Source organism: Wolbachia endosymbiont of Tettigetta isshikii, from assembly GCF_041154185.1.
GTDB lineage: Bacteria > Pseudomonadota > Alphaproteobacteria > Rickettsiales > Anaplasmataceae > Wolbachia.
In genome coordinates, this window is the sequence record NZ_JBFTEN010000005.1 from 1 (window position 1) to 47,387 (window position 47,387).

Here is a 47,387-nt window from a genome sequence, read left to right on the forward strand (position 1 = left end):
ACTTGGCGCGTTTTATTTTAAGCTTGTTGAAAGTGGTAAGAAGAAGATGGTGGCTGCAACAGTTCTAATGCGTAAAATTATAGTAATTGCTAATACAAGGTTTAAAGAAGCAATTAATTTAAATACCTAAAAACTTACACAGCAGTAACTGCAATGAATATGTGAATAAGTACTTTAAGTCTGTGTGAACGTACTTATTCACATATTCATTGGCTTAAGTAAAAATTGCTGCAGTAGCTGTTTGATATAAAATCTATTTTCTATAACAAACGGGTTTTTATTGCCCATATGAGTGGGTAAAGTTGCAAAATCACACAAATAAAAAATTTTTAAAAAACATAGTTGATATGAAGTTGCAGTCAGTAATAAAGGCAAGTTTATCTATAATGGGAAAGAATATGACTCCCCTTCTGCAGCTGGCACAGGAATTACTGGTAAAAGTTGCAACGGTTGGGATTTTTTTAAAGTATGCCTTAACCCTGAAGAAGGACTAAGAACTCTGAGCTATCACCGTGCAGAATTTCTGTCGGCTCAAAATAGTAACGTTTAAACCATGCATTAAAGCGTTTAAAGAGGTCTTAGTTTACTTGCCCCATCATTTTCTTTATTATCAGAAATTGCTTTAAATAATATGGAGGAGCACATTGTCAGCAATTGCTATTATTGATTTTGGTTCACAGTTTACTCAGCTTATCGCAAGACGAATAAGGGAAATGAGCGTTTATTGTGAGATATTCCCAAGCAACATCAGTTTTGAAACAATATCGAAGTTCAATGGGTTTATTTTCTCTGGAGGACCACAATCCGTAAATGACAGTTGTTCTGAGGCAAGTGAAGTAGTGCATGAAATTATAAAACTTAATGAGGCAACAAGCGTTCCTATACTTGGAATATGCTACGGGCAGCAACTCATTTGTCATTATTTTGGGGCAAAAGTAAAAAAGGAATTCAAACAAGAATTTGGTAGAACTAAGATCAAAATACTAAAAGAATCTCCCATTATAAATGATACGTGGGAAGTGAATTCCGAAGTGGATGTGCTGATGAATCACGCAGACAGTGTTGAAACTATACCGCAGGGATTTACTGTTATTGCATCGGGTGTGATAAATCAAACAATCGCAATAATTGCCAATGAGCAGCGGAAGATTTACTGTACTCAATTTCATCCTGAAGTTAAGCCTACAGCAAATGGCAGCAAATTGCTCTCTAACTTCTTGGATATTGCAAATTGTGAAAGAGACTGGACAATGAAGTCACTCATTGAAAAGCAGAAGAAAAAAATCAAAAATTTAGTAGGGAAGAGAAAGGTAATTGCCGCAGTAAGTGGCGGTGTTGATTCAAGTGTTGCAGCAACTCTCACATATAGAGCTATAGGAAAACAATTAAACTGTATTTTTATCGACACTGGGTTGTTACGCAAAAACCAAACCATTGCTATGTTGAAAGAGATTCCGATAAACTACGTTGACAGATCAAACTTATTTTTGAGTAGGTTAAAGGTAATAACTGATCCAGAAGAAAAGCGAAAGATTATCGGCAATACTTTCATTGAAGTGTTTGAAGAAGAGGCGAAAAAAATAGGTGATGTGGATTTTTTAATGCAAGGCACCATCTACTCCGATGTAGTTGAATCAGGGCACGCTTCAGGGAATGCTAGTACAATTAAATCTCATCATAATGTTGGCGGGTTGCCAGAAAAAATGAATCTGAAGCTAGTAGAACCTTTACGCTACCTCTTTAAAGATGAAGTAAGGCTGCTTGGAAAAGAAATTGGTCTTTTAGATGAGATAATATTTCAACATCCGTTTCCTGGACCTGGACTTGCAGTGAGGATCATAGGTGAAGTAGATGAAGAAAGGGTGCGAATATTGCAAGAGGTAGATGAAATATATATCAATACAATGAAAAATTACGATCTGTATAATAAGATATGGCAGGCTTTTGTTGTATTGTTGCCAGTAAAAACTGTGGGGGTTATGGGGGATAATCGCACATATGGATATGTTTGTGCTTTGAGAGCTGTAACATCGTCTGATGGTATGACGGCTGATGCATTTCCATTTGAGAATAAGAGTCAACACTCGTTAGTATTTTGGGATTTTCTGCAGAACGTTAGCAGCATAATCGTTAATAACGTTTCCAGAGTAAATAGAGTTGTATATGACTTGACTTCCAAACCACCAGCAACTATTGAGTGGGAATAATCATGAGCCAATGCTCTGACACTGGTTTTCTAAGTCACAAGAGCTATAAAAACTACTGACAAATTCTTTCAACACCCTTATCATAGTACAGAAGCTATTATTTAACTTCCCAATCTGTGCAGTGGATTGTACGGTCCAGTTGCCTACTAGCTTTATCATTACAAAATTAATACCTCTAACCTTATAATTTTATTAGTTAATAGGTTTAGAAGTAAAAATATGACTAATATAATAAAACAAAATTACTTAGAAAACTTTCCCAACAATGAAGGAAGAGTTAACTCAAAAGGTATTGTTGCTCCACCTGTACCACCAAGAGCACCAGAAACTAAGTTATCATCGCAGAATGGGGCAACAAAACCTAAACTTGCTTCAAATCCTAATGAAGGTAAGCAATTCAAGTATGAGGTAAAACTTCCTGGTGTTATTCATACTACAGCAAGAAAAAATAACGTGGAGGTGGGCTCAGTGAATTAAATCTAAAGAAAGAAGCTAATTTTGCTGTTTCAGAGCCTAATGCTGTGAAGAAAAAGAAAGTTACTTTTGCGAATCCGGAGATTTCGGATAATGTTACTAAAAGTCAGCCTACTTTGACTGAATACATGATACAAAAGGAAAGAGAAGCAAAAGAGTCAAACCCTTTTAAGACAATGAGAGAAACTATGCCAGTGTACGAAAATGTTAATGCATTTGATGACACGTTTGAGCAGAATAACCATTAGAAAAGTTCTGATCTGCATCAAGCACAGCAGCAAGATAACCACAAGGTTGAGTCTAGCAAAAAAACTTATAATCCACTTAATTGGAACTCAATCTATCAGGGTAAAAAGCGTTTTAGCCCAGAAAGATTAAACGTTCACCCATTATTACGCAACAAAGCTGACATGCATGGCAGTGTAACTGCTGGTACTAAACCTTATTTAGCTATAGAAAGGTGTATGGTTACACACGATGGCAGTGAGCTTGAAACAAAGATTGAGAGAAAGCATGGATTTCAATCGGATCCAAGTATTAAGCATATAAAGGTTAATACTTCAGTTTGTTCTATCACTAAAGGTAACGACAAAAAAGGCGTTAGACCTGATGCTTCATATAAACAGGATCCTTCATCAGGAGTTTCTGAAGTGAAGGTGGATTATGTAAGGAATAGAGTAAAGGGATTAATTGATCAATTTGAACAAAGTGGCCGTAGCTGCTAAGTGTTTTCCCTGCCTTTGTACCCCGAAGGCAGGGCTGTTCTTAAAATAGCATGTTCCTTACTTGCTTCACAGCATTACTGGCCTTTGATTTTTCGTCTGTGAAAGCAGCATTAAGAGAGACTTTGAGTCTTTCCCATTCTTCTTGGCCATTCGTGCGAGCTAGAATTAAAGATTTATATTCATTTTTAATTTTTTCTAATGCCTTCTGATGAGAAAAATCTAGTTCCTCATACACATCAATATCTATTGATTGTAGTATTACCAAAAATGAAAACAGATTTGGAGCAGGTAATTCTTCTTTTGTTTAATTTAAAAGATATAGTTCTATTTTTTTTTCACACAATATTTTATTGTTTCTAACCATAGTGAAAGACTTTCTGCATAGAATATAAAACTATCTATAATTGAGCTTTTTGATTTTTTTGGTAGTTTGATATTTTGAAACAACGCTTTTGTGAATTTCTCTATCGGTTGCTTTGGTAAATATAAGGAGAGATCAGTAAAAGACTTTAAGTCAAATTTGATCCAAGTACTGTGCTAATAGCTTTATATACATTACCCTTATCTCTACTGACAGAAATAATAAAGACGAGCCCCTCTATATCAAGCATGTACTTTATAGATTCCAAAAAATCGACAGTAAATTTAGGAAGGCATATATCAAGGTTATCCACAATTATGTAGATGTTTTTGTCTTCTCTAATTCTATTAACTACTTTTACTAATTGAGTTTTAAAGTCCTTAATGTTTTCTTCTTTTCTCTGAAGAATGTTTAATTCCCTTAGCACAGCGCCAATGTCCTTTTTATCGGCCTCCTTTGTGGCTTCGAGCAATACAGAAAGCATAGCAAGTGGGGATTTACTAATTAATTTTCCCAGTGTGTTTAAAGAAAATAGCTCCTGATTTATGTTCTTGAACTGTTGTATAACGCCTCTTTTTACTTCATATGATGCAAATAAATCCTCAAATAAGAAATTTAAAAAAGATGGTAGTGGCTGATCCAATGCGTTGATATCCCATGCGCTATAATAAGCTGCAATTTCGTTTTGTTGCTTTAACTCTTTTACCCAATCTTTTAGAAAAAATGTCTTGCCCCATCCGCTATATCCTTCTAAAGATACCATTGTAAAAGACTGATCAATTGCTTTAACCATAGTGCTGAACTTGCCTGAAAATTGCTTATAGTTCAGGAGGTCATTTTTCTAAGCTACCGCTTTAGGTGTTGACACTGCTTCTTTTTTTTTCTGAAGGTTATCAGTGATATAAGTTTTTTTAAGCACATGCCTTATTTTATATTCAATTCGTATTCTTGTCTTGAGGTTAGAGCTGCTTTTAGCGTTCCTTCATCTAGGTAGTCGATTTCTCCACCAATCGGTATGCCGCAAGCAAGGCGTGATATTTTCACATCGAAGTTTTTTAGCAATTCAATTATATACTGCACGGTAACATGACCCTCTAATGTTGGATTAATTGCGATAATGATCTCTTCAATTTTATACTCTGCAACTCTTTTAGGGATAGTACCAAGGTTAAGTTCTTTTGGACCTACACCGTTTATTGCAGACAACTTACCATCCAAAACATGGTACATACCTGAATATATACTACCTTTCTCAAACGCCCATAAATCACCTAATTCTTCTACTACGCACAGTAATTTGGTGTCACGTTTTGGATCAGTACAAATAGAACACGGTGATTTAGTATCTAGATTTCCACAGACCTTACACTATATTATAAGATCTGCCAGCTCTTTGATTAAAGATGCAAGTGGTAGCATAACTTTTCTTTGTTTTGGAGTAAATATATAACTAACCTGCGTGATGATGATAGCCCTAAACTTGGCAATTTAGAAAAAACATGAACTAAATTTTATTTTAATGTTCATTCAATAAATTCAAAATAGGCCATCAAAATACTAACATCAAACCCTTTATATAGGAAGTAGTAAATTTCTCTTACCTCACTTTAGGTTAGCTATGAGGATTTAAGATAATATTTACTAAATTTTAACTTTTTAGATCTATATTTTAATAAATATAGAGTAATAATTAATATAGATGATCTATTTAAAAGTGGCAATTATAATGAAAATCTCAATTCTTTGATACAAATTATAAAGCTGAAAGACACAAAACAAATTGATGAACAATATGATAAAACGGTAAGAGATTTATCTCAAGCTCTGAGGGGCTTTACAAGCAAGGCAGAAGATGTAGCTAAGTTTGTTATATGTACTGACTTGAATAATTATGTAGAACCGGTGGATAAAAATCCATTAGGCCTTTTTGGAGTATTAAAGAGAATATGACTAGGGAAAGATGCTCCGGTTAGGAATGACAACATAAGAAATTTTGCTCAAGATAAATTGCAGAGTTTCACTATAAAAAAGCAGCAGAATATACAAATATTTTGAGGAAAATTAACCGCGTAAAAGAAGGACTCGATATCGCCTTGAAAGAACGACGCGGTATCATCTTGAAAGAAATTTTAGATTTGAGGCGGAGTGAAAAAGAGGAACGTAAACCGCATGAAGTAAACTTCGAGAGCGCAACAACATCAAAGCAAAGGAAAGAAGAGCAGCCAAAAAAAGAATCTGCTAGTAATCGCAGGAAGAAAATAAAACTACCAGCGCCTCCACCACCTCTGACTGCTCCGAATGAGCTTAAACCTGAGCCTCAGAAAAAGGTTGCTACTACTGAGAAGCAGAAGGTGTGCTTTAAATCAAAACCAGAGACTATATCTTTTGATGGTTCGTGATATGGAAGTTTATCAGATGAAGAATCTGGTAAAAAAATATCTAATTACCAAGAAGAAGAATCAATTTGCGCAACAGTTCCTAAGGAACATATAGGAGCGAAAAGAGCAAATAAACAGCAGCAACAATCTAAACCTCCAAAGCCTAAAAGTGCTGATCGACAAGTGAGTACGAAACCAAGGATAGTAGGAATGACTCTCAAAAAATCAGCTGAAAGTAAATCTACAGTATCACTAAAATCTGAGAGTCAAGGCCGTAAACAATCAGCACAAAAAGCTGCTGATCGAGCAGCACCAGAAGTAAAAGTGGTTGCTGTGAAAAAAGAAGTAAATAGCAAGAAGGACGGCAGAGTAAAGTCAGTGATAGGAAAAATTGAGCAAAATCAAGCTGCTGAGAGCAAAGCCACTCCTGCTGCACAAGCAGATATCGGTGTGGAGAAAGATCCATCAAAAGCTGCCTTCCAATCTCACTCGTTTCCAGCAGGAAATGAAAGATCTGAAATGAACCCTATAACAGCAAAGTCCGACTCTAAGCCTTTAGTTAGTAAAAAGCCTCTTCTCATGCATGTCAATGTAAAGGAAGTGGCTGCACGATTTGAAAGTCATGGAAAGAAATAGCTGTAACTTATTGGATAAACCCTATAACATCTTTTATTTGTTTTATGTTGTGGTTTGCAATCTCTGCTGCTTTTTCTGTACCTTTCTTTAATATTTCATGTAAATAGGACTGGTTCTTTAAGAGGTCTCTAATCTTCTCACGTATAGGTGATACAACGCTGATGATTAAATCAGCCAACTCTTTTTTTAAGTGCTTCATATTGTGTTTGTTCATCTCTTTGCATACTCTGTCTACATCAAAACCACTCAACGCTGAATAAATGTTTATCAAGTTACTTACCTCCGGGCGGCACTTTAAAGTAGCAAAGTCAAAGCCTAGCATTGAGTCTGTTTTTGCTTTTCCTATTTTTTTAACGATTAAATCGTCTGTGTCGTCAAGGCTAATGCGCGAGTATTCTGAGGGATCAGATTTACTCATTTTACTTGTGCCATCCCTTAAGCTCATTATTCTTGATGCATGGTCCAAAACTAGGATTTCAGGCACAACGAAATGATCTAGTTTGTAGTGATTATTGAAAGCGAGTGCAACATCGCGTGTGAGCTCCAAATGCTGCTTTTGATCATCACCAACAGGAACGTATTTAGCTTGATATAGCAGTATATCTGCAGCCATAAGTACTGGGTAGCTATATAACCCTAAAGAGGCTTTTTGTTTATCGCTACCGGCTTTATCTTTAAATTGAGTCATGCGACTGAGCCAACCAACTGGTGTGTAGCACCCAAGTAGCCAACCGAGTTCTGCATGACCGCTGACTGTGGACTGACTAAAAATAATGGACTTTTCTGGATCTATTCCGCACGCAATGTAAGCTGCTGCTATTTTAAGAATATTACTTTTTAATTCACTGGCAGGAAGTTTATTAGTTGTGATTGCATGCAAGTCAACAATACAGAAAAGAGATTTATATTTATCCTGTAAGTCTACCCACTGCTTGATTGCGCCAAGATAGTTACCTAAGTGCAGTGTGCCACTTGGTTGAATGCCTGAAAAGACAATATTACGCATTATTTTGCTTCGCTAATCGTTTCCGCAATCAGTAGATTTCTTGGAAATGATAACCATTGCAGGACGAAGCAACCTACTTTTAATAGTATAACCGGTTTGTAAGACTTCCACGATAGTACCAGTTTCTTTTTCATTATCTTCTCTTTCCACAACGGCTTGGTGTAAATTACTATCAAAAGACTCTCCCATTGGGTCTATTTCTTCTATTCCGTGTTTTTTCAGATCATTCATAATTTTTTGATGAGCTACTTTGATTCCTTCATGAACAGGATCGCCATCTTTTAAATTTTCCATCACTCTTTTTAAATTGTTGCATGAGTCGATCATATCACGTGCAAATTGTGTAACTGCATAGTTACTTGCATCACTGATTTGCTTTTGCATTATACGTTTGACGTTTTCATTATCTGCAACAGCACGACGTAAATGATCTTCAAGTTGAGTTGCACGCTCCTTCAACGCGTTGAGATTTTCGTTAAAATCATCAGTGTGTTTGCTACTATCTTGTTGGTCTTCGCTTTTTTGCTTATTTACCATATCGGTAAACTTCTTCTTTCTTTCCTTTCTACTATCTGACATATCATTAACCTTAAGAACCTAATAAATATATAGCAACTAATCTGAAAATATCAAGAATTAGCTAAACTTGTCTTTTTATGCTTGCATTCAAAAAGTCAATCAAAGCAGTTTTATAAGGAGAATTAGAAAAAACACTAATATCATTTAACGCCATGTTAACATAGTGCCTTGCATTTTTCATAGAAAGCTCGATAGCATTGTGGTGACTAATATAGTGCATCGCCTGATCAAAATTGCCCTCAGCCGAAGAAAAACATTTTTCCCAAAACCTTTGTTCTGCTAGGCTGCCTTTTTCGTATGCTATAATAGCAGGTAAAGTTACCTTGCCTTCAAAAAAGTCTTTTCCCACTTTCTTTCCAGAAGTGCTTTGATCAGCAGTATAATCGAGCATGTCATCAATGATTTGGAATGCCATGCCAAAATTAAAACCAAAATTCTTTAGCCTTTCTGTTTCATCACTGGTAGCACCAGATATTACAGATGCAGCTTCACAGCACGCAGAAAATAAAGATGCTGTTTTTTCTCCAATGATATTGAAATAATTTTTCCGAGTAGTGTGAGGGTTAAAGCATGTCGTCATCTGTTTTATTTCACCTTTCACAAGCAAATGTGACGCTTTAGATAAAATAGAGAGAACATTTAAATTTTCACATTCTATAAGCCATCTAAATGCTAGAGTCAATAATAGGTCACCAACTAAAATGCTCGATCTATTTCCCCAGATTTTATTTGCTGTTTTAACTCCATGGCGTGCTTCACTTTCATCGAGCACGTCATCGTGAAGTAAAGTAGCATTGTGTATAATTTCTACCGATGCAGCAACTCTAACTCTGTCCTCCCCAGGGTAGTTCAGCATTTTGCATAAGATGAAGACGAATTTAGGCCTTATTTTTTTTCCACCTGACCCAACAAGATGAGATATAATATCAGCAGCAAGTTTGATGTTTTCATCATCAACGTTTCTGAAGATAAAATCTTTCATAGCTGATAAATCAGAAGATATAATATCATCTAATTTACCGTTATTTATTAAACCAGTGTTCAACATTTAAAGAGACTTATGCCTCTTGTTCTTTCACTTTCTGTGTTGCTACTTTCTTTTCCTCTGTTTTTTTGCTTCCATTTTCTTCTTTTTTTGTTTCTAGAGTGATCATACCTTTTTCGATGAACCATAGCACTCTCTTGGTTGGTTGCGCACCCACATTTAACCAATGTTTTAATCTGTCAACTTTTACCACAACACGATTTTTGTTGTCTTTTGGTAGCATTGGGTCATATTGCCCTATTCTTTGAATAAAGCGCCCATCTCTTGGTGCCAGAGAATTAGCTACAACTATCCTGTAAAAAGGGCGTTTCTTTTTACCAAATCTTGCCAACCTTATTTTAACTGCCATGTTAACCTTTATTCATACGTTATTTACAATTTTATACAATAAGCAGTTTAAGTCAAATGAATTTTCTTACAATAGACTGCTTGCATAACCTAAATTAAGCAGAAAAAGGCAATTTACTGTCTGCCACTACCTGCAGAACTCATCCGCTAACACGTAGCGGGATGATGGTTTTGAATCTTCAGGGTGTCATCCAAGTCGCCCTTTTCTTGTCATCCAAACCACTATGATGTCATCCCAGTACTTGATACTGGGATCCAAGATACTACTTTAGTAATAAATATTTGAGAAATTTACTAAGCGAAAAAAAGGCAAAAGAAACCGCGTTGGTGGCTAATTATTTATATTAACTTTATAAATTGGCGTTTTTTATTGTCTTAAACGCTTTAACAAGCGCATTTTAGCTTATATTAGGTAAAAACCTTGAAAGTTTGTAAAGACGTGAGGTGCACATAGTGCGAAAAATTAAACATAAGACGCCAAGTACATTGAGTTTTTTGTCGTTTAATCTGCGCAGACTGAAGATAAATAATAGCCTCAGTATTATTATAAGGATAACGACGAAGGTTGTCAAGTAGTTTTTTATTTCTATTAGATGATATACGCTGCTAAAAGTTTGTTATATGGTATACAAAAAGTATAACGACAACTTAAAACTTAGCAAAGGAAAAGCTTTGTGCTAATGGAGCATTTTAAGTATAACGTGGATAGTTTACAGCACTTAAATGAATCACATTGTCAATGCGTATAATAGATTTGAAATTCCTATAGTTAGGGGAGAAGGGGTATACCTTTTTGATAAAGATGGCAAAAAATATCTAGACTTTGCTGCTGGTATTTCTACAACCTCTTTAGGACATTGTCACTCATATATTGCAGATAAGCTGAAGGAGCAATCGGATTTATTATGGCACTGCTCTAATATTTTTACTATTCCCGAGCAAGAAAGGCTCGCTGAGCGTTTAACAGCACTTACTTTTGCGGATAAAATTTTTTTCTGTTCAAGCGGACTTGAAGCAACAGAGGCTGCAATTAAATTTATTCGCCGTTATTTTTATTCAAAAGGGCAAGAAAAACGCAACCGCATTATTACAATCGAAGGGGGGTTTCATGGCCGCAGTATTGCTGCAATTTCTGCTGGAGGAAATGAAAAATCACGCGAAGGTTTTGCTCCACTCCTTTCTGGTTTTGATAAAGTGCCAAGAAACAACATCAAAGCGCTAGAGGAGAAAATCAGTGATGAAACAGCTGCTGTGTTTTTAGAGCCCATACAAAGTGAGGGTGGAGTGTATACACTGGATGTAGAATACCTTCACAAAGTAAGGGAAATAACGAAAGCTCAGGAGATGATCTTATGCTTTGATGAAGTGCAATGCGGGTATGGGCGTATTGGTTCTTTATTTCATTATCAAAATATAGGAATCGAACCTGACATTTTAACTTGCGCGAAGGCTATGGGTAACGGGTTTCCCTTAGCTGCATGTTTAGTAAGAAATTATATAGCAGAAGCGATTACTCCAGGAACTCACGGATCAACTTATGGCGGTAATCCGCTTGCCATGACTGTTGGTAACGCAGTGCTCGATATAGTGCTGAAAGAAGGCTTTTTCGATCATGTTAGAAGGGTTAGTAAATATCTAAAAGAAAAATTATTACTGTTAGCTGAAGAATTTCCAAGAATAATCTCAGAAATTCGTGGGAAGGGTTTGTTAATAGGAATAGAGCTTAAAGCTCCTTTGGCTGACAAAATTGTTAGCCGATCCCTTGACAAAGGTTTAATAATGACTAAAGTTTTGAATAATAGAGTAGTGAGAATAACACCTCCACTTATTGTTCATGATAAACATGTGGATGCAGCGTGTGATACACTTTATAATTCATTTTTGAGATTAAAGGTATATAAATATTTTAGAAAAATATAAAGTCCAGCTATACAAAATTTCAAACTTGCGAATGCTTCTTATAGCATGTAAAATTAACTCTGTTTTTTGTCACAGTAACATCATACTTTAATGGATTGGTTATTGGTTTCAGTATTATCGGTAATTTTTGTTTTATTGATTTTATCGTTTTTATTTTCAGGGGCAGAAATAGGTCTAACTTCAATCAGCCGATCTAGCATTAATAAGCTAAAGCTAGAGAGTAACAAAAGGGCCAAGGTAATAGATCACTTGTTAAGTAAAAAAGAATTAACAATAGGAACGATGCTCCTCGGCAATACGATTATTAACATTACTTGTTCCGCTTTATTTACAGCGATATTTATAAATTTCTTTGGAAGTGAAGGCGTATTTCTATCAACGATTGTAATGACATTTTGTATTTTGCTGTTTTGCGAGGTGTTACCAAAAACTTATGCCATGCAAAATCCTGAGAAATTTACATTATTTTCCACTTATTTTGTACTGTTTTTTGTCAAGATTTTTTCTCCATTGACATTAGGCATTCAGTTCATTGTCAATCTTATTCTAAAGTTATGTGGGCTTCATAAGAACAGGGAAGTAATATCTGCAGCGGATGCAATGCGTAATATGATTACTCTTCATCGCAGTGAAGGAACCATGTTACAACAGGATTTGGATATGCTAAACAGCATACTTGATTTAGCTGAGACAGAGATATCGGAAATTATGACCCATAGGAGAAACCTATTTTCTCTTGATATAGATCGAAATAAAGAAGAATTGATAAGAGAAATTTTGACCAGCAGTCACAGTAGAGTGCCTTTATGGCAAAAAGAACCAGATAACATTGTCGGAGTAGTTCACGTAAAGAATCTAATAAACGCTTTGCGTAAAAAGGATAATAAAATAGAGGAGGTTGACATTGCCCAAATTATGTCAAAACCTTGTTTCTTACCAGAAAGTACACCACTTAGCGTTCAATTACATAACTTCCGTCAGAACAGAAAACATCTTGCGTTTGTTGTTAATGAATATGGAGCACTGCAGGGAATTGTAACTCTTGAAGATATATTGGAAGAAATAGTTGGAGAAATTTCCGATGAGCATGATTTAATCACGGAGAATTTTATAAAGAAAATATCTGACAATGTGTATCATATCGAGGGAAAATCAACTATTAGGGATATTAACAGACAATTACACTGGAACCTTCCTGATGAAGAAGCTACAACCCTAGCAGGTATGATTGTGAATGAGATAGAGCGCATTCCTGACGAAGGCGAAGAATTTTTCATATATGGTTTTCATTTCAAGATTTTGAAAAAAGATAAAAATATTATTACTATTATTGAAGTACAAGTAAAAACTGATCATACTATGACAGCGATTAATTAGTTAGGTTTTATGGAAGACACAGTAAAAATAACAGCCGACGAGTTAAAAGGTTATATAGAAAGAATCGAGAAACTCGAGCAAGAAAAGAAGGATGTGCAAGATCACATTCGTGATGTATATGCAAAAGCTGCAGATAAAGGTTGGGATACGAAAGTGATGAAACAGATTGTCAGGCTAAGAAAGATGGATGATGATGACAGAGAAGAACAAGAAATATTACTTGATACTTATAAACGCGCATTGGGAATGAGTTGCGAAGAAGAGTCAAGTGAATAGCAGAATTGTAATTGGGATAAGTGGAGCATCTGGTTCTATTTATGGTGTGCGTATTTTAGAAGTGTTAAAAGATGCTGACTATGAAACTCACTTAGTAATAAGTTGCGCTGGAAAAACCACTCTGGCCCATGAAGTTGCAGAAAGACTTGAAGACATCACATCACTTGCAGGTTTTTACTATTCTGAAGAAAAAATAGGAGCAAAAATAGCGAGCGGTTCGTTTGAAACTTTAGGGATGATTATTGCTCCATGTTCTATGAAGACAATGTCTGAAATTGCGTCAGGCGTTACCTCTAACCTATTAACAAGAGCTGCAGATGTAACACTAAAAGAAAGAAGGAAATTAGTTCTTATGGTGCGAGAGTCGCCACTGCATCTTGGTCATTTACGAAATATGTTAAAATTGACGGAGATGGGGGCAATTATTTCTCCGCCAATGCCAGCTTTTTATATTAAACCGAAATCTTTGGAAGACATTATAAATCATTCTATTGGCAAAGTATTAAGTTTATTTGATATCAAATTATCTGGCTTCAGAGAATGGCAAGGAGTATAGCAAGTGGCAATTATCATTGACGGCAAGGAAATAGCAAGTGACCTGTGCAAGAAGTTATCACAAAAAATCGATGCTTTAAAGAAGAAGCACAATATTTTTCCTTGTCTTAAAGTAATTCTTGTGGGTAGTAACCCAGCAAGTCAAGTCTATGTTCGTAATAAACAAAAAAAAGCAGAATCAATAGGCATAAGTTCTGATACTATTGTTTTGCCTGATAATATTTCAGAAGGTGGATTAATTGCAAAAATTAATGAGTTAAATGCAGATACGTCTGTGCATGGTATTTTAGTACAATTGCCTTTACCAAGCCATATTAAAGCGAGCAGAGTAATTAACACAGTAAGCGTTGAAAAAGATGTGGATGGCTTCCATGATGAAAACGTTGGCCGATTAGTTAAAGGTGAAAAAAATTGCCTTATACCTTGTACTCCTAAAGGTTCTTTGCATTTAATTAAATTAGTTGAAAGTAATCTTTCAGGTAAAAATGCAGTCGTGATTGGCAGATCAAACATCGTGGGTAAACCGATGTTTCACCTGTTGTTACAAGAAAACTGCACTGTTACCATTTTGCATTCACAAAGTAGGGATTTAACTGAATATTGCTCCAAGGCAGATATAGTAGTTGCAGGGGTTGGAAAGCCAAATTTTATCCAAAAAGACTGGATAAAGAAAGGGGCAATAGTGATTGACGTTGGGATAAATAGTGTGAATGTAGGAGGGCAAACAAAGCTTGTAGGTGATGTTAACTTCGATGGAGTAAAAGAAAAAGTCAAAGCTATTACGCCAGTGCCTGGGGGCGTTGGTCCAATGACCATTGCGTTTTTGATGATAAACACTCTTATTGCTGCTTGTTTGCAGAAGAAAGTTGATGTTTCTGATTTCATGTGCTAAGGTCTATAGTTGCAGTAAAGTAGAATGAAAGGTACGAAAATGGCGTGGCTGAAAGGATGGTTAATGACAATTTTTCTTTTGCTATACTCAACCACAGCTTTCTGTGGTGGTTGTAATTTTAATTTACCATACCGCGGGCTCAGTTGTAATTTAGATCTATCGTACAGAAGTTTAAGTAATATAAGAAAATTGTTGAGTAACAGTGATAAATTTGTTGCGCTTACATTTGATGATGGACCATCTAACAATAGAGTAAACGATATTATTAATGTTTTAGAAAGCTATAAAGCAAAAGCGACGTTTTTTCTTCTTGGTGAACGTATAAATAGAAAAACGTCCGAGATAGTAAAGAGAATCTATAATGCAGGTCATGAGCTAGGCAATCACTCTTGGTCGCATAGAAAGTTGACATCGCTTTCAAGTGAAGAACGATTGCAAGAGCTGGAGAAGACAAGTACGGCAATTAAAAATGCAACAGAGCAAGATGTAAAATGATTTTGCCCACGATATGGATGTCATGATGATAATTTGATCGAAAACACTAATCGATTGAATATGTATTCGATATTATGGACAGTTGACTCTCTAGATTGGCAAGGTGATAAACCAGAGATCTTAGTTGAAAGAGTTATAAGTAACGTGTACAATGGAGCAATCATACTGTTCCATGACCACGATAACAAATCAAATACAGTTGAAGCTTTACCTCAGATTATTAAGATACTAAAAAAGTCGGGTTATGAGCCTGTTACCTTAAGTGAGTGGGAGGAAAGGGTTTGTAGTGTGGTTAAAACTGAAAGTATATCAAGAGGAGAAGAAACGCATAATTTAGATTTACCAAAATACATTTACAGCTAGATCAGTATACGAATGTTGAAATATCTAACTCCGACACAGTACCATCTGCTTATACCAATCTCTACTACACAGAAAGTGGACAGATGCTGTTTTGCCAGTAAACAATGGTATCATCCAAGTGCCTCCTTTTTTTGTCATCCCAGTACTTGATACTGGGATCCAGGATGCTACTTTAGTAATAAATATTTAAAAAATTTACCAAGTAAAAAAAGGCAAAGAAATCCCGAGTGGCGAGTTTTGACTCTATAATACTGTAAATTGACGCTATAATAATTTACTGACGCTTAGTACAAGCGCGATTTGGCTGAGTGTAGAAAAAACGAAAAAGACATGCAGCCGCTATAATTTGATACAATCCGCCAAAAAATACCCTGAATTTTTTACTGAATTTTGTCATTGAGCCTGCAGATCAAAAACAAGTTTTGAGTCAAAAATACTCTTTGTACTGTGATAATGAAGTTGGCAGGATTTGTCAAGTAGTTTTTTTGTTTCTGCTGTGTAGCTTTTCACTGTTGTCTGTCCGCTTTTTGTGTAGTGGAATTGGTATAAGGCCTTAGACATGCCAATTTTAATCTTTGTGTTATAAAATTGTTAATCATTATATACTATAATTAGTATAATAGTTCTTTTTCAAAGAATTTTTATGACTTGTTACCCAATTTTACAACCATACAATGCCTATTACCACAATATAGGTGAACCTCATTTCTCAGATTGTAAACCATTATACATATCTGATATATTCGATAATAGGCCTTACTTTAATAAGGACTGCTTAACCACGCAAAAATTTTGCCTTGGAGATTATCGCATTCCTAATTTACACACGTCTCTCAAACATCATCATACTCCATTTCAAGGTGATTATAACCCATATTTCAAGCATTATTGCAATCCATGTCACAGTAATCATTATGATGTAGCATGGTGCCATGCTCACGACTCTGGTAACACAGTGGTGCTGAATATACCGCCGTATTGGACTGGAAGTGAAAGTGGGAAAACAGGAACTAGGATAATAGAAGTTGCAGGAACTGAAGCACTACAAGATCATGTAGGAACAGTTACTACTACAGAACTATTATAAATTTTTGTGGGTAATTGTAGCGAAGGTGATGAAAGACGTGAAAAGTGCGTAGAGAGTCAAAAATGAGCGGTATCATATTAAGATCACAAATAGCGTTGACTTAATATGATAAATAAAGTATAAGACAAAAAGAAGGGATGTGCACTATGTACCTCTGTCTATTGGCTTATAACTTTGACAGCCCATTTGATGTATGGTCTTTCTTGCTTTCCCTACTAATACTATTAATTTGAGATAAAGTTTTAATTATATAGGAGATTTCTATGTCAGAAAATGATGAAAATTTAACCACAGAAGAAGAAACTTCTTCAGAGACTACGGTAGAAGAAACCAGCGAAGCGAAAACTTCTTTAGGCGCTGTGGTAGATAATAGCAGTGGAAAACAGCTTCCTGAAAAAATTGCTACAGTAAATACAGAAAAACCACATGTGAAATTTACAGTAGATGAAGGAAATTTGCCTGTAAAGGCTATAGTAAACTGTGGAAGTAAAATAAAACCTTCAGATGAGTATCCACATTTCAACCATTACAATAACTTATGCTTTAAGCATTGTCATGATCCATACTACAATAGTCATCATACTTCATGTTATCATGCCTATGATTCTGGCAATACAGTGTTAATACCTTATAGTTGGAAAGGTGGACTACCTATGGTGAAAGTTGGAGGGCATACAGAATTTTTTGATTTAAATAAGCCCATGCTAATATCTGATCTAGGTTGCAATATTTGCGATTGTTATTAATTACAAAAAAGCTGTTTAATTTTGAGAAGCTGTGTGGATGAAAATAGAGGGGAGCATTTTAAGCATGCCGGTTTTATATTTTGTAAGTTGCATTTAACTCCTGTGCCGTTGTCTGAAAAACACGGCATTGGTAAGTTCTTTTCTCTCGGTAATTTCTGTATAAGCTGACACAAGATAAGTCTTCAACTAACCTCATTTATTTACTATACTGCTATAGTTTTATAGCTTTTTGATTGATGAACATTTTTAAGCGGGTCTCCTCGCTAATCCTTAGCAAATTAAATGAGTTGAAGCAAAGGGGTATCATAAATACGAGTGTGGAAAATTTTATCGTAGAACCTCCAAGTAATAGAGCACATGGAGATATTTATACAAATGTTGCCATGGTGCTTGCAAAGCATGGAAGTAAGAATCCTGTTGAGATTGCAGGGATATTGGCAAGAGAATTTGAACTGTTTGATGAGATTGAGAAAGTGGAAGTTGTGGGCCATGGTTTTATCAATATGCACTTGAAAATAGAAGTATGGCATGGGATTCTCAAACAAATAAATGAGCTAAAAACAGAATTCGGTACTCTAAATATTGGAAATAATCAGGCCATCAATGTTGAATTTGTATCTGCAAATCCAACTGGTCCACTGCATATTGGTCATGCAAGAGGGGCGGTATTTGGTGACATTTTAGCAAATTTACTGAAAAAAGTTGGTTATAAAGTCACCAAGGAATACTACATTAATGATGCTGGAGCGCAGGTAGATACGCTAGTTCGATCAGTATATTTGCGATATAGGGAAGCTCTGGGAGAGAAGATCAGTATCGAAAAAGGTTTGTATCCTGGTGAATATTTAAAACCAATAGGGGAGGGGCTAGCCAAAAAATATGGCTCAAAGCTTTTAAATAGTCAAGATAATCAGGTAATTAGAGAGTATACTTTGAGTTCTATTTTAGAACTTATAAAAGAAGACATGGGCTTGCTTGGAGTAAGTCACGATGTTTTTACTTCAGAATATGAACTACAAAAAAGTGGCAAAATCGAAGAGAGCATAAAGATGTTGTCTGACAAGGGTTTAGTGTATGAAGGATACTTAGAAAAACCAAAAGGCAAAGAAAGCGAAAATTGGACTTCCAGAAAAGAAATGTTATTTCGCTCTACAAAGTTTGGCGATGATGTTGATCGTGCACTAAAAAAAGAGGATGGCAGTTGGACTTACTTTGCTTCGGATATTGCTTACCATTTCGATAAGATATCACGTGGCTTTAACAATATGATCGTAGAGCTCGGTAGTGATCATGGTGGTTATGTCAAAAGGCTCAAAGCAGTTGTCTCTACGCTGAGCGATAATAAGGTGAAAATAGAGGTAAAACTGCATAACATTGTGAATTTTTTCGAGGATGGAAAACCTGTTAGGATGTCCAAAAGATCAGGAAATTTCCTCACAGCAAGGGATGTAGTGGAGGAAGTTGGCAGGGATATCACTCGTTTTATAATGCTAACACGCAAGAATGATATGGTCTTAAACTTTGATTTTGCTAAAGTTAAAGAGCAGTCAAAAGATAATCCTATTTTTTACGTGCAATATGCGCACGCCCGTGCTCATTCATTGATGCGTAATGCTTCAAAAGAACTCCCAAATGCAGATCTTTCACTTTTAAAGACAGATGGAGAGCTGTTCCTCATAAAAACCTTGGCAAAGTGGCTAGATGTGGTGGAAATAGCGGCAAGGCTTTACGAGCCACACAGAATCACTTTCTACTTACTTGAAGTTGCAGAAGCGTTCCACGCTCTATGGGGATATGGCAAAAACGATTTAAACATGCGGTTTATACTGGAAGACAACTTAGACCTCACCGCTGCAAGAATATTTCTCGTCCAAGCCTTAGCACACATCATCGCTTCTGGGCTTTCTATCTTCAATATAGAACCTTTGGAAGAGATGAAATAAGCAAAAAATATAAAGATAAGAGAAACTCTAAACCCACCCAGGCATTAAGCTGCAGCCCTATAATGTCTGCTGTTGATAATTATTTCACCTATTGTAACTGCCGCTAAAATAAAGCAGTAATATACATGTGTTAATAAAGAAATAGGCGATACAGAAGCAATGCTACCTGCTAGTAGTAGCTGAGAACCATAAGGCAAGATGCCTTTTGTGGCACAAGCAAAAACATCTAATAAGTATGCACTGCGGTGTGGTGCAATATCATGTTTTTTTGCGAGCCTTTTTGCAATGCCACCACTTAGTAAAATAGCAATGGTATTATTGGCAACCAGGACGGTGAACATAGATGCTATTCCTGCTATCACAAATTCAGTTTTAGTCTTTGTAATATTACTTTTATCAATGAGTTTATGTAATGCTTTTTGACCTTGTTTGTACATTATATGGCTTAGTCCACCAATAAATAGAGCAAAGATCACTATTTCGTTTACTTTCTTAAAACCATTATATATGTCATGAGGAAGTTGAATGAAAGCATAGTCAAAAAAGACTGTTCCTAGCATACCAGCAATAATTATGTTTACAATTATTGTTACTAAAGCAGAAACTTCAAGCATGCCCATGATTATTAGAGAAATGTAAGGGATAACTTTTATTATCGATAAATAATCTAAGTTTGACATAGTAACAATTTTTGTACTATCAGCAGTTACTGCGAGACAGACAAGCGTTATAATGCTGGCAACAAGTGCTACTTTAGAGTTCACTTTAAGTTTATCCTTTATTGCAGCCCCTTGTGAAGAAACAGAGGCAATAGTGGTGTCGGATATCATTGAGAGGTTATCACCAAATACGGCACCCCCAACCACAGTTGCAGTTCCTATTTCAAGACCAAAAGCTCCACTTTTTGCTAGGTTAACGGCGATTGGTACCATTAGCGCAACAACTCCCATGGACGTACCGATTGCAGTTGAAATAAAAGCAGAAGCCAAGAATATTCCAGGCAAAAGTAACCTTGTTGGAAGGAAATTGAGAATTAGATTAGCGACAGTGTCTGCGCTACCAATTGATTGAGTAACAGAAGAAAATGCTCCAGAAAATAGAAAAATTAAGCACATAGTAAGGGTGTTTTTGTCGCCCATGCCATCGATGAAAGTATCGATGTTGTGCTGAATTTTATTTGTACCGCGTGAAACAGCAAAAAATAGTGCTGGTAGTAAGCAAATTACCGGTGAAACCTGATGAAGTGGATTATCAGTTCCGATAAAAGAAAAATAAGTGCCGCTTCCAAGATATAGGATTAAAAAAATAAACACAGGAACAAAAGCTGTCATTTCACCATATTTAAAAACTTAGGATAACTAATTAAGTTGCTTTGATCAAGCACTAATCCATGGTTCCACTAATTCTACAGAAAGTTAACAGCGAAGTTTTAAACTTTGTGTTTAATCTACTTAACTAAATAGCACGTGCAGTCTATTGCTTGACAATATAGGATTGCCAGGTTCCAGCGTCACTCATTTAAGTGACATTCCGAAAAGTGATTTTACAAGGCATGTTTTGTGCTATACATTTTTATGTTATGTAAATAGCTATTCAAATAAAATAATGGAAAATATAAAAACCATACCAGTAGAAGATAATAACGTTAGGCTGGATAGGTACATAAGAAGAATTTTCCCTAATTTAAAACAATCTGTAATTGAGAAATCTTTAAGAAGAGAGTTGATCAAAGTTGATGGCTGCAAAGCAAAGTCAAGCGATAGAGTGAGCTCTGGGCAAACTATAACGATAAAACACTTATATTATATCAAAAATACCAATTCCGAACGCAAATATAACGAAGAGTTAGTGAATCTACTGAAAGACAACATACTGTATGAAGATGAATATATACTAGCTATAAACAAACCTGCAGGAGTAATCGTTCAAGGTGGTGTAAAGGTAAAAATCAGCATTAGTGATTTGCTTGATCAAATCAGAGAGGGAGAGACATTTAAGATTGTTCATAGACTGGATAGGGATACAAGCGGAGCGATAATATTTGCACGCAATGCCAATGTTGCCAAATATCTTATGGAAGAATTTAAAGCGCGTAGAGTAAAAAAAACTTATTTAGCATTAACTTCCGGCATACCGAGCAAGAATAGAGGAATAATAGACTATCCATTGAAAAAAAAATATATTTCAGGTCAAGAAAAAGTGGTTATTGATGAAAATTCATCTCAGAGTTCCACTACACGTTTTTCGATCATAGCAAGGCTAGAGCACAATGTCGCTTATTTAAAATTGCAACCAATTACCGGCAGAACTCATCAATTAAGGGCGCATTTAGTTCATATAAACTGTCCTATCCTTGGTGATGGTAAATATGGTGGTAGAAAGGCTTTTATCGACGGTATAGCAAATAAAATCCATCTCCATTCGTATTCTTTATCTTTAAAACTGCCAAATGGCAAAAAAATCACTATCACTGCTCTTCCCCCTGAGCACTTTAAAAATTCTCTCGAGGCATTACACCCTCCATTTGAGTGGTAAACGTTACCTAAAAAAAGGCAAAAAAGCCCAGTGGTGGCTAGTTGTTTACTTTTGTGTCGAAATGTTGGCGTTTCTTTATCCTAAACACTTAATAAGTGCGACTTAGCTGCTCTTTAATGCAACTAACCTTAGCCATAGACGTTTAAGAAATTCACTAAGCAGAAAAAAAGGCAAAAGAAACCCTGAGTAGCTAGTTATTCACTATCTATCTTATAACATTGGCGTTTTTTATGTCTTAAACGATTTATAAGCGCGTTTGAGCTTGTATAGGTAAAAAACCAAAAGTTTTAAAAGACATGCAGTGCACATAGTGCGAAAAATTAAACATGAGATGCCAAATATGCTAGGTTTTTTTTGTCATTTAATCTGCACATATTGAAGATAAATAATAGCTTCAACCTTATAATAATGGAACTGGCGAAGGTTGTCAGGTAGTTTTTTGTTTCTGTTGGATAGCTTTTCTTGACTGTTGTATGTCCGCTTTCTGTGTAGTGGAAATTGGTATAAGATCATAATAATTGACTTTACTCTCAAAATTTGTTAAAATCTAGTTAACTTGATATTCATAGGTATAACATGTTAGGCACCACAGAAAAGGACACTTACCTTACCAAACTCAAAGCTGGTGGAAGGTTTTATATTTACGCTTTTGGTATACATCTGGCGGCTACATTTACCATTGTCTGTTTAGGGTTAATAATAGGATCTTCTCTACTGACCTTTCCACTTGCTATGCTCATCTCCAATCCCATAGTTTGGATTTTAATTGGAGTAGCTCTTGCAGTGAAATACAAATTGGCTATTGAACCTTTGTTTTACTGGGTCAAAGGTTATGTTAGTGGAAAAGGAGCAGATCAAGATAAAGATAGTGGCGTTGGTAGCGAACTCGGTTCAGAGGAAAGTAGTCGTAGAAGCTCTAATAATTCTTTGGATAGTGGTTTGGGTGATGAATTTCATAAAAAGTTACAAACTCTTGTGCATCAGACAAATGGAGGAAATTATACTTACTGGCTACAACAGCATGATATTGCTCATATTGCAAGAGTTAAATATGGGTATTCAGAGGATTCTGCAGACGGTGTATTCTTCTGTATTCCTGGTAATCTTGAATCCTTGAATGAAAGGTTGAGAGAATATAAAAATAAAGCAGAACGAGAGAATTCGAAAATGATATTTACTTCAGTTATTAATTTGGATGGTAATCATTGGGTAACGCTAGTTGTTGCATACAACTCGGATAATGAACAATTTAGAGCTTATTATTGTGATTCTTTTAGTGCTGATTTACCAAGTCCTGGTAGTAAATGTAGTAGCATAAAGCTTGCAAATGAAATTAAAGACAAGTTATTTGCACCTCTTACTAACCAAGCCATTAAGTTAAATGCACAAGGAAAAAAAGAAATGGGTCAAGATGTCCAAAAAACAGCACAAACGTGTCGGGAAAGGAAAAATGAATTAGTTAACGTCCCAATAGATGCTGATAGTATAGTGAGCGCACTGGAGGAAATTTTGAGAATTGGAAGTGGTAACATACAAAGCTCTGAAACCAAACAACAAAGCGATGGGCATAACTGTGGAATATTTGCGTTAGAAAATGCTCGAATGATTACGCAAATGCTTAAAGAAGATAAATTATTTGATCAGATTGATACAAAGCTATCGGAGTACAAACCTGATTCAAAGCAATTGAAGGAGAAAAGAAGAGAATTTGCAGAAGCACTCATGAATGATAAAGAATGGAAGGAAGATTTAAAAAACGGGCTTTTCGATCTCCAGCCAGAAACACAAACATCTCTTACTTCAGGAGTGCAGAATGCTCAGACTTGTAACACTATATAGTTGTTACCATTAGCCCCATGCTCCTCCACATAGGAAATCTAACGATCGATTCTCCGGTAATCTTAGCACCAATGTCTGGAGTGACTGATTATCCGTTTAGAAGTATTGTGAAGAAGCTCGGTGCAAGTTTGTTAGTCTCAGAAATGATCGCAAGCAGGGCTATGATTTTGCAAACTCGCAAGAGCATGCAAAAAGCAAAAGTTGATGAGTTGACCGCTGTGCAGCTCGCTGGGTGCGAGCCCGATGTTATGGTAGAGGCTGCGAAATTAAACGAGGATATGGGTGCAAAAATCATAGATATAAACTTTGGTTGCCCAGTTAAAAAAGTTGTAAATGGTTATGCAGGATCAGCACTAATGCGCGACGAAAAAAAGGCCGCTGAGATAATTGAAGCTGTAGTCAAGGCAGTTAATGTGCCAGTTACGGTGAAAATGCGCACTGGATGGAACGACGAAAATCGCAACGCTCCACGTTTAGCGAAAATCGCAGAGAATCTTGGGGCAAAAATGATCACTGTGCACGGAAGAACAAGAGCACAGCTTTATAATGGTCAAGCGGATTGGAAATTCGTTAGGAATGTCAAAGAGCAAGTAAAAATTCCGGTTGTAGTAAATGGTGACATTAAAAATTTGAATGACATTCAAAATGCGCTCAAAGAATCTGGAGCAGATGGAGTGATGATAGGTCGTGGCGTTTATGGCAAACCCTGGTTGATTAATAAAGCAATGAACTTTCTCAGTGGAGGTGAAATTTCCGAGCCAACAGCCTCAGAGAAATTAAACATCATACTTGAACACTACGACAATATTCTTGAGTATTACGGAAGCGACACGGGGATAAAAATGGCCCGCAAACACATAGGCTGGTATAGTAGCGGGGTTAAAAACTCATCTGAATTTCGTGTGAGAGTAAACGACATGACAGACAGCATGGAAGTAAAAGAAAATATAGTTAGCTTTTTCGGTCAAGGAGATTAGACTATCTAATAATCTGAAAACTCTCTGCAGACAAAAGCGAGTACTATAATCAACAGGTTTACAAGAACTAAATTATCACTATTCTATAATTAACCAATAATCAACTTTTGCGTTTATGAATAAAAGCTTGTCCACTAAAGTAATCGTTGTCATTTTAGCTTGTTTATTAATCTTTATGGGAGTTGGCAACCTTCTATCAGATGACGGTAAAAAGGAGGAGTTGGCTAGAGTTGGAAAGGAGGTTATAACACTAGATGAGTATAAATCGCTATATCAAAATTACGGAAAGCAAATTTTTGGATCTAATGTTAGTGAAGAACAAGTGAAAAGACTGAAATACGATTTACTTAATGCACTCATAGAGCAAAAACTATTGTTTAACCTGATGAGTGATCTGGGGCTGGTAATTGGAGAAGAGTCTATAAAGGACCATATTAAAAATACTAAATACTTTCAAAACGATGAAGGTGAGTTTGACAAAGGGAAATTTCATGAGACGCTAAACGCCCTGCATATGATAGAAGGAGAATATACAGCAAAGCTAGAGAAAATTCTGCCTGCAATGATGTTTGTAACTTCACTGTTTAGAGATAATTATCCAGTGACTTTTGGCAAGAAAATTGATGAGCAGATATACAGAAATCGCCACCAAACCAGAGTAGTTGATATTGTTAAAATAACTAAAGATGCAGTTACAAATGTTCCAAAGCCAGATAATCAAACTTTACTTGACTTGTATGAAAAAAATAAATCCCATTTTTATTATCCTGAATATCGAACTGCACAGTATATTTCTTTAGGCCAAAAATATTTTGAAGATCAAGTTCAGATCTCAGATGAAGAGGTTGATGATATAATAGAACAACAGAGACTTAAGGATCAAAGAGATATATTCAACCTAATATTTCATTCTAAAGAGAAAGCCGAGGCGGCAAGAAAAGCATTTGAAGAAGGCAACGTAAGTTTTAAACAGGTAGCGGAAGAGTTTGGTAAAACAAAGCTTGAGGAAAGCAGAATGAATAATATAACCAAAGATTTTCTACCAGAGGGTATGGGAGAAAAGGTATTTGCTCTCAAGGCAGGTGAAGTGAGCGAAGTTTTAGCAAGCGGTTTCGGTTGGCACATAATAAAAGTGGAAAGTGTACATCAAATTTCTAGTGAAAACTTAGCTGATTTAAAAAAGGACGTGAAATCAGTTTTAATCAACCGAAGGTCTTTTGAAAAAGTCAATGATTTCATAAATCAAGCAAATTATAAGATATACAATGGTGCAACGATTGAGGAAATATCCAGTGAATACAATTTACCTGTACAAACCATTGGTCCAGTAGATGCAAGTGGAAGGGATCAAAGTGGTAATAGTGTAGAAAGTTCTAATGATTTGATTTCTTTTATCTTTTCTCGAGAAAAAGAACAGAAAAGTTATTTTAAAGGCATTGAAGATGCCGTTGTCAGTGTAAAGATCACCGATATTGTCCCGCCTAAACTACAAAGTTTTGAAGAAGGTAAGACATCAGTAGAAGACCTTTGGCGTGATGGGTTTATAAAAGAACAAATGTTTAAGATTGGACAAGAAATTGCAGCTCAACTAAAAGAGAAAACAGGTTTGGAAAAAATTCAAGGTGTAGAATTAATAAAAAATCAGCAGATACCCTGCAATGAAGCAGAACGACAAAATTACCCTTTTTCTTTTATAGAAGAGATTTTTAATATGGAGACAACTGACTCGGTAACAGACCTCCTTCAATATAATAATGAAGTTATAATAGGCGTTCTAAAAGAGATATATTCATCAAGTGGTAAATTAAATACATTTGACACTGGAAAACGAGTGATGATATCGCTAAAAGAGCAATTAATTAGCTACCTAGAATCAAAGTATAAGGTTGAAGTTAACCACGCTATGCTTGATGATATATAGCCATAGAACCTATTTTACCTCGAACACATGATGTTATTCCAGTTTTAACTACTTCGATGACAAGAAAAGGGCACATAGAAGTAATGCTGTGTCACTGCAAAATTTGGCATTAACCGATAATAGTTGAGGTCAAGGATTCGGGACTTTTCTTCTGCCCTCTTTATCCCAATTATTCCATAAAAAATTATTTTACATATTCAGTAACTTAATTCTAATAGCAATAGAAGGAGTTTAAAGCTCTATGAAAAGGATTCTTATTATAGATTAATTTAAGGAGGTTATATGAATAACAAGGCCGGGTATGTAAAGATTTAACACTTACAGCAGAATTAGATGTTGTACTAGGAGGACTTGCAGGTTTAGGGCTGAGCTTTACAGCTTTATCGCCCTTAGTTATAGGTGGAATTATTGGTTCTATACTACCAATATTGCCTACAGTTTTTGCTATAGGGTATCATAAATTTTGCTCGATTGGAAAAGATGCAGGTGCAAGCAGACTTCCTGTAATATACTTCGCCACACTAGCAGCTATCAGTGTCGGAATTGGGGTCGGCCTTGCAGCAGCTGCAGTTTCTATTTTTCCTGGTGCAATGCTCGGGATGCAATCAGCAGCTTTAATAGGTGCAGCAGTAGGAGCAATAACACCAGTTATAGCGACTCTTGCAATGGACTATGCTATAGTGCCAGTAATTGACAAAGTGGACAAGCACATTATATCGCCTATATTTGAAAAGGTTTTTTCTTCAAAAGAGCAAGAGAGAACAGTTTAAGCTAACTAAGCAAGGTTTCTGTTATTTTAGCGCGCAGCGCATAGCTGCACGAACATTGCAATTTTGGAGTACCTTTCACCAGTAAGGTGCTCATCCAAGTAGACGCTTTGTATCTATTCAGCGAAGTGGTAAAATGAGGTAGACAAAACACCCTAAAAAGGTAATCATAGAATAAAAGTGAGCTAATATGGTAAATCTTTAGAACTCCGCAAAAACTTAAAGGTGGAGATAAAAAATTTAAAAGCAGAGGATAAAGCCCTGAAGATTGAGAATGCTGAATTGAAGGAAAGGCTCGGTTTAAACTCAAAGAATTCATTTCTATCAAGCTCAAAAGAACAAACCAAAGAGCGAAAGGAACATTGCCTTGATATTAGTAAATTAAATGATTATATAAAGTCTATGTTAATGTAAGGAGGTCTAGCATGAGTAACATTATCCGTTCAAACAAAAGTGGCAATCGTGAAGATTTCAGCTTGAGAGGGCTACAAAAAGCTGTTGACGACATGTTTAATAGCTTCTTCACAGGTTGGGGTCCAGAGCTCACCAGAAGAGATAATATACTACCAACTTGCGACTTCTATGAAACTGAGGAAAATTACTGCCTGTCTATAGAGTTGCCAGGTATTCCAAAAGAGGATGTAGATATTAGTATGTCCGGTGATAGCTTGATAGTAAAAGGTGAAAAAAAGTATGATAATGAGTCGAAAGAAAAGCGATACTACCATCGAGAAAGGTATTATGGCTCTTTTTATAGGTCAATCCAACTTCCACCTAACACAGATGTAGATAAAATATCTGCTAAGTTTTCAAACGGAGTATTGCATATAAGCATACCTAAATCTGAAAAGCATACTAAAAAGATTGATATAAAGTAATTGAACAAATAGCAGGCTCTTAGCTTGAGCCTGCTATAGTAGAATTGATTCTTGTAGGTTGCTATGCTTACCAGTTTTATACAACAAGTTTTTTCCACTTAACTAAAGATCTTCAACAACCCACTTTGTAAAATTCACAGGACCCATTAAAATATTTTTTTACATTTCATTATATATTACTCAACATATTATCTTTAAATACTAATAATTATGGCTTTATTGATAGTTGAGTCGCCTGCGAAGGGAAAAACGATAGGCAAGTATCTAAGTAAAGAGTTCAAGGTAGTTGCATCTTTTGGACATGTGAGAGATCTGCCAGTAAAAAACGGTTCTGTTGATCCAGATAATGATTTTGCCATAAAGTATGAGATTATTGAGAAGGCAGAAAAATATGTAAAAGAGCTAGCAAAGGAAGCAAGTAAAACATCAGACATATACCTTGCAACAGACCCAGATAGGGAAGGAGAAGCAATAGCTTGGAATGTGGTAGAGGCACTAAAGGAAAGGAAGGCAATCAATGATAAAAGTCACATTTATAGAGTAGTCTTTAATGAGATAACAAAAAGGGCAGTGCAAGAGGCTATAAAAAATCCACGTGAAATTAATATGGACTTAGTGCATGCGCAGCAAGCACGCAGAGCTTTAGATTACTTGGTCGGATTTAATTTGTCGCCACTGCTATGGACAAAATTATCAGGAAGCAAGTCTGCAGGACGAGTGCAGTCTGTTGCACTAAAGCTCATATGCGAGCGGGAAGATGAAATTAGTAAATTTATAACACAGGAGTATTGGAGCATAAAGGCAGAGATGCAAAATAGCAAAAACGAAACGTTTTTTGCTATGCTCAGGCACTATGACAATAAAAAGCTAGAAAAATTTGATATTAAGAATGAAAAGGAAGCAAAGAACTTAGTTGGGGAGATTGAGTCAAGGCAATATGCTGTAAGTACATTAGAACGCAAGCAGGTTAAGAGAAACCCGCTTCCTCCGTTTATTACCTCAAGTCTTCAACAAGATGCAGTGAATAAGCTTTACTTTAATGTAAAAAATGTTATGCGCATAGCACAAAACCTATATGAAGGTATCGATATTGGTGGTGAAACTGTCGGGTTGATAACTTACATGCGTACAGATGGGTTTTATATTGCGAATGAGGCTATAAACTCAATCAGAGAGTCAATTAAATCATTGTATGGTGATAAATATTTACCAAAGTCTCCTCGTCAATATGTAAAAAAGGTCAAAAATGCTCAGGAAGCGCATGAAGCGATTCATCCAACTGATATAAATAGAACGCCAGATAGTATCAAGGACTATTTAACGCAAGAACAATTTAAATTGTATGATCTGATTTGGAAAAGAACCATCGCAAGTCAGATGGAATCAGCAATCCTTGATCAAGTGGTGGTTGAAATTAGTTCTACTGATCAGAAGGTAATTTTACGAGCAAGTGGATCGAGCATATTTTTTGATGGTTTCTATAAAGTTTATAGAGATAACGCAGATGATGAAGATGAAAGCATGCTACCTGCTATGAAAGAAGGTGAAGCGTGCAAACTGATCTCTGTTGATCCAAAACAGCATTTTACTCAACCGCCACCACGTTATAGTGAAGCAAGCATTGTTAAAAAAATGGAGGAAATTGGCATAGGCCGTCCATCAACTTATGCAGCAATTATTTCAGTATTGCAAGACCGTGAGTACGTTACATTGGATAATAAAAGATTTATTCCAAGCAGCCGCGGTAAGATCGTTACCATATTTCTAGAAACCTTTTTTCAGCGTTGTATAGAGTATAATTTCACAGCACAAATGGAAGAAAAGCTTGATTTAATCTCAAATGGACGTGCGGATTGGAAAAAAGAACTAGGCTATTTTTGGGTGCCGTTTTTTAATCTTGTAAACTCCGTCAAGCAAATGACGCATGATGAGATTTTTAGCGGTATTCACAGTTTGGTAGTTGATTGGTTTTGTTCAGAAGAAGGAAAGGAAGAAATAGGCAAAAAATGTCCTAATTGTTCTGATGGCATATTGAAATTGAACTTTGGAAAAGCCGGAGTGTTTCTTGGATGTTCTAACTACCCTGCATGCAACCATACAAAGGAAATTACAGGCAGTAATGACAACTCAGAATACCCAAAAAGTTTGGGTATAGACTATGTGACAGGGCAAGGGGTGATAATCAAAAAAGGTCCTTTTGGGCTTTATCTGGAGTTCAATAACGAGTCGAAAAAGAAAAAAACGGTTTCCATACCAAAAGATATAAATATTAATGATATTGATCTGAATACAGCTACTCAGTTGCTTTCCTTGCCGAAAGTGATCGGAGAACACCCAGAAACCGGGAAGGAAGTAAAAATAGGCCTTGGAAGATTTGGGTACTATATTTTCTATGATAGTAGATACTTTTTTCTTAAGAAAAGCTCCAAGGAGGTATTGGACACGCAATTAGATGAAGCTGTGCAAATTATTGCAAAAAGCCCACGTAAAGAGCTAAAATCCCTTGGTTTTAATGACAAGGGAAAAGAAGTTTTCATCTGCAACGGTAAGTATGGATTCTATATAAAATTCGGTAAAACAAATGTGGCCTTAGGCAAAAATGCAGATATTGAAAGTATAGATTTGAAAAAAGCTTTAGAGTTAATTAAGAATAAAAAATAAATGCTTAAAAGATATCTTGCAACTCTTCTGTAAATGCAATATGTTGAGCTTTATAAAAATACTTGTCAATTATTAGTGTATATGGAGGTTAAATTATCTTAAATGGTATCAGAGGTTATGACTTATATAAAATTTTAAAGGAGTATCGTAATAATGAAGTTGGACCAGTAAGCTATGAGCGTTTAATGGGCGTACATGCAGACATTAATGCCAAAGACAATATGGAAAGAACTGTTTTACATTATGCTGCTTATTTCAATGATACTGACATGGTTGAACTTCTTCTCGATGCAGAAGTTAAAACTAATATAAAAGATAATAATGGTAAAAAACCGCTTTCTTTTGCTAAGAATAAGGAAATAATTGATTTATTGAAAGGCCTACCAGCTAGATGCTTTTCCAATGTTATGGTCAGCTGTCTTTTAGCCTTCCTTCCCGCTTTTTGCGAAGGATGATCTTTATTATATAATCAACATAAAGAGCCATATAAGATTGCTTCTACTATTGCTATGAGAAAGTTGCTTGTTCTTGCTACTCCTTAGTCAGAGATGATAGCTGAGGAGTATGTCTGTTTCTATTTAAGCTAATTCATAGCAGAGCTAATGTAGCTGTGCATTTACATAGTCCACAGCTACATTGTATCTATTCAGGGGCGTGGTAAATATTAAGGCAAAAGCGATGTCATATAAGTAGCTGACACACAGCTGTACAAAGGTCGTGATCTGAGCCTACCACGAGGGTGTCATCCAAGCAGCGGACACTGGTTTCTTTATAATGGCTTTCTAATTGCACATAAGTCAACAATAATTTTCACACAAACCAAAACAGCGTATCTTCTTCATAACCCCAACTATGGATTAGAAAGAAGTGAAAAAGCCTGGAAGCATGGGTTTTAATTATAAAATTACCAACTGGGATGTACCACCAGTTTCACTACACAATGGACGAGTAGACAACAGTGGAAAAAAGCTATCCAACAGAACTAAAAAACTACTTGACAACCTTCGCCGATATCTTTACCATAGTACTGAAGCTATTATTTATCTTCAGTCTTTGCAGACTAAATGACAAAAAACTTAGTATATTTGGCGTCTCATGTTTAATTTTTCGCACTATGTGCACCGTATGTCTTTTTAAAACTTCGGGTTTTCAAGCTGAAACGCGCTTATAAGTCGTTAAGACATCAAAAACGCCAACATTTCGACACAAAAGTAAATAACTGGCCGCCACGGGATTTCTTTTGCCTTTTTTCTACTATAGTAAGATTTTTAAACATTTATGACTAACATAAACTAAGTAAAAAGGTGTCATTCCAGTTTGGGATCCAACCTTCATGCAATCCCATCGAAAATGCTGTGTTTTAACAGCTACTTTTATGCTCACCAAATCAGTTTGCTTGCGTTTCTTGAGTGGACTTGCTAAATTAATAATATATTATACTAAATTAATTCGACTAAGGGGTGGTATGATTCCAGAAACACGTAAAGAAGCATTTGAAGTATTAGGATTATCAGGGAATGCAAGCGGACGAGAGATTAAGAAGGTATATCACAAACTTATAAAGCAATGGCACCCTAATAAATGGGTAGATAAAAGCAAAGAAGAGCAAAAGATAGCAACGAAAAAGTCTCAGAAAATAACAGTAGCATATGAAATATTGACAGGCAAAATCAAGGATGAATCCACCAGACAACAGCCTAATGATGATTGGTATAAAAAACCGCGCGGTTCTTATTTCAGTAAAGAAGAGAAAGATTTGTTTGACGCTCTTTCCCGTCAAGACCTAACTAAAACAAAAGCTCTGTTAAAACAAGTTCAAAACATCAACGCACAAACCAAGCTTCACAATATAATGACTGGCGAGTCAATATTGCACTACATTGTAAAAAATTCTTGCAACAACCCCAAATCTGGCTGGAGAGAACTTCTTCAAGAAGTTTTATCAAAATATAGTGCTAACAATTCAACACCAGTTATAGATGTGAATATTATGAGTAAACTTCATGGTACGCCTTTACATGTTGCGTGTGAACTAGGCAACCTTGATGTTGTAAATGTGCTTTTAGAGCATGGAGCAGATCCTAATGTGTATGGCTTTGTGTATAAATCACTGCATTATGCTTTAAAAGAAGACAAAATTGATGTTGCTGAGGCGCTTCTTGAGCATGGAGCCAAAGCTGGAGAGTTAAATCCTCTCACAATCATAAAATATAGTAAGAACGCGGTGGAAGTACTATTACCGCACTTATCTGATAAAACAAAAGGTTTGATGTTATATCATATTATCAAGGATAGCGTAGAGACTGACCATGATATTGAAATTGTAGAATTACTATTATTAGATGCGTGTGTTGACCTCGATTATTATATTCGATGCGCTGAGGAACAGGGGGAGAGCAAGCCTACAAGATTATTTAATGAACACAAAGAAAATGCAATCAACAATGATTCACATTCTTCAGGAGGAAGATGGATAATCATAGTTCCAACGTTACTGTTTGGTGCTATAGGTGCCAAATTGGCTGCAATGGGCATTATACCTGAAATTGCTGCTATTTGGGTAATTGCAACATCTGTGTTATCAGGAATTGCTGGTGCTGTGATAGGTGATGTAGCTGGGTATCTTGTTGATGTAGCAATAAGCCAATGCTGTGGTAATCAACAATGTGCAGCTTAGTAGGCCAAATCTCTCTTGGTATCTCAGCCACTAACACATAGCAGAATGTCGATAAACCTTTAGCTATAGTATAAAAGCCACACAGGACTATAAATGATGAATCAGCATTGCTTTAAAGAGGGTACCCATATTTTCAGTTAATCTTAGAAATTCACTAAAAATCCTATTTTTTTGTTCATCACTTGCATTTTTTATCAAAGCCTGCGTTCTTTCTTTTATACCAAAAAGATATAAAAATTCTCTTTGAGTTAAAATCTCGCAATCTACGTATTCCAATGAATCTCTTAACGCTTGAAAATTCACAAGTGCAGTAATATCGCTATTACCAACATTTTCAAGAAAATTGGCATACTTGTGTTGCTTTACCGATTGCAGAGTGCTCTTATACTTAGGATATACGTAGCCATAATCTATGATCAAAGCAGCTCCTTTGTTATTGTACACTTTTTTCTCAAGTCTTTTTAATATTTCAATTCCAGCTGGACATACTTCCACTACTGCGCCGTCGAAAAGTTTTTTGTTTATCATTCCAGTACTTGATGCATAATTGTGCAAGCGTTGTAATTTGCAGGTAACTTGAGTAACAGGTGGTGTCATTCCAGTGCTTGACACTGGAATCCAGTAATTCTGATTATAAGTAAGCACACTAAGTTGATAAGCATAAAAGTAAGCTGATTTTACTTGAAATAAACATTTTTGATGAGACTCCATGGAAAACTGGATCCCGGTGTTAGCTACTTTGGATGACAAGGAAAGGGGAGATGACAAGAAAGTGGCACTGGGATCTTTTTTCTGGACCCAAGTGTCAGCTACTTTAGCTGACACCCCGTTATCTTGCTTTACTATCCTATTTTCATACCATTCTCCGTTACGATACACAAACTGGTCTATTGGAAGGGCATCAAAGAACTCATTTGCTAGAAAAATAGTTGGTCGCTTTGGTAGGCTATCGATATTTTTGTGCCAGTTAATATCTAAGCCCTTTAATTTTTTCTTTTGTATCTCCTGTAAAGCAGGGCTTATTTCAATTAGGTGGATCGACACTGAATCAAAAAAGTTATTGTATTTTTTAGTGACTCTTATTATATCGTGGATGAGTGTTCCTTTGCCTGGCCCAAGTTCAACCAGAGAAAATTTTGATGGCCTCCCTAATTTTTCCCATGTATGCATTACCCACACTGCAATTATTTCACCGAACAATTGACTGATTTCAGGTGCTGTAATAAAATCACCATCCTTGCCAAGTGGTAATTTACTCATATAATAGCCGTACTCTTTATGGTATAGAGCAGCATTCATGAAATCACTGATCGATATTGACCCTTGGTTTTTATCAATTAACTTGTGTATATAAGTGAGCATTATTAATAAATGTTTAACTATAGCATGTCATGATCTAAAGTATTAGAATATTTATATGTATAGTATAAACTTGAGAACTTATGGATAATAGTGATTCAGCTATGGACGACCAAGATACCACCCTTACACATCAAAATGATGGTATTGAATACAAATTTGAAGAGGTTATCAAGTTTGTAGAAAATAAGGTTATAAGTGCTGATGGGTTGACTTTAGCAGAGGTATTTCAAGCTCTAGTTCAAATGTTAAATGGTGATCTAGAATTGGTAAAAAAAGTGCTAGCGTATGCTAATATTATGGCAAAGCATGGAATGAAGGTAACAAAAGAATCACAATTAAGCAGAGCTGATGTCCTTCGAGCTCTAGAAGGCAAAGAGAATGTTGTCAGCAGACAAGATTTCATAAAGAAACCACCTTCTACAACTGCTGTAAAACCAACCAAAAAGAAAAGTAGAGGTCTTTAGATGGCTGATTCCATAAAAAAATTTACTGTACAATGTGATTTCAAGGGACAAAGCTCGCCTTTTGCGATATACGTAGGAAATCCAAAAAGCGACATTCATCCGATTCATCACCAAGATTACTGGCTTGTAAAAGAGCGTGGAGGTAATATCCCAAGTAAAGTAAAAGAAAGCTTGCTGAAATTATACAAATTGTCTCAGGAAAACGGAGTTTCTTTCCCAGAGCTATGTGCATATGCCATTACTATAGTTAATAATGATAAAAAAAATGATAACAAGAAATAGATCCCTTGCATTTCTACCATAACGCAGGAGGGCTAGCTTAGTTTCTCAATATTTCATTTATCGAAGTTTTCGATCTTGTCTTTTCATCCACTTTTTTTATTATAACTGCACAATAGGTTGAAATGTTATTTTTAGATGGGATAGATCCTGGTACCACTACAGAATAAGGCGGCATTTCGCCATAAAGTACCTTATTTGTTTCCCTATCAATAATTTTTGTTGATGCTCCAATAAAAACTCCGATACTTAAAATCGCTCCTTCTCTTATTATAACACCTTCGGCTATCTCCCTGCGCGCTCCGATGAAGCAATTATCCTCTATAATAACTTGAGAAGCTTGAATAGGTTCTAAAACTCCTCCGATCCCCACTCCTCCAGAAATATGGCAGTTCTTTCCTATTTGTGTGCAGCTACCAATCGTTGACCAAGTATCTATCATTGTGCCTGAAGCAATATACGCACCAACATTGACAAAGCTTGGCATCAGAACAACATTTGTACCTATATAGGCAGATTGACGGACAAAACACCCAGGAACTGCTCGAATTTTTGAATGGTGAAACCTTTCTTCATTCCATCCATCAAACTTATTGTTGATCTTATCACACCACCAATTGTTATTGCCTATTATTTTGCTCTCTTCAGTGAGAAAATGTAATGGTATTGCCTGCTTTATCCATGTATGCACTACCCACTTTCCACCTGACAGCTTTTCTGCCACTCTAATTTTGCCACTGTCTAAGAGCTTAATTACCTCTCTAATTATCACTTTTGCTGCTTTTTTACACTATGATCGCCAAGCTCATCCCTGTTTTTCCAGATATTTTTCACATCACTTTGTACTTTTTCTAGTTGCAGGTATTTCATTTATTACATATTGACAATAAATTTATAATTTTGTATAATTCGAACTTGTTACTACTAATTTGTAAGCACTGTGAAAATACAATGCAACAATTGTACTAAAACTTACTTAGTATCCTCTGAGCAAATAGGCAAGCTTGGAAGGAAAGTAAAGTGTACAAACTGCAACCATACATGGCATGAATACTTACAAGAATCAGACGATGTGCACACTACAGGTATACAAGAAAAGAAAGTTGGTGGAAAGAATTTTTTAGTGTTTGCTACTTTAGCTTTTGCTGTAGTATCAGGACTGTGTATCGCAATAGCTAATCCTAGAGAAATGGACAAGGTATACAAAACGATCGGTTCGTATAAGGATTCAATAAGCTATAAATTAGGGTATAAGAAAAAGCAAACCGATAGCCCGAATATAAAAAGGCTTGCAGCAAGTAAATTTTATCAAGACTATCTTTTTTTTAACTAATTTAAGATCTAGTTAATGTAACCTTAGATCTCTTGCATTATGGCAGAAAGCAGATTATATAATAGATAAATATTTCTTGTATTACAGCCTGGGTTAGTTTATCCTTTAAGTAAGAGTTACCTAGGGGGCATAGCTCAGTTGGTAGAGCATCTGTTTTGCATGCAGAAGGTCAGCGGTTCGACCCCGCTTGCCTCCACCATATAATATTTCACAAAATGTGCCATAATGGTTCACTTTATAACTCAAACAACCTTCTAATACCAAACCTCAATGGACAAATTAAAAAAATCGCTTTTTGCCTAGGGGTTTAGCGAATTTATGATGCGCTCTATTTGCCTTCACAATGACGAGTTAGCATCAAAAAAAAGTTCCACCTTATTCCTTTAACCTTGTAACGATGCTCTCTCTGTCGATAAAAATTAATAGTTTAGCGAGTTCTGGACCTGTTTTTGTCCCTGTCAGTGCTAAACGTAGCTGCATAAACAAGTCTTTTGCCTTTATATCTACTTTCTGTTGAATAGCTTTGACCCACTCTGACAATGTATTCTCATTACAATCACCTTGAGGCAATGCATTGAGAGCAACTTTTGCAAATTCCTTATCGAGAATTACAGGTTCTATATTGGACTTACATATCTGCCACCACTTAACTACCTCAGAAAATCTTTCTATATTGCTTCTTATAAAATACCAAAACTCCGAGGAGTTCACTCCAGTTTGACTTAAACGCTCTTCCACCATTGTAAATGACATTTGTTGTAGGACTTTGCTATTTAGCTTATACACTTCACTTAAGCTAAACTGCGCGGATGCTGAGCTAAATTTTTCAATATCAAATGAGTTAATTAAAGACTGAATGCTAACATGAGCCTCGATAGGGTCTGAAGTTCCAAGTTTTGCTAAATAACTAGCCAGTACCATTGGTTCAATTTCATCTTCTTTGATGGATTTGATATCTAGCCCACCTTTGCGTTTTGATATTTTGCTATCATCAAAATGTAGCAGAGGAAGATGAGCAAACGTCTCAATTTTCGCTTTTAATGCTTGAATCATTTGTATCTGCACTGCGGTGTTAGTTACATGATCTTCCCCGCGTACAACATGGGTTACATTAAAGTCAATATCATCAATAACAGAAGGTAACATATATGTGTAAATTCCATCTTCTCTTTTTACTATGGGATCACTGATGTGACTTGTTGCAATGTTTATTTCACCTTTAACTTCATCATTCCAGTTAACAACTTCGTTTCTATCCAACTTAAATCTAAAATGTGGTCTTCGTCCTTTCTGTTCATAACAAATTTTCTCTTGCTCAGTAAGAAATAATGCGCTCCTGTCATATACCGGTGGTAGTCCCTGTTTTAACTGCAATTTGCGTTTGATGTCTAACTCTTCACTTGTTTCATAGCACGCATAAATATGTCCTTCTTTTATTAACCGCAAAAACACATCATTGTAGCGCTCAGAACGCTCTGATTGCTTAAAGTTTGAATCCCAATCTATACCGACCCATCTCAAGTCTTGCATGATGCTGTCTACGTATTTAACATCTGAACGCTGAAGGTCAGTATCATCGAAACGAAGTAGAAACTTTCCGTTTTGACTACGTGCATACATCCAGCAAATGAGTGCAGTGCGAACATTTCCTACATGAAGATAGCCAGTTGGGCTCGGAGCGAATCTTGTTAACATCCAATTTATGGTTTTGATTTGTTTTAATTTTATATAAATATATGGCCAAAGCAAGCAAAGCAGTTGCGCAACACCAGGTAGCATAGAAAAACCTCTTGGCAAATTCCTCAAGTCCCCTCACAACTGTATGAACATTGTGCTACCACTATGGTGTCATGCCAGCGTCACGCGCACAGCTGTACGAACATTGCAATTAGCAGGTAATTTGCGGGTGTCATCCAAGTGCTCCGACACCGGGCTTTCTATAATCATCAAAAACGTCGTATTTTAACATAAAACAGCTACTTTTATACTCACCAACTTAATAAAATTCCTAGATGCCAGTGTTAGCTACTTGCATGACACCACTTGCTGTAAAAATAAATGTTTGTTTATGAATTGCTTTAATATTTACCAAATGGAGAAAAATGCAAAAGAAACCCCGGTCGGTGGCTAATTATTTGTATGTACCTCAAATATCGGCGTTTTTATCCTCAACGCTATGATTCAGCTACTTTTAAATGCAAATAGCCTAAACTGTAAACGTTAAGAATTTTACTGAGCAGAAAAAAGGCAAAAAAACTCTAAGGCAGCTAGTATTCAAATTCTCCCTTGTCTATTTGACGTTCTATACTGTCTTAAACGACTTATAAGCGCGTTTCAGCTTGAAAACACGAAGTTTTAAAAAGAATATACAGTGCACATAGCGCAAAAATCAAACAATAATATGCCAAATACAAGTTTGCTTGTCGCTTTAACTTGCACAGATTGGGAAGTTAAATAAATAGCTTCGTATCATAATAAGGAGGCTAGCGAAGGTTGTTAAGTGGTTTTTGTATCCACCCTGGCTACGGTGTTCGTGCACAACTTCTACTGAATTGTGCTCTCTCTTCGATAACGTGGCGGAAATGCCTAATTAATCCCTGAATCGGCCAAGCTGCAGCATCACCAAGTGCGCAAATCGTATGCCCTTCTATTTGAGTTGTAAGATCAAGTAACTTATCTATTTCACCATGTCTAATGTTCCCTGTTGCCATCCTTTTCATAATTCTCCAGATCCATCCAGTACCTTCACGACACGGTGTACATTGCCCACATGATTCATGCATATAGAAATGCGATAACCTCTCTATTGCAGCTATTATGTCAGTTGATTTATCCATCACTATGACTGCAGCAGTACCAAGACTTGATTGTACACCTATTAGTGAATCAAAATCCATTTCAATAGTATCGCATATAGATTTCGGAATAAGTGGCACTGAAGACCCGCCAGGTATCACAGCAAGTAAATTATCCCAACCCCCTCGCACTCCACCCGCGTATTTTTCAATTAACTCACGCAGTGGAATTCCAAGCTCTTCTTCAACATTACACGGGTTATTTACATGTCCCGAAATACAAAATATTTTAGTACCGGTATTATTTGGTTTACCAAGAGACGCAAACCATTCTCCTCCACGACGCAGAATATCTGGAACCATAGCTATAGTTTCAGCGTTGTTTATCATGGTTGGACAGCCAAAAAGCCCAACACCTGCAGGGAATGGTGGCTTCATGCGAGGGAAGCCCTTTTTTCCTTCAATTGATTCAAGCTGAGCTGTTTCTTCTCCACATATGTAAGCTCCTGCTCCCCTATGTATAAATACATCGAGGTCATAGCCCGATTTACAGGCATTTTTTCCAGTCAGGCCTTCCTTATAGGCTTCCTCAAGTGCTTTTTTTAGAACTAAATATTCATTATAAAACTCGCCCCTGATATAAATATATGCAACTGACGCGCAGATTGCTTTTCCAGCCAGAAGAATACCCTCAAGTAGCTTGTGTGGCTCATATCGCAATATATCTCTGTCTTTGCATGTACCTGGCTCTGACTCGTCTGCGTTGACTACTAAATATGTTGGTTGTTCTTTTGAAGGATTTTTGGGTATAAAACTCCACTTAAGGCCGGTGGAAAATCCTGCACCCCCTCGACCTCTTAAGCCAGATTTTTTTACTTCATCAATGATTTTTTCTGACCCTAAATCCAGTAGCTCTTTTGTTTTTTGCCAACTACCAAGTTTCTTTGCATCCTTAAGTAGTGGAGCTCCTTTACCACTCAAATTAGTGAATATTTTGTCTTGTTCTTTCACCATGGCTTTTGAAACCTTAGTGAAGGAGTAACGCTTGAAACGAACCCCTCTCACGCTTATTTGTTAATTTTATAAAATTAGCCGTATAGAATACATTCTATTAACCTTTATTCACGTAAAGATACACACCTAGTTGAGAACTTGCAAGAAAAATTAAAGTAAATTACGTAATAAAATAGAATTGAGTCAATAAAAAATTTTTGTCGTTACTAACTTCAACCAAGTTTCTACGGTTTGCTATTTAAACTGCTGTAACTAAATCAACAAATTTTAATATAAGGAAAAACATTATGAGTCCGACAAGAGAAGCGTTTAGAACACAGTGGGTGAAAATCCAACCTAGGCAAAGTTCAGAAAAATTTAAATTTAATAATAAACCCACATATACTACGGATATGGGAGCTACATATTGTGGAGACTCTTGTAACCTTGTGTTTTTGGATTACTGTCGTACCAATTTTCGATAGCCTCATTAATGTAGTGAAAAATATTTCCTCTTTCCTGGAGAAATTTGTTATATTCTTTTGGGTTACTGACTTTCATTTTCTGTGGCATATTCTTTCTTAGGTAGTTAAATAGCTACTTTATAATGAATTTGTCAGTAACCGCTAAGTTTTCTAGTTGCCATACAACAAAGCCATTCCAGCGTCACGCGCACAGCTGTACGAACATTGTGCTACTAGTAGGGTGTCATGCCAGTGTCAAACACTGGCATCCAGTAATTTTATTAAGTTAGTGAGTATAAAAGTAGCTGTTTTATATTAAAATACGACGTTTTTGATGATTATGGAAAGCCCGGTGTCGGAGCACTTGGATGACACCCGCAAATTACCTGCTAATTGCAATGTTCGTACAGCTGTGCGCGTGACGCTGGAATGACACCCTTGTGGTAGGCTTAAATTACAACGTTCCTGGAGATGTGTGTCACAGCTGAGGTGGTAATGGTGTCAGGCAATAGTAAATACTTCCTCGCTTCTAGCGGTTTTTTCTTTTTTTTCTGCTTCTTCAATTTTAGAGTCGGGTTTTGATGTTTCATCTTTAACATAATCATTTGAAGATTCGACAAGTTTTTCTTCTGGTTGTGTTATTTTACCTGATATGTATTCTTTAGCTCTCTTAGCAAGCTCGATTACAATAGCTACTCCAATTACAGTTACAATTGTAAGTGCTAATGCGTGTATTCCTACCATGGATAAGGATTCTAGTGCTGCTGATAAAGATGTTAAGGAATCTACTTTACATATTGAAAAAGCACCGCTCGCAGCAATACAAGCTCCAGCTACGATGTTTCCAACAAACAGCAAAGGAGATAAGAACAAGGTCGCCAGGCTGTTGAGTTAACCCTTTCCACGCTATTGAAAGAAAAACGTAAGCTGCTATTAATGGTACTATGGAAATAGCGCCAACAATGCCACCCACTATACCTACTACCAGAGGTGACGGAGTAGTAAGGCTTAATATAATAAGCGGGAGAGATATAACTGATAGTATTATAGAAATTACACCTATCGTTTTCAGGATGGATGGAAGTCCTTTTGAATCTAAGAGTTTTTTAACTCCTTTAAATAATATAAAGAGGATGCCTATACATATTATAGCACAAAGTATTGCTATTTTTATTATAGCTGCTGATATAAGTGCTGCTAAATAAGCTACATTCATCAGAATTTTACCCATAATTTTAATAACATCTCAATTATCACATACCATAATAAAAAAGTCAACCTCACACCTTGGGTTACAGCTTTACTAGATCCTAAAAACTAGCTAAAATGGGCAAACATTTACGAATTGAGTTTAGTGTGCAGCTACGAAACAAGGGCGTTAATATCAGCCATTCTTTGTAGAATTGCAATATGGTATGACTACATGCTCTTTACTGATTTGGCTAATATAATTAGCAGAGAGTTTTGTTTTGCACAAAATATTTATGGTAATATATTCCAATTATTTGTAATTATAGGGCTAAGTGCAATGGCAAGGCCATTGGGTGCATTCATATTTGGTCACATTGGTGATAGGTACGGAAGAAAGATAGCGCTAATAATCACCATCTTGCTAATAATGATGCGACCCAGCCTAATTGCATTTATTCCAAGCTACAGTCATATTGGTATAATTTCTACTATATTGCTTATTACAATCAATATAACCCAAGAACTTGCACTTGGTGGAGAACAAGGAAGTTCTGCGTACCTTATAGAGCATTTATCTAATAGAAAAAAGAACCTAGGGATGTTTTTTGGAGTGCTGAGCTTCGGTCGCTCTCTTGGTGTTTTATTTTTTGCAGTTATGATAATCATCTGCAAAAAAAACACTGATTTTAACACTTGGGGTTGGAGGTTGCCGTTTGCCTTTTCGGCTATTTTGGGACTAATCAGCGCATATAGTATATACACGTTAGAAGAAACCACAGCATACAAAGAAAATAGAAAACACGGAAATTTATCTAACTTACCAGTAATAGAACTTATAAAGCACCATAAGAGAGCTCTTACACTTGCTATTTTAATATCTGTACCCGTTAATGTTGCTGTTGGGTTCACTATATTTCTTAAAACAATTGCAAAAGAAATAGTATCGGTTGAGACGTATGTAACAACATATGTCAACGAAGTTGTGCTCATTATAACCAGTATATTAATGCCGATATCTTCTATAGCATTTGGAATGCTAGCTGATAAGATTGGAAGAGAGCTTGTAGCAATCTTATTTATAGTGATTATAATGATACTGTGTTGCCCTGTATTGTCTATTGCGTATTACTATAAAAATTACCTTATGGTTGCGTTGAGCATAATGATTCTTTCTATAATAGAGAGAGGTATAGTTCCCATAGGAATAGTAACATCTGAACTTTTTCCTACCAATGTTAGATTTAGTGGAGTGAGTTTATCACGCAACATCTCTTATGCTTTGCATGGCGGATTTACTCCGATGATATGTACTTGGTTTACTATAACATTCCCTCAAATAAACTTTGCTGCTGGGCTTTATATAATCTTCTGCTTGTTGATCAGTTTGGTGGCAATATTGCAAATAAAACCACAAGATAAAAATTTTGATTGGTAAAAATTCTGGTATAAATCATACACTTTCCGTTGATGAAATAAAAAGGATTGCAAGATTAAAGGACGCTCAACTTAACCAGTACATGCTGGAATAACTAAGCCTAATTAGGTTCTCAGTTTTTCAAAAAAATCTTTTAGCAAAAAAGAGCACTCTGTTTCTAATATCCCACCATAAACTTCGGGTGCATGGTTGCAAAATTGGAATATTTTAGCACCATTTTCAATTCCTCCACCTTTTGGATTATAAGCTCCAAAATATAATCGTTTAATTCTTGCAAAGGAGATAGCTTGAGCACACATTGGGCACGGTTCTAATGTTACATACACTTCAGCATCACAAAGTACTGACGTTGAAAGCAATCTACATGCTTGTTTAATTACTAACATCTCCGCATGTGCAGTTGGATCGTTGGATATGTTGTGCGCGGAAGAAACAACATTGCTTCTACTCACTATTACAGCGCCTATGGGAACTTCGTCACTTTTTTGGGCAAGTTTTGCTTGCTCTATTGCAAGCTCCATATACCGGTATCTAAACACTTTCCTCTGCTAATCTTCTTTTTTTAAATTGTGTTAGCTGCTGTCTTAATAAATGATACAAAAAGAGGATGAGGAGAAAACGGTTTTGATTGAAACTCTGGGTGAAATTGCACGCCGATAAACCATGGGTGGTTTTCCAGCTCCACTGCCTCTATACACGTTCCATCTTCTGATATACCACTGCATATCAACCCATTTTTTTCTAAATCATCTTTATAATCTAAATTAATTACGTATCTGTGTCTATGCCTTTCCAAGATAGTAATATCACTATACGCATCCGCCATTTTGGAATTTGGGCTTATATTACATTTATATGCCCCAAGTCTCATGGTTCCACCAAGTTCAATGTTCTTATCGCCAGCTAGCTTAATGACCGGATGCTTACAGGTACAAAATTCTTCGGAGTGTACATCTTCAAGCTTAATGACATTGCGAGCAAATTCAATAACTGCAAGCTGCATACCAAGACATATTCCAAAAAATGGGATATTACGCATGCGAGCGTAACTTATTGCCGATATTTTACCCTCTACTCCATCATCGCCAAATCCACCTGGAACGAGGATTGCATGAGAATTCTGTAATTTCTCTTCTATGAGTTTTTTGTTGATAGGTTCTTCACTCTTCTTCCTTGAGTTAATCCAATTGATTTTTACCTTGACCTTATTACTAATTGCACCATGATTTAATGCTTCAACTAATGATTTATACGCATCGGGGAATTCAGTGTATTTTCCTACTATAGACACAGTAACTTCCTGTGTTGGGTGTCTCATAGAGTGTACTATTTGATCCCACTCAGTTAGGCTTGGTTTTGGCTTGTTTAAGTTAAAATGTTCTAAAACTTGCGTGCCAAGTCCACATTGGTTATATAAGACCGGCAGCTCGTATATATGGCTTACATCAGGAGCAGGTATTACATTAGGCAAAGAAACATTACAAAGATTGGCTATTTTTCTTCTTTGATTATCAGAAATTTCTTTCTCGCTACGACATAATATAATATCTGGTTGCAACCCTGCAAAGTTTAACTCTCGAATTGAATGCTGTGTTGGTTTTGTTTTTAATTCTTGAGCTGCAGTAAGATATGGTACCAAGGTCAAGTGTATAAGGATAACTCTTTGTTTTCCAAGCTTATAGCTGATTTGACGTATGGCTTCCAAAAAAGGTTGGCTTTCAATATCACCTACAGTTCCGCCAATTTCACATATTACAAAATCTAAACCTTCCGTACCATTAAAAATAAACGATTTGATTAAATCTGTCACATGAGGAATAACTTGCACAGTTTTGCCCAGATAATCACCATGCCTTTCTTTCTTCAGTAACTCATGATACACTTTACCAGTTGTTACATTGTCGTCTTTGGTTGCTTTAATTCCAGTAAAGCGCTCATAATGCCCAAGGTCCAAATCAGTTTCAGCACCATCTTCTGTGACAAATACTTCCCCGTGTTGAATTGGGTTCATTGTTCCGGGATCAATATTCAGATACGGATCAAGTTTCCTGATACGGACCCAAAAGCCGTGAGCTTGAAGAAGTGCGCCTACACTTGAAGCAACTAAACCCTTGCCAAGTGATGAAACGACCCCGCCTGTTACAAAGATAAATTTAGCTTCCTTCATCAATTTTCAAAAGGAACATAAGTAGATTCATTTTCTTGTTTTTTTTCTAGTATAATTTTTTCTACAATTGACTTCTTATGCACATCTTTTGAACATAATCCTGATAATAACAATGTGTTTATAATAAATAATCCGGCAACTATACCTGTTGTTTTGCTAAGCGGATTTGCAGAAGATTTCACCGGAATCATTGAATTGAGCTCCTGCTGTGAATTGCTAAAGCCACTCAGCGAACTACTCCCAGGTAGCTGCAAGAGCACTAAAATTACTAGAACAACAACTAATATTATTTGGAGCGCACTGAGTATCGTTACTGACATTGTAATAGGGCTGAAAATAAAAATTTTAGGAGCATGAAGTACATAAGTCAAGAGATCTGTTCAAGTAAACGAGCGTTGTGTCTGGAATAACAGAGGTTTATTAAATATTTTACCTTAAGATCTTAATTTCCTATTATACGAAGTACACAGCAAGCAATTTAAAGATTACAAAAAAGAGCATAGAAAGCGCCCGAGAGAGAAAATTATTCTGGATAATGGACAACCACTGCTCGACTATGAGGTTTTAGAGCATATTTTGTACTCAGCATATAGTAGAATTGATGTAAAGCCAGTAGCAAAGAGTTTGATAGAGAACTTTGGTAGTTTAATAAGGTTTTTAATACTGATTTAGAAGCACTGCGAAACATTGATGGAGTCAACGATGCAGCTATATCTGCCATTTTTTGTGTAAAACAAGCCTTTGTTTGCTCTGCAAGAGAAGAAATAAAGGACCTGACTATAATCAATAATTGGAAAAAACTGCTTGATTACTTAAGAATAAGTATTGTAAGTTAAAACGTGATATAAAAGAGATAAGAGAGAAAGATAACCCTACTCACTATAGGAATAGAGTTATGATGGGCGTGTGCGACCGAGAAAAAATTGGTATTACAAACGTTCTTATCAAAGTACACTAGCCCTATCTCTCGATACGTTTGAATAGTTGTTTGGGACATATATATGCACCCGTTTACAATCTTAAACTAATAAAACTATCGAGGTTTATTATGGTTACATCTTATCAAAATTTTATTGGCATTGACATCGGAAAATTTAAAAACGTCGTTGCAATTCACAAACAGAAGAATGCTGTCGAATTTGATAATAATTCTTCTGGTTGGCAACAATTGTTTCAAGAGTTTTCAGATATTCTACCTAATTCTTTAGTGACTTTAGAAAATACAGGGAAATATGA

The 47,387-nt window shown here is 36.1% G+C and carries 44 protein-coding genes, 1 tRNA gene and 7 pseudogenes; 35 read left to right on the forward strand and 17 right to left on the reverse strand.

What is annotated here, in order from left to right:
• The 5 genes and pseudogenes from AB6N09_RS01620 to AB6N09_RS01640 all read left to right on the forward strand — a co-directional run.
• Nucleotides 1–130, forward strand: a pseudogene (locus AB6N09_RS01620) (IS110 family transposase); the annotation flags it as partial.
• A 514-nt stretch (nt 131–644) separates the two neighbouring features.
• Nucleotides 645–2,207 (forward strand): glutamine-hydrolyzing GMP synthase, encoded by a 1,563-nt coding sequence (gene guaA / locus AB6N09_RS01625; RefSeq protein ID WP_411131219.1) that lies wholly within the window; start codon nt 645–647, stop codon nt 2,205–2,207.
• 219 nt (nt 2,208–2,426) lie between these two features.
• Complete coding sequence (locus AB6N09_RS01630) at nt 2,427–2,684, forward strand: hypothetical protein (RefSeq protein WP_411131220.1); 258 nt, start codon at nt 2,427–2,429, stop codon at nt 2,682–2,684.
• A 44-nt stretch (nt 2,685–2,728) separates the two neighbouring features.
• Nucleotides 2,729–2,929: a hypothetical protein gene (locus tag AB6N09_RS01635; protein WP_411131221.1), complete on the forward strand. Its 201-nt coding sequence runs from the start codon at nt 2,729–2,731 to the stop codon at nt 2,927–2,929.
• A gap of 162 nt (nt 2,930–3,091) precedes the next feature.
• Nucleotides 3,092–3,406: a hypothetical protein gene (locus AB6N09_RS01640; protein WP_411131222.1), complete on the forward strand. Its 315-nt coding sequence runs from the start codon at nt 3,092–3,094 to the stop codon at nt 3,404–3,406.
• A gap of 40 nt (nt 3,407–3,446) precedes the next feature.
• Here the strand turns inward: AB6N09_RS01640 and AB6N09_RS01645 are convergent.
• Together AB6N09_RS01645 and recR are read right to left on the reverse strand one after the other, a co-directional pair.
• Nucleotides 3,447–4,688, reverse strand: a pseudogene (locus AB6N09_RS01645) (P-loop NTPase fold protein).
• 3 nt (nt 4,689–4,691) lie between these two features.
• A pseudogene (gene recR / locus AB6N09_RS01650) lies at nt 4,692–5,254 on the reverse strand (recombination mediator RecR).
• Nucleotides 5,255–5,510: 256 nt separating this feature from the next.
• On the opposite strand from recR, the gene AB6N09_RS01655 reads away from it, so the two are divergent.
• The 3 genes from AB6N09_RS01655 (at nt 5,511) to AB6N09_RS01665 (ending at nt 6,781) form a co-directional block, all read left to right on the forward strand.
• Nucleotides 5,511–5,717, forward strand: coding sequence for a hypothetical protein (locus AB6N09_RS01655; RefSeq protein ID WP_411131223.1), 207 nt, complete (start codon nt 5,511–5,513; stop codon nt 5,715–5,717).
• A gap of 101 nt (nt 5,718–5,818) precedes the next feature.
• Complete coding sequence (locus AB6N09_RS01660) at nt 5,819–6,166, forward strand: hypothetical protein (protein WP_411131224.1); 348 nt, start codon at nt 5,819–5,821, stop codon at nt 6,164–6,166.
• A gap of 162 nt (nt 6,167–6,328) precedes the next feature.
• Nucleotides 6,329–6,781, forward strand: coding sequence for a hypothetical protein (locus AB6N09_RS01665; protein ID WP_411131225.1), 453 nt, complete (start codon nt 6,329–6,331; stop codon nt 6,779–6,781).
• 7 nt (nt 6,782–6,788) lie between these two features.
• On the opposite strand, the gene trpS is transcribed toward AB6N09_RS01665, so the two are convergent.
• From trpS to rpsP, 4 genes are all read right to left on the reverse strand, one after another.
• The gene (gene trpS, locus AB6N09_RS01670; RefSeq protein ID WP_411131226.1) at nt 6,789–7,787 is read right to left on the reverse strand and encodes a tryptophan--tRNA ligase; all 999 of its coding nucleotides are present in this window, start codon (nt 7,785–7,787) and stop codon (nt 6,789–6,791) included.
• Nucleotides 7,788–7,799: 12 nt separating this feature from the next.
• A complete protein-coding gene (locus AB6N09_RS01675; protein ID WP_411131228.1) occupies nt 7,800–8,366 on the reverse strand; it encodes a nucleotide exchange factor GrpE in 567 nt (188 codons plus the stop codon).
• A gap of 61 nt (nt 8,367–8,427) precedes the next feature.
• Nucleotides 8,428–9,414: a polyprenyl synthetase family protein gene (locus AB6N09_RS01680; RefSeq protein WP_411131229.1), complete on the reverse strand. Its 987-nt coding sequence runs from the start codon at nt 9,412–9,414 to the stop codon at nt 8,428–8,430.
• Between the two features lie 10 nt (nt 9,415–9,424).
• Nucleotides 9,425–9,760 (reverse strand): 30S ribosomal protein S16, encoded by a 336-nt coding sequence (gene rpsP, locus AB6N09_RS01685; RefSeq protein WP_411131230.1) that lies wholly within the window; start codon nt 9,758–9,760, stop codon nt 9,425–9,427.
• Between the two features lie 722 nt (nt 9,761–10,482).
• Between rpsP and AB6N09_RS01690 the strand changes: the two genes are divergently transcribed.
• From AB6N09_RS01690 to argS, 10 genes and pseudogenes are all read left to right on the forward strand, one after another.
• Nucleotides 10,483–11,679 (forward strand): aspartate aminotransferase family protein, encoded by a 1,197-nt coding sequence (locus tag AB6N09_RS01690; protein ID WP_411131231.1) that lies wholly within the window; start codon nt 10,483–10,485, stop codon nt 11,677–11,679.
• Nucleotides 11,680–11,769: 90 nt separating this feature from the next.
• Complete coding sequence (locus tag AB6N09_RS01695) at nt 11,770–13,056, forward strand: HlyC/CorC family transporter (RefSeq protein WP_411131232.1); 1,287 nt, start codon at nt 11,770–11,772, stop codon at nt 13,054–13,056.
• Nucleotides 13,057–13,065: 9 nt separating this feature from the next.
• Nucleotides 13,066–13,332, forward strand: a complete 267-nt coding sequence (locus AB6N09_RS01700) for a DUF2312 domain-containing protein (protein WP_175937387.1) — start codon at nt 13,066–13,068, stop codon at nt 13,330–13,332.
• Nucleotides 13,325–13,888, forward strand: coding sequence for a UbiX family flavin prenyltransferase (locus AB6N09_RS01705; RefSeq protein WP_411131234.1), 564 nt, complete (start codon nt 13,325–13,327; stop codon nt 13,886–13,888). The genes AB6N09_RS01700 and AB6N09_RS01705 overlap by 8 nt, the downstream gene beginning before the upstream one ends.
• A 3-nt stretch (nt 13,889–13,891) precedes the next feature.
• Nucleotides 13,892–14,779 (forward strand): bifunctional methylenetetrahydrofolate dehydrogenase/methenyltetrahydrofolate cyclohydrolase FolD, encoded by an 888-nt coding sequence (gene folD / locus AB6N09_RS01710; RefSeq protein WP_411131235.1) that lies wholly within the window; start codon nt 13,892–13,894, stop codon nt 14,777–14,779.
• Between the two features lie 63 nt (nt 14,780–14,842).
• Nucleotides 14,843–15,637: pseudogene (locus tag AB6N09_RS01715) on the forward strand (polysaccharide deacetylase family protein).
• Between the two features lie 643 nt (nt 15,638–16,280).
• The gene (locus AB6N09_RS01720) at nt 16,281–16,724 is read left to right on the forward strand and encodes a hypothetical protein (RefSeq protein WP_411131237.1); all 444 of its coding nucleotides are present in this window, start codon (nt 16,281–16,283) and stop codon (nt 16,722–16,724) included.
• Nucleotides 16,725–16,987: 263 nt separating this feature from the next.
• Nucleotides 16,988–17,470 carry a hypothetical protein gene (locus AB6N09_RS01725; RefSeq protein ID WP_411131238.1) on the forward strand — a complete coding sequence of 161 codons (483 nt, stop codon included), beginning with the start codon at nt 16,988–16,990 and terminating at the stop codon, nt 17,468–17,470.
• Nucleotides 17,471–17,503: 33 nt separating this feature from the next.
• Entirely contained in the window at nt 17,504–17,638 is a 135-nt protein-coding gene (locus AB6N09_RS01730; protein ID WP_411131239.1) for a hypothetical protein, read from the forward strand.
• A gap of 68 nt (nt 17,639–17,706) precedes the next feature.
• Nucleotides 17,707–19,413, forward strand: coding sequence for an arginine--tRNA ligase (gene argS / locus AB6N09_RS01735; RefSeq protein WP_411131240.1), 1,707 nt, complete (start codon nt 17,707–17,709; stop codon nt 19,411–19,413).
• 44 nt (nt 19,414–19,457) lie between these two features.
• On the opposite strand, the gene AB6N09_RS01740 is transcribed toward argS, so the two are convergent.
• Entirely contained in the window at nt 19,458–20,744 is a 1,287-nt protein-coding gene (locus AB6N09_RS01740; RefSeq protein WP_411131241.1) for a Na+/H+ antiporter NhaC family protein, read from the reverse strand.
• A gap of 271 nt (nt 20,745–21,015) precedes the next feature.
• On the opposite strand from AB6N09_RS01740, the gene AB6N09_RS01745 reads away from it, so the two are divergent.
• From AB6N09_RS01745 to AB6N09_RS01790, 10 genes are all read left to right on the forward strand, one after another.
• A complete protein-coding gene (locus AB6N09_RS01745) occupies nt 21,016–21,948 on the forward strand; it encodes an RluA family pseudouridine synthase (RefSeq protein WP_411131262.1) in 933 nt (310 codons plus the stop codon).
• A gap of 576 nt (nt 21,949–22,524) precedes the next feature.
• Nucleotides 22,525–23,787, forward strand: coding sequence for a hypothetical protein (locus AB6N09_RS01750; RefSeq protein WP_411131242.1), 1,263 nt, complete (start codon nt 22,525–22,527; stop codon nt 23,785–23,787).
• Nucleotides 23,788–23,804: 17 nt separating this feature from the next.
• Complete coding sequence (gene dusB / locus AB6N09_RS01755; protein ID WP_411131243.1) at nt 23,805–24,764, forward strand: tRNA dihydrouridine synthase DusB; 960 nt, start codon at nt 23,805–23,807, stop codon at nt 24,762–24,764.
• A gap of 115 nt (nt 24,765–24,879) precedes the next feature.
• Nucleotides 24,880–26,685, forward strand: coding sequence for a peptidylprolyl isomerase (locus tag AB6N09_RS01760; RefSeq protein ID WP_411131244.1), 1,806 nt, complete (start codon nt 24,880–24,882; stop codon nt 26,683–26,685).
• A 428-nt stretch (nt 26,686–27,113) separates the two neighbouring features.
• A complete protein-coding gene (locus AB6N09_RS01765; RefSeq protein ID WP_411131245.1) occupies nt 27,114–27,455 on the forward strand; it encodes a hypothetical protein in 342 nt (113 codons plus the stop codon).
• Between the two features lie 222 nt (nt 27,456–27,677).
• Nucleotides 27,678–27,866 (forward strand): hypothetical protein, encoded by a 189-nt coding sequence (locus tag AB6N09_RS01770; protein ID WP_411131267.1) that lies wholly within the window; start codon nt 27,678–27,680, stop codon nt 27,864–27,866.
• Nucleotides 27,867–27,877: 11 nt separating this feature from the next.
• Entirely contained in the window at nt 27,878–28,330 is a 453-nt protein-coding gene (locus AB6N09_RS01775) for an Hsp20/alpha crystallin family protein (protein WP_411131246.1), read from the forward strand.
• Nucleotides 28,331–28,540: 210 nt separating this feature from the next.
• Nucleotides 28,541–30,991: a type I DNA topoisomerase gene (gene topA, locus AB6N09_RS01780; protein ID WP_411131247.1), complete on the forward strand. Its 2,451-nt coding sequence runs from the start codon at nt 28,541–28,543 to the stop codon at nt 30,989–30,991.
• Nucleotides 30,992–31,176: 185 nt separating this feature from the next.
• Entirely contained in the window at nt 31,177–31,446 is a 270-nt protein-coding gene (locus AB6N09_RS01785) for an ankyrin repeat domain-containing protein (RefSeq protein ID WP_411131248.1), read from the forward strand.
• 1,010 nt (nt 31,447–32,456) lie between these two features.
• On the forward strand, nt 32,457–33,668 hold the full coding sequence (locus AB6N09_RS01790; protein ID WP_411131249.1) for an ankyrin repeat domain-containing protein: 1,212 nt from the start codon (nt 32,457–32,459) through the stop codon (nt 33,666–33,668).
• A gap of 87 nt (nt 33,669–33,755) precedes the next feature.
• On the opposite strand, the gene AB6N09_RS01795 is transcribed toward AB6N09_RS01790, so the two are convergent.
• Nucleotides 33,756–35,030, reverse strand: coding sequence for a class I SAM-dependent methyltransferase (locus AB6N09_RS01795; RefSeq protein WP_411131250.1), 1,275 nt, complete (start codon nt 35,028–35,030; stop codon nt 33,756–33,758).
• A gap of 80 nt (nt 35,031–35,110) precedes the next feature.
• Between AB6N09_RS01795 and AB6N09_RS01800 the strand changes: the two genes are divergently transcribed.
• A complete protein-coding gene (locus AB6N09_RS01800) occupies nt 35,111–35,494 on the forward strand; it encodes a hypothetical protein (RefSeq protein ID WP_411131252.1) in 384 nt (127 codons plus the stop codon).
• Complete coding sequence (locus AB6N09_RS01805) at nt 35,495–35,776, forward strand: DUF2610 domain-containing protein (RefSeq protein WP_411131254.1); 282 nt, start codon at nt 35,495–35,497, stop codon at nt 35,774–35,776.
• 37 nt (nt 35,777–35,813) lie between these two features.
• On the opposite strand, the pseudogene dapD reads toward AB6N09_RS01805, so the two are convergent.
• Nucleotides 35,814–36,665: pseudogene (gene dapD, locus AB6N09_RS01810) on the reverse strand (2,3,4,5-tetrahydropyridine-2,6-dicarboxylate N-succinyltransferase).
• 48 nt (nt 36,666–36,713) lie between these two features.
• On the opposite strand from dapD, the gene AB6N09_RS01815 reads away from it, so the two are divergent.
• On the forward strand, nt 36,714–37,106 hold the full coding sequence (locus AB6N09_RS01815) for a zinc-ribbon domain-containing protein (protein WP_411131255.1): 393 nt from the start codon (nt 36,714–36,716) through the stop codon (nt 37,104–37,106).
• A 123-nt stretch (nt 37,107–37,229) separates the two neighbouring features.
• Nucleotides 37,230–37,305: transfer RNA gene (locus AB6N09_RS01820), tRNA-Ala, on the forward strand.
• Nucleotides 37,306–37,481: 176 nt separating this feature from the next.
• Here AB6N09_RS01820 and gltX read toward each other — a convergent pair.
• From gltX to AB6N09_RS01840, 4 genes and pseudogenes are all read right to left on the reverse strand, one after another.
• Nucleotides 37,482–38,801, reverse strand: a complete 1,320-nt coding sequence (gene gltX, locus AB6N09_RS01825; protein ID WP_411131263.1) for a glutamate--tRNA ligase — start codon at nt 38,799–38,801, stop codon at nt 37,482–37,484.
• An 827-nt stretch (nt 38,802–39,628) separates the two neighbouring features.
• A complete protein-coding gene (gene nuoF, locus AB6N09_RS01830) occupies nt 39,629–40,915 on the reverse strand; it encodes an NADH-quinone oxidoreductase subunit NuoF (protein WP_411131264.1) in 1,287 nt (428 codons plus the stop codon).
• Between the two features lie 423 nt (nt 40,916–41,338).
• Nucleotides 41,339–41,467, reverse strand: a pseudogene (locus tag AB6N09_RS01835) (IS5 family transposase); the annotation flags it as partial.
• A 392-nt stretch (nt 41,468–41,859) separates the two neighbouring features.
• The gene (locus tag AB6N09_RS01840; protein WP_411131257.1) at nt 41,860–42,216 is read right to left on the reverse strand and encodes a hypothetical protein; all 357 of its coding nucleotides are present in this window, start codon (nt 42,214–42,216) and stop codon (nt 41,860–41,862) included.
• 86 nt (nt 42,217–42,302) lie between these two features.
• Here AB6N09_RS01840 and AB6N09_RS01845 point away from each other — a divergent pair, with 86 nt between their 5' ends.
• Entirely contained in the window at nt 42,303–42,563 is a 261-nt protein-coding gene (locus AB6N09_RS01845) for a hypothetical protein (protein WP_411131258.1), read from the forward strand.
• A gap of 176 nt (nt 42,564–42,739) precedes the next feature.
• Nucleotides 42,740–43,984, forward strand: coding sequence for an MFS transporter (locus AB6N09_RS01850; RefSeq protein WP_411131265.1), 1,245 nt, complete (start codon nt 42,740–42,742; stop codon nt 43,982–43,984).
• A gap of 104 nt (nt 43,985–44,088) precedes the next feature.
• On the opposite strand, the gene AB6N09_RS01855 is transcribed toward AB6N09_RS01850, so the two are convergent.
• The 4 genes from AB6N09_RS01855 to AB6N09_RS01870 form a co-directional block, all read right to left on the reverse strand.
• Complete coding sequence (locus AB6N09_RS01855; protein WP_411131266.1) at nt 44,089–44,505, reverse strand: nucleoside deaminase; 417 nt, start codon at nt 44,503–44,505, stop codon at nt 44,089–44,091.
• A 41-nt stretch (nt 44,506–44,546) separates the two neighbouring features.
• A complete protein-coding gene (locus tag AB6N09_RS01860; RefSeq protein WP_411131259.1) occupies nt 44,547–46,151 on the reverse strand; it encodes a CTP synthase in 1,605 nt (534 codons plus the stop codon).
• Nucleotides 46,151–46,471, reverse strand: a complete 321-nt coding sequence (gene secG / locus AB6N09_RS01865) for a preprotein translocase subunit SecG (RefSeq protein ID WP_411131260.1) — start codon at nt 46,469–46,471, stop codon at nt 46,151–46,153. Before secG ends, AB6N09_RS01860 begins: the two co-directional genes overlap by 1 nt.
• A 512-nt stretch (nt 46,472–46,983) precedes the next feature.
• Complete coding sequence (locus tag AB6N09_RS01870) at nt 46,984–47,148, reverse strand: hypothetical protein (protein WP_411131261.1); 165 nt, start codon at nt 47,146–47,148, stop codon at nt 46,984–46,986.
• 51 nt (nt 47,149–47,199) lie between these two features.
• Here AB6N09_RS01870 and AB6N09_RS01875 point away from each other — a divergent pair.
• Nucleotides 47,200–47,387, forward strand: a pseudogene (locus tag AB6N09_RS01875) (IS110 family transposase); the annotation flags it as partial.

What these genes read in the sequence shown, in the direction of transcription:
- AB6N09_RS01675 (WP_411131228.1), bottom strand. Translation starts at nt 8,366, where the DNA reads ATGTCAGATAGTAGAAAGGAAAGAAAGAAGAAGTTTACCGATATGGTA.
- dusB (WP_411131243.1), top strand. Translation starts at nt 23,805, where the DNA reads ATGCTCCTCCACATAGGAAATCTAACGATCGATTCTCCGGTAATCTTA.
- AB6N09_RS01750 (WP_411131242.1), top strand. Translation starts at nt 22,525, where the DNA reads ATGTTAGGCACCACAGAAAAGGACACTTACCTTACCAAACTCAAAGCT.
- AB6N09_RS01790 (WP_411131249.1), top strand. Translation starts at nt 32,457, where the DNA reads ATGATTCCAGAAACACGTAAAGAAGCATTTGAAGTATTAGGATTATCA.
- AB6N09_RS01725 (WP_411131238.1), top strand. Translation starts at nt 16,988, where the DNA reads ATGTCAGAAAATGATGAAAATTTAACCACAGAAGAAGAAACTTCTTCA.
- nuoF (WP_411131264.1), bottom strand. Translation starts at nt 40,915, where the DNA reads ATGGTGAAAGAACAAGACAAAATATTCACTAATTTGAGTGGTAAAGGA.
- AB6N09_RS01870 (WP_411131261.1), bottom strand. Translation starts at nt 47,148, where the DNA reads ATGTCCCAAACAACTATTCAAACGTATCGAGAGATAGGGCTAGTGTAC.
- AB6N09_RS01720 (WP_411131237.1), top strand. Translation starts at nt 16,281, where the DNA reads ATGACTTGTTACCCAATTTTACAACCATACAATGCCTATTACCACAAT.
- AB6N09_RS01630 (WP_411131220.1), top strand. Translation starts at nt 2,427, where the DNA reads ATGACTAATATAATAAAACAAAATTACTTAGAAAACTTTCCCAACAAT.
- topA (WP_411131247.1), top strand. Translation starts at nt 28,541, where the DNA reads ATGGCTTTATTGATAGTTGAGTCGCCTGCGAAGGGAAAAACGATAGGC.
- trpS (WP_411131226.1), bottom strand. Translation starts at nt 7,787, where the DNA reads ATGCGTAATATTGTCTTTTCAGGCATTCAACCAAGTGGCACACTGCAC.
- AB6N09_RS01740 (WP_411131241.1), bottom strand. Translation starts at nt 20,744, where the DNA reads ATGACAGCTTTTGTTCCTGTGTTTATTTTTTTAATCCTATATCTTGGA.
- rpsP (WP_411131230.1), bottom strand. Translation starts at nt 9,760, where the DNA reads ATGGCAGTTAAAATAAGGTTGGCAAGATTTGGTAAAAAGAAACGCCCT.
- AB6N09_RS01855 (WP_411131266.1), bottom strand. Translation starts at nt 44,505, where the DNA reads ATGGAGCTTGCAATAGAGCAAGCAAAACTTGCCCAAAAAAGTGACGAA.
- AB6N09_RS01695 (WP_411131232.1), top strand. Translation starts at nt 11,770, where the DNA reads ATGGATTGGTTATTGGTTTCAGTATTATCGGTAATTTTTGTTTTATTG.
- AB6N09_RS01700 (WP_175937387.1), top strand. Translation starts at nt 13,066, where the DNA reads ATGGAAGACACAGTAAAAATAACAGCCGACGAGTTAAAAGGTTATATA.
- gltX (WP_411131263.1), bottom strand. Translation starts at nt 38,801, where the DNA reads ATGTTAACAAGATTCGCTCCGAGCCCAACTGGCTATCTTCATGTAGGA.
- AB6N09_RS01795 (WP_411131250.1), bottom strand. Translation starts at nt 35,030, where the DNA reads ATGCTCACTTATATACACAAGTTAATTGATAAAAACCAAGGGTCAATA.
- AB6N09_RS01775 (WP_411131246.1), top strand. Translation starts at nt 27,878, where the DNA reads ATGAGTAACATTATCCGTTCAAACAAAAGTGGCAATCGTGAAGATTTC.
- AB6N09_RS01760 (WP_411131244.1), top strand. Translation starts at nt 24,880, where the DNA reads ATGAATAAAAGCTTGTCCACTAAAGTAATCGTTGTCATTTTAGCTTGT.
- AB6N09_RS01640 (WP_411131222.1), top strand. Translation starts at nt 3,092, where the DNA reads ATGCATGGCAGTGTAACTGCTGGTACTAAACCTTATTTAGCTATAGAA.
- AB6N09_RS01785 (WP_411131248.1), top strand. Translation starts at nt 31,177, where the DNA reads ATGGGCGTACATGCAGACATTAATGCCAAAGACAATATGGAAAGAACT.
- AB6N09_RS01860 (WP_411131259.1), bottom strand. Translation starts at nt 46,151, where the DNA reads ATGAAGGAAGCTAAATTTATCTTTGTAACAGGCGGGGTCGTTTCATCA.
- AB6N09_RS01845 (WP_411131258.1), top strand. Translation starts at nt 42,303, where the DNA reads ATGGAAATAGCGCCAACAATGCCACCCACTATACCTACTACCAGAGGT.
- argS (WP_411131240.1), top strand. Translation starts at nt 17,707, where the DNA reads ATGAACATTTTTAAGCGGGTCTCCTCGCTAATCCTTAGCAAATTAAAT.
- AB6N09_RS01680 (WP_411131229.1), bottom strand. Translation starts at nt 9,414, where the DNA reads ATGTTGAACACTGGTTTAATAAATAACGGTAAATTAGATGATATTATA.
- AB6N09_RS01690 (WP_411131231.1), top strand. Translation starts at nt 10,483, where the DNA reads ATGAATCACATTGTCAATGCGTATAATAGATTTGAAATTCCTATAGTT.
- secG (WP_411131260.1), bottom strand. Translation starts at nt 46,471, where the DNA reads ATGTCAGTAACGATACTCAGTGCGCTCCAAATAATATTAGTTGTTGTT.
- AB6N09_RS01805 (WP_411131254.1), top strand. Translation starts at nt 35,495, where the DNA reads ATGGCTGATTCCATAAAAAAATTTACTGTACAATGTGATTTCAAGGGA.
- AB6N09_RS01800 (WP_411131252.1), top strand. Translation starts at nt 35,111, where the DNA reads ATGGATAATAGTGATTCAGCTATGGACGACCAAGATACCACCCTTACA.